Annotated in this window: 65 protein-coding genes and 1 pseudogene (1 of these 66 cut by a window edge); 54 read left to right on the plus strand and 12 right to left on the minus strand. The window is 69.9% G+C overall.

The window, feature by feature from the left end; all coding sequences use genetic code 11:
* The first annotated feature begins 415 nt into the window (after positions 1 to 415).
* From rpsL to ACZ5GT_RS20860, 5 genes are all read left to right on the plus strand, one after another.
* Positions 416 to 787, plus strand: a complete 372-nt coding sequence (rpsL, locus tag ACZ5GT_RS20840; RefSeq protein ID WP_003948652.1) for a 30S ribosomal protein S12 — start codon at positions 416 to 418, stop codon at positions 785 to 787.
* A 2-nt stretch (positions 788 to 789) separates the two neighbouring features.
* Entirely contained in the window at positions 790 to 1,260 is a 471-nt protein-coding gene (rpsG, locus tag ACZ5GT_RS20845; RefSeq protein ID WP_003992340.1) for a 30S ribosomal protein S7, read from the plus strand.
* Between the two features lie 39 nt (positions 1,261 to 1,299).
* Complete coding sequence (gene fusA / locus ACZ5GT_RS20850; RefSeq protein ID WP_469026657.1) at positions 1,300 to 3,426, plus strand: elongation factor G; 2,127 nt, start codon at positions 1,300 to 1,302, stop codon at positions 3,424 to 3,426.
* A gap of 155 nt (positions 3,427 to 3,581) precedes the next feature.
* On the plus strand, positions 3,582 to 4,775 hold the full coding sequence (tuf, locus tag ACZ5GT_RS20855) for an elongation factor Tu (RefSeq protein ID WP_469026660.1): 1,194 nt from the start codon (positions 3,582 to 3,584) through the stop codon (positions 4,773 to 4,775).
* Between the two features lie 251 nt (positions 4,776 to 5,026).
* Positions 5,027 to 6,166 carry an acyltransferase family protein gene (locus tag ACZ5GT_RS20860; RefSeq protein WP_469026664.1) on the plus strand — a complete coding sequence of 380 codons (1,140 nt, stop codon included), beginning with the start codon at positions 5,027 to 5,029 and terminating at the stop codon, positions 6,164 to 6,166.
* A gap of 181 nt (positions 6,167 to 6,347) precedes the next feature.
* Here ACZ5GT_RS20860 and gdhA read toward each other — a convergent pair whose 3' ends face one another.
* Both gdhA and ACZ5GT_RS20870 read right to left on the minus strand, forming a co-directional pair.
* The gene (gdhA, locus tag ACZ5GT_RS20865; RefSeq protein ID WP_469026671.1) at positions 6,348 to 7,706 is read right to left on the minus strand and encodes an NADP-specific glutamate dehydrogenase; all 1,359 of its coding nucleotides are present in this window, start codon (positions 7,704 to 7,706) and stop codon (positions 6,348 to 6,350) included.
* Positions 7,707 to 7,913: 207 nt separating this feature from the next.
* Complete coding sequence (locus ACZ5GT_RS20870; RefSeq protein ID WP_469026678.1) at positions 7,914 to 8,711, minus strand: YqjF family protein; 798 nt, start codon at positions 8,709 to 8,711, stop codon at positions 7,914 to 7,916.
* A 273-nt stretch (positions 8,712 to 8,984) separates the two neighbouring features.
* On the opposite strand from ACZ5GT_RS20870, the gene ACZ5GT_RS20875 reads away from it, so the two are divergent.
* Positions 8,985 to 9,332 carry a hypothetical protein gene (locus tag ACZ5GT_RS20875; RefSeq protein WP_469026683.1) on the plus strand — a complete coding sequence of 116 codons (348 nt, stop codon included), beginning with the start codon at positions 8,985 to 8,987 and terminating at the stop codon, positions 9,330 to 9,332.
* Between the two features lie 113 nt (positions 9,333 to 9,445).
* Here the strand turns inward: ACZ5GT_RS20875 and ACZ5GT_RS20880 are convergent.
* A pseudogene (locus tag ACZ5GT_RS20880) lies at positions 9,446 to 10,528 on the minus strand (right-handed parallel beta-helix repeat-containing protein); the annotation flags it as partial.
* A gap of 668 nt (positions 10,529 to 11,196) precedes the next feature.
* On the opposite strand from ACZ5GT_RS20880, the gene rpsJ reads away from it, so the two are divergent.
* From rpsJ to truA, 31 genes are all read left to right on the plus strand, one after another.
* Positions 11,197 to 11,505: a 30S ribosomal protein S10 gene (gene rpsJ, locus ACZ5GT_RS20885; protein WP_003948644.1), complete on the plus strand. Its 309-nt coding sequence runs from the start codon at positions 11,197 to 11,199 to the stop codon at positions 11,503 to 11,505.
* An 18-nt stretch (positions 11,506 to 11,523) separates the two neighbouring features.
* On the plus strand, positions 11,524 to 12,168 hold the full coding sequence (rplC, locus tag ACZ5GT_RS20890) for a 50S ribosomal protein L3 (RefSeq protein WP_356627496.1): 645 nt from the start codon (positions 11,524 to 11,526) through the stop codon (positions 12,166 to 12,168).
* An 8-nt stretch (positions 12,169 to 12,176) separates the two neighbouring features.
* Complete coding sequence (gene rplD / locus ACZ5GT_RS20895) at positions 12,177 to 12,836, plus strand: 50S ribosomal protein L4 (RefSeq protein ID WP_469026694.1); 660 nt, start codon at positions 12,177 to 12,179, stop codon at positions 12,834 to 12,836.
* A complete protein-coding gene (gene rplW / locus ACZ5GT_RS20900) occupies positions 12,836 to 13,255 on the plus strand; it encodes a 50S ribosomal protein L23 (protein WP_324789184.1) in 420 nt (139 codons plus the stop codon). The genes rplD and rplW overlap by 1 nt, the downstream gene beginning before the upstream one ends.
* Before the next feature lie 38 nt (positions 13,256 to 13,293).
* On the plus strand, positions 13,294 to 14,130 hold the full coding sequence (gene rplB / locus ACZ5GT_RS20905) for a 50S ribosomal protein L2 (protein ID WP_351890875.1): 837 nt from the start codon (positions 13,294 to 13,296) through the stop codon (positions 14,128 to 14,130).
* A gap of 12 nt (positions 14,131 to 14,142) precedes the next feature.
* Positions 14,143 to 14,424, plus strand: coding sequence for a 30S ribosomal protein S19 (gene rpsS, locus ACZ5GT_RS20910; protein WP_030233885.1), 282 nt, complete (start codon positions 14,143 to 14,145; stop codon positions 14,422 to 14,424).
* A gap of 45 nt (positions 14,425 to 14,469) precedes the next feature.
* Positions 14,470 to 14,817 (plus strand): 50S ribosomal protein L22, encoded by a 348-nt coding sequence (rplV, locus tag ACZ5GT_RS20915; protein WP_363040971.1) that lies wholly within the window; start codon positions 14,470 to 14,472, stop codon positions 14,815 to 14,817.
* Positions 14,817 to 15,638, plus strand: a complete 822-nt coding sequence (gene rpsC, locus ACZ5GT_RS20920; protein ID WP_014674374.1) for a 30S ribosomal protein S3 — start codon at positions 14,817 to 14,819, stop codon at positions 15,636 to 15,638. Before rplV ends, rpsC begins: the two co-directional genes overlap by 1 nt.
* Before the next feature lie 5 nt (positions 15,639 to 15,643).
* Positions 15,644 to 16,063 carry a 50S ribosomal protein L16 gene (gene rplP / locus ACZ5GT_RS20925; protein ID WP_007494765.1) on the plus strand — a complete coding sequence of 140 codons (420 nt, stop codon included), beginning with the start codon at positions 15,644 to 15,646 and terminating at the stop codon, positions 16,061 to 16,063.
* Positions 16,063 to 16,287, plus strand: coding sequence for a 50S ribosomal protein L29 (rpmC, locus tag ACZ5GT_RS20930; RefSeq protein WP_003974259.1), 225 nt, complete (start codon positions 16,063 to 16,065; stop codon positions 16,285 to 16,287). The genes rplP and rpmC overlap by 1 nt, the downstream gene beginning before the upstream one ends.
* Positions 16,287 to 16,574: a 30S ribosomal protein S17 gene (rpsQ, locus tag ACZ5GT_RS20935; RefSeq protein WP_003992363.1), complete on the plus strand. Its 288-nt coding sequence runs from the start codon at positions 16,287 to 16,289 to the stop codon at positions 16,572 to 16,574. Before rpmC ends, rpsQ begins: the two co-directional genes overlap by 1 nt.
* A 129-nt stretch (positions 16,575 to 16,703) precedes the next feature.
* Entirely contained in the window at positions 16,704 to 17,072 is a 369-nt protein-coding gene (gene rplN / locus ACZ5GT_RS20940; RefSeq protein ID WP_003998823.1) for a 50S ribosomal protein L14, read from the plus strand.
* Positions 17,073 to 17,074: 2 nt separating this feature from the next.
* On the plus strand, positions 17,075 to 17,398 hold the full coding sequence (gene rplX / locus ACZ5GT_RS20945; RefSeq protein ID WP_069779212.1) for a 50S ribosomal protein L24: 324 nt from the start codon (positions 17,075 to 17,077) through the stop codon (positions 17,396 to 17,398).
* Complete coding sequence (gene rplE, locus ACZ5GT_RS20950) at positions 17,398 to 17,955, plus strand: 50S ribosomal protein L5 (protein WP_007494758.1); 558 nt, start codon at positions 17,398 to 17,400, stop codon at positions 17,953 to 17,955. Before rplX ends, rplE begins: the two co-directional genes overlap by 1 nt.
* 5 nt (positions 17,956 to 17,960) lie before the next feature.
* On the plus strand, positions 17,961 to 18,146 hold the full coding sequence (locus ACZ5GT_RS20955) for a type Z 30S ribosomal protein S14 (protein ID WP_003948630.1): 186 nt from the start codon (positions 17,961 to 17,963) through the stop codon (positions 18,144 to 18,146).
* A gap of 237 nt (positions 18,147 to 18,383) precedes the next feature.
* The gene (gene rpsH / locus ACZ5GT_RS20960; protein WP_014674378.1) at positions 18,384 to 18,782 is read left to right on the plus strand and encodes a 30S ribosomal protein S8; all 399 of its coding nucleotides are present in this window, start codon (positions 18,384 to 18,386) and stop codon (positions 18,780 to 18,782) included.
* Positions 18,783 to 18,806: 24 nt separating this feature from the next.
* Positions 18,807 to 19,346, plus strand: a complete 540-nt coding sequence (gene rplF / locus ACZ5GT_RS20965; RefSeq protein WP_324789182.1) for a 50S ribosomal protein L6 — start codon at positions 18,807 to 18,809, stop codon at positions 19,344 to 19,346.
* Positions 19,347 to 19,349: 3 nt separating this feature from the next.
* Positions 19,350 to 19,733, plus strand: coding sequence for a 50S ribosomal protein L18 (rplR, locus tag ACZ5GT_RS20970; protein ID WP_029380981.1), 384 nt, complete (start codon positions 19,350 to 19,352; stop codon positions 19,731 to 19,733).
* A gap of 36 nt (positions 19,734 to 19,769) precedes the next feature.
* A complete protein-coding gene (rpsE, locus tag ACZ5GT_RS20975) occupies positions 19,770 to 20,375 on the plus strand; it encodes a 30S ribosomal protein S5 (RefSeq protein WP_019753099.1) in 606 nt (201 codons plus the stop codon).
* Positions 20,376 to 20,377: 2 nt separating this feature from the next.
* Positions 20,378 to 20,560, plus strand: a complete 183-nt coding sequence (gene rpmD / locus ACZ5GT_RS20980) for a 50S ribosomal protein L30 (RefSeq protein WP_003974250.1) — start codon at positions 20,378 to 20,380, stop codon at positions 20,558 to 20,560.
* Positions 20,561 to 20,562: 2 nt separating this feature from the next.
* On the plus strand, positions 20,563 to 21,018 hold the full coding sequence (gene rplO, locus ACZ5GT_RS20985; protein ID WP_095748086.1) for a 50S ribosomal protein L15: 456 nt from the start codon (positions 20,563 to 20,565) through the stop codon (positions 21,016 to 21,018).
* 189 nt (positions 21,019 to 21,207) lie between these two features.
* Entirely contained in the window at positions 21,208 to 22,521 is a 1,314-nt protein-coding gene (gene secY / locus ACZ5GT_RS20990) for a preprotein translocase subunit SecY (RefSeq protein ID WP_469026722.1), read from the plus strand.
* Complete coding sequence (locus tag ACZ5GT_RS20995) at positions 22,521 to 23,183, plus strand: adenylate kinase (protein WP_469026728.1); 663 nt, start codon at positions 22,521 to 22,523, stop codon at positions 23,181 to 23,183. Before secY ends, ACZ5GT_RS20995 begins: the two co-directional genes overlap by 1 nt.
* A 97-nt stretch (positions 23,184 to 23,280) precedes the next feature.
* Positions 23,281 to 24,117 (plus strand): type I methionyl aminopeptidase, encoded by an 837-nt coding sequence (gene map / locus ACZ5GT_RS21000; protein WP_469026733.1) that lies wholly within the window; start codon positions 23,281 to 23,283, stop codon positions 24,115 to 24,117.
* A gap of 150 nt (positions 24,118 to 24,267) precedes the next feature.
* On the plus strand, positions 24,268 to 24,489 hold the full coding sequence (infA, locus tag ACZ5GT_RS21005) for a translation initiation factor IF-1 (RefSeq protein WP_003948620.1): 222 nt from the start codon (positions 24,268 to 24,270) through the stop codon (positions 24,487 to 24,489).
* A gap of 59 nt (positions 24,490 to 24,548) precedes the next feature.
* Positions 24,549 to 24,662 (plus strand): 50S ribosomal protein L36, encoded by a 114-nt coding sequence (rpmJ, locus tag ACZ5GT_RS21010; protein WP_003998809.1) that lies wholly within the window; start codon positions 24,549 to 24,551, stop codon positions 24,660 to 24,662.
* A 195-nt stretch (positions 24,663 to 24,857) separates the two neighbouring features.
* The gene (rpsM, locus tag ACZ5GT_RS21015; protein ID WP_020135802.1) at positions 24,858 to 25,238 is read left to right on the plus strand and encodes a 30S ribosomal protein S13; all 381 of its coding nucleotides are present in this window, start codon (positions 24,858 to 24,860) and stop codon (positions 25,236 to 25,238) included.
* A gap of 66 nt (positions 25,239 to 25,304) precedes the next feature.
* Complete coding sequence (gene rpsK / locus ACZ5GT_RS21020; RefSeq protein WP_003956432.1) at positions 25,305 to 25,709, plus strand: 30S ribosomal protein S11; 405 nt, start codon at positions 25,305 to 25,307, stop codon at positions 25,707 to 25,709.
* Positions 25,710 to 25,958: 249 nt separating this feature from the next.
* Positions 25,959 to 26,981, plus strand: coding sequence for a DNA-directed RNA polymerase subunit alpha (locus ACZ5GT_RS21025; protein ID WP_003966937.1), 1,023 nt, complete (start codon positions 25,959 to 25,961; stop codon positions 26,979 to 26,981).
* 190 nt (positions 26,982 to 27,171) lie between these two features.
* The gene (gene rplQ / locus ACZ5GT_RS21030; protein WP_469026736.1) at positions 27,172 to 27,711 is read left to right on the plus strand and encodes a 50S ribosomal protein L17; all 540 of its coding nucleotides are present in this window, start codon (positions 27,172 to 27,174) and stop codon (positions 27,709 to 27,711) included.
* A 72-nt stretch (positions 27,712 to 27,783) separates the two neighbouring features.
* Positions 27,784 to 28,638 carry a tRNA pseudouridine(38-40) synthase TruA gene (gene truA / locus ACZ5GT_RS21035; protein WP_469026739.1) on the plus strand — a complete coding sequence of 285 codons (855 nt, stop codon included), beginning with the start codon at positions 27,784 to 27,786 and terminating at the stop codon, positions 28,636 to 28,638.
* Between the two features lie 12 nt (positions 28,639 to 28,650).
* Here truA and ACZ5GT_RS21040 read toward each other — a convergent pair whose 3' ends face one another.
* Positions 28,651 to 29,529 carry a hypothetical protein gene (locus ACZ5GT_RS21040; protein ID WP_469026742.1) on the minus strand — a complete coding sequence of 293 codons (879 nt, stop codon included), beginning with the start codon at positions 29,527 to 29,529 and terminating at the stop codon, positions 28,651 to 28,653.
* A 322-nt stretch (positions 29,530 to 29,851) separates the two neighbouring features.
* Between ACZ5GT_RS21040 and rplM the strand changes: the two genes are divergently transcribed.
* The 3 genes from rplM (at position 29,852) to glmM (ending at position 32,393) form a co-directional block, all read left to right on the plus strand.
* Positions 29,852 to 30,295, plus strand: a complete 444-nt coding sequence (rplM, locus tag ACZ5GT_RS21045; RefSeq protein ID WP_324789173.1) for a 50S ribosomal protein L13 — start codon at positions 29,852 to 29,854, stop codon at positions 30,293 to 30,295.
* A 42-nt stretch (positions 30,296 to 30,337) separates the two neighbouring features.
* Positions 30,338 to 30,850, plus strand: coding sequence for a 30S ribosomal protein S9 (rpsI, locus tag ACZ5GT_RS21050; RefSeq protein WP_030173946.1), 513 nt, complete (start codon positions 30,338 to 30,340; stop codon positions 30,848 to 30,850).
* Positions 30,851 to 31,034: 184 nt separating this feature from the next.
* Positions 31,035 to 32,393: a phosphoglucosamine mutase gene (gene glmM / locus ACZ5GT_RS21055; protein ID WP_469026747.1), complete on the plus strand. Its 1,359-nt coding sequence runs from the start codon at positions 31,035 to 31,037 to the stop codon at positions 32,391 to 32,393.
* A 37-nt stretch (positions 32,394 to 32,430) separates the two neighbouring features.
* On the opposite strand, the gene ACZ5GT_RS21060 is transcribed toward glmM, so the two are convergent.
* Positions 32,431 to 33,378, minus strand: a complete 948-nt coding sequence (locus tag ACZ5GT_RS21060) for a TIGR00341 family protein (protein WP_469026749.1) — start codon at positions 33,376 to 33,378, stop codon at positions 32,431 to 32,433.
* A 16-nt stretch (positions 33,379 to 33,394) separates the two neighbouring features.
* A complete protein-coding gene (gene coaA / locus ACZ5GT_RS21065; protein WP_469026752.1) occupies positions 33,395 to 34,363 on the minus strand; it encodes a type I pantothenate kinase in 969 nt (322 codons plus the stop codon).
* Between the two features lie 194 nt (positions 34,364 to 34,557).
* On the opposite strand from coaA, the gene glmS reads away from it, so the two are divergent.
* The gene (gene glmS, locus ACZ5GT_RS21070) at positions 34,558 to 36,405 is read left to right on the plus strand and encodes a glutamine--fructose-6-phosphate transaminase (isomerizing) (protein WP_469026755.1); all 1,848 of its coding nucleotides are present in this window, start codon (positions 34,558 to 34,560) and stop codon (positions 36,403 to 36,405) included.
* 67 nt (positions 36,406 to 36,472) lie between these two features.
* Here glmS and ACZ5GT_RS21075 read toward each other — a convergent pair whose 3' ends face one another.
* On the minus strand, positions 36,473 to 38,275 hold the full coding sequence (locus ACZ5GT_RS21075; protein ID WP_469026759.1) for a M16 family metallopeptidase: 1,803 nt from the start codon (positions 38,273 to 38,275) through the stop codon (positions 36,473 to 36,475).
* Between the two features lie 13 nt (positions 38,276 to 38,288).
* Positions 38,289 to 39,263: a hypothetical protein gene (locus ACZ5GT_RS21080; protein WP_469026762.1), complete on the minus strand. Its 975-nt coding sequence runs from the start codon at positions 39,261 to 39,263 to the stop codon at positions 38,289 to 38,291.
* A gap of 208 nt (positions 39,264 to 39,471) precedes the next feature.
* Between ACZ5GT_RS21080 and ACZ5GT_RS21085 the strand changes: the two genes are divergently transcribed.
* The gene (locus ACZ5GT_RS21085; RefSeq protein WP_469026769.1) at positions 39,472 to 40,641 is read left to right on the plus strand and encodes a hypothetical protein; all 1,170 of its coding nucleotides are present in this window, start codon (positions 39,472 to 39,474) and stop codon (positions 40,639 to 40,641) included.
* A gap of 10 nt (positions 40,642 to 40,651) precedes the next feature.
* Here ACZ5GT_RS21085 and ACZ5GT_RS21090 read toward each other — a convergent pair whose 3' ends face one another.
* Positions 40,652 to 40,840 (minus strand): DUF397 domain-containing protein, encoded by a 189-nt coding sequence (locus ACZ5GT_RS21090; protein ID WP_469026774.1) that lies wholly within the window; start codon positions 40,838 to 40,840, stop codon positions 40,652 to 40,654.
* Between the two features lie 7 nt (positions 40,841 to 40,847).
* The gene (locus ACZ5GT_RS21095) at positions 40,848 to 41,699 is read right to left on the minus strand and encodes a helix-turn-helix domain-containing protein (RefSeq protein WP_469026781.1); all 852 of its coding nucleotides are present in this window, start codon (positions 41,697 to 41,699) and stop codon (positions 40,848 to 40,850) included.
* Between the two features lie 229 nt (positions 41,700 to 41,928).
* Here ACZ5GT_RS21095 and ACZ5GT_RS21100 point away from each other — a divergent pair, with 229 nt between their 5' ends.
* From ACZ5GT_RS21100 to ACZ5GT_RS21135, 8 genes are all read left to right on the plus strand, one after another.
* A complete protein-coding gene (locus ACZ5GT_RS21100) occupies positions 41,929 to 42,336 on the plus strand; it encodes an ATP-binding protein (protein ID WP_469026787.1) in 408 nt (135 codons plus the stop codon).
* 103 nt (positions 42,337 to 42,439) lie between these two features.
* A complete protein-coding gene (locus ACZ5GT_RS21105; RefSeq protein ID WP_469026790.1) occupies positions 42,440 to 42,724 on the plus strand; it encodes a hypothetical protein in 285 nt (94 codons plus the stop codon).
* 27 nt (positions 42,725 to 42,751) lie between these two features.
* Positions 42,752 to 43,123: a holo-ACP synthase gene (locus tag ACZ5GT_RS21110; protein ID WP_324789161.1), complete on the plus strand. Its 372-nt coding sequence runs from the start codon at positions 42,752 to 42,754 to the stop codon at positions 43,121 to 43,123.
* Positions 43,124 to 43,169: 46 nt separating this feature from the next.
* Positions 43,170 to 44,606, plus strand: a complete 1,437-nt coding sequence (locus tag ACZ5GT_RS21115; protein WP_469026795.1) for an NAD(P)H-hydrate dehydratase — start codon at positions 43,170 to 43,172, stop codon at positions 44,604 to 44,606.
* Between the two features lie 263 nt (positions 44,607 to 44,869).
* Positions 44,870 to 46,063, plus strand: coding sequence for an alanine racemase (gene alr / locus ACZ5GT_RS21120; protein WP_469026798.1), 1,194 nt, complete (start codon positions 44,870 to 44,872; stop codon positions 46,061 to 46,063).
* 98 nt (positions 46,064 to 46,161) lie between these two features.
* Complete coding sequence (locus tag ACZ5GT_RS21125) at positions 46,162 to 47,451, plus strand: alpha/beta fold hydrolase (RefSeq protein WP_469026803.1); 1,290 nt, start codon at positions 46,162 to 46,164, stop codon at positions 47,449 to 47,451.
* On the plus strand, positions 47,417 to 47,929 hold the full coding sequence (gene tsaE / locus ACZ5GT_RS21130; RefSeq protein WP_469026808.1) for a tRNA (adenosine(37)-N6)-threonylcarbamoyltransferase complex ATPase subunit type 1 TsaE: 513 nt from the start codon (positions 47,417 to 47,419) through the stop codon (positions 47,927 to 47,929). The genes ACZ5GT_RS21125 and tsaE overlap by 35 nt, the downstream gene beginning before the upstream one ends.
* A 219-nt stretch (positions 47,930 to 48,148) precedes the next feature.
* Entirely contained in the window at positions 48,149 to 48,373 is a 225-nt protein-coding gene (locus tag ACZ5GT_RS21135; protein ID WP_469026810.1) for a hypothetical protein, read from the plus strand.
* Positions 48,374 to 48,505: 132 nt separating this feature from the next.
* Here the strand turns inward: ACZ5GT_RS21135 and ACZ5GT_RS21140 are convergent, their stop codons facing one another.
* Positions 48,506 to 49,060 carry a hypothetical protein gene (locus tag ACZ5GT_RS21140; protein ID WP_469026812.1) on the minus strand — a complete coding sequence of 185 codons (555 nt, stop codon included), beginning with the start codon at positions 49,058 to 49,060 and terminating at the stop codon, positions 48,506 to 48,508.
* A 114-nt stretch (positions 49,061 to 49,174) separates the two neighbouring features.
* Here ACZ5GT_RS21140 and tsaB point away from each other — a divergent pair, with 114 nt between their 5' ends.
* The 4 genes from tsaB to ACZ5GT_RS21160 are packed head-to-tail and all read left to right on the plus strand — an operon-like array spanning position 49,175 to position 51,702.
* A complete protein-coding gene (gene tsaB, locus ACZ5GT_RS21145) occupies positions 49,175 to 49,831 on the plus strand; it encodes a tRNA (adenosine(37)-N6)-threonylcarbamoyltransferase complex dimerization subunit type 1 TsaB (RefSeq protein ID WP_469026818.1) in 657 nt (218 codons plus the stop codon).
* Positions 49,828 to 50,334, plus strand: coding sequence for a ribosomal protein S18-alanine N-acetyltransferase (gene rimI, locus ACZ5GT_RS21150; RefSeq protein WP_469026822.1), 507 nt, complete (start codon positions 49,828 to 49,830; stop codon positions 50,332 to 50,334). The genes tsaB and rimI overlap by 4 nt, the downstream gene beginning before the upstream one ends.
* On the plus strand, positions 50,327 to 51,448 hold the full coding sequence (gene tsaD / locus ACZ5GT_RS21155) for a tRNA (adenosine(37)-N6)-threonylcarbamoyltransferase complex transferase subunit TsaD (protein ID WP_469026827.1): 1,122 nt from the start codon (positions 50,327 to 50,329) through the stop codon (positions 51,446 to 51,448). Before rimI ends, tsaD begins: the two co-directional genes overlap by 8 nt.
* Positions 51,445 to 51,702 (plus strand): hypothetical protein, encoded by a 258-nt coding sequence (locus ACZ5GT_RS21160; RefSeq protein ID WP_469026832.1) that lies wholly within the window; start codon positions 51,445 to 51,447, stop codon positions 51,700 to 51,702. The genes tsaD and ACZ5GT_RS21160 overlap by 4 nt, the downstream gene beginning before the upstream one ends.
* A gap of 205 nt (positions 51,703 to 51,907) precedes the next feature.
* On the opposite strand, the gene ACZ5GT_RS21165 is transcribed toward ACZ5GT_RS21160, so the two are convergent.
* Positions 51,908 to 53,362 carry the 3' portion of a beta-xylosidase/alpha-l-arabinosidase gene (locus ACZ5GT_RS21165; protein WP_469026835.1) on the minus strand. The gene runs 852 nt beyond the window's last position, so 1,455 of the gene's 2,307 nt are visible here — the last part of the coding sequence; its start codon lies off the right edge, out of view; the stop codon is at positions 51,908 to 51,910.

Raw genomic sequence — 53,362 nt, forward strand, 5'->3', positions numbered from 1 at the left:
GCGCCGCGGGCCGGCCGGGTCTCAGCGCGGCCGCGAGGGGGCTGCTGATCCCGCTCCGCTCGACCGGCGCGCCCGTCCGTGCGACGGGGGCTCGGTGCGCCGGGGAAGTGAAGGCGTCACCCGTTCGACGTGCGAAGACGATGTATGGGCTTGACATGTGCCGCGTGATGATGCGGGCGGGGCCCATTTGTTTTGACCGCAGCGAATGAGGTAGGTACGCTCAGACCTTGTGCCTGGGGTGTGCCTTGGCTCTGCTGCGTGCCTTCAAACCGCACAGGAGCCGTGAACGGCCACCGTGATCCGTGCCTCTTTCTGCCGTCCGGTGGGAGTCCGCGGGATTCGACACACCCGACCGCGTGGGTCGGAGATGTTCCAGGTTAGCTGTACCTATCGGCACACAGAAACCGGAGAAGTAGTGCCTACGATCCAGCAGCTGGTCCGCAAGGGCCGGCAGGACAAGGTCGAGAAGAACAAGACGCCCGCACTCGAGGGTTCCCCTCAGCGTCGTGGCGTCTGCACGCGTGTGTTCACGACCACCCCGAAGAAGCCGAACTCGGCCCTGCGCAAGGTCGCGCGTGTGCGTCTGACCAGCGGGATCGAGGTCACCGCTTACATTCCGGGTGAGGGACACAACCTGCAGGAGCACTCCATCGTGCTCGTGCGCGGCGGCCGTGTGAAGGACCTGCCGGGTGTTCGCTACAAGATCATCCGCGGCTCGCTCGACACCCAGGGTGTCAAGAACCGCAAGCAGGCTCGCAGCCGTTACGGCGCCAAGAAGGAGAAGTAAGAATGCCTCGTAAGGGCCCCGCCCCGAAGCGCCCGGTCATCATCGACCCGGTCTACGGTTCTCCTCTGGTGACCTCGCTGATCAACAAGGTGCTGCTGAACGGCAAGCGCTCCACCGCCGAGCGCATCGTCTACGGCGCCATGGAGGGTCTGCGTGAGAAGACGGGCAACGACCCGATCATCACGCTGAAGCGCGCGCTGGAGAACATCAAGCCGACCCTCGAGGTCAAGTCCCGCCGTGTCGGTGGCGCCACCTACCAGGTCCCGATCGAGGTCAAGCCCGGTCGTGCCAACACCCTGGCGCTGCGCTGGCTGGTCGGTTACTCCCGCGCCCGTCGCGAGAAGACCATGACCGAGCGTCTCCTCAACGAGCTTCTCGACGCCTCCAACGGCCTCGGTGCGGCCGTGAAGAAGCGCGAGGACACCCACAAGATGGCCGAGTCCAACAAGGCCTTCGCGCACTACCGCTGGTAGTCGCTACCCACATCGAGACCGAGAGAAGACTGAAGCCTTATGGCTACCACTTCACTTGACCTGGCCAAGGTGCGCAACATCGGCATCATGGCCCACATCGACGCGGGCAAGACGACCACCACCGAGCGGATCCTGTTCTACACCGGTGTGTCTTACAAGATCGGTGAGGTCCACGACGGCGCTGCCACCATGGACTGGATGGAGCAGGAGCAGGAGCGTGGCATCACGATCACCTCTGCTGCCACCACCTGTCACTGGTCGCTGGAGAACGTCGACCACACCATCAACATCATCGACACCCCGGGTCACGTCGACTTCACCGTCGAGGTGGAGCGTTCCCTGCGCGTGCTCGACGGTGCCGTGACGGTGTTCGACGGCGTCGCCGGTGTCGAGCCCCAGTCCGAGACGGTGTGGCGTCAGGCGGACCGCTACGGCGTTCCGCGTATCTGCTTCGTGAACAAGCTCGACCGCACGGGTGCCGAGTTCCACCGCTGCGTCGACATGATCTCCGACCGTCTGGGCGCGCAGCCGCTGGTCATGCAGCTGCCGATCGGCGCCGAGGCCGACTTCAAGGGCGTCGTCGACCTGGTGACGATGAAGGCCTTCGTGTGGTCCGCCGAGGCGACCAAGGGCGAGATGTACGACGTCGTCGACATCCCGGCCACCCACACCGAGGCTGCCGAGGAGTGGCGCGGCAAGCTGCTCGAGGCCGTCGCGGAGAACGACGAGGAGCTGATGGAGCTGTACCTCGAGGGCGAGGAGCCCACCGAGGAGCAGCTCTACGCGGCGATCCGTCGGATCACCATCGCCTCCGGCAAGGGCACCGGCACCACGGTGACCCCGGTGTTCTGCGGCACCGCGTTCAAGAACAAGGGCGTGCAGCCCCTGCTCGACGCGGTCGTGCGCTACCTGCCGTCCCCGGTCGACATCGAGGCCATCGAGGGCCACGACGTCAAGGACCCCGAGGTCGTCGTCAAGCGCAAGCCGTCCGACGACGAGCCGCTGTCCGCGCTGGCGTTCAAGATCATGAGCGACCCGCACCTGGGCAAGCTCACCTTCGTGCGCGTCTACTCCGGCCGTCTCGAGTCCGGCTCCGCCGTGCTCAACTCGGTCAAGGGCCGCAAGGAGCGCATCGGCAAGATCTACCGTATGCACGCCAACAAGCGTGAGGAGATCGAGTCGGTGGGCGCCGGCGACATCGTCGCCGTCATGGGCCTGAAGCAGACCACCACCGGTGAGACGCTGTGCGACGAGAAGCAGCCGGTCATCCTGGAGTCCATGGACTTCCCGGCGCCGGTCATCCAGGTCGCCATCGAGCCCAAGTCGAAGGGCGACCAGGAGAAGCTCGGCGTCGCGATCCAGCGCCTGGCCGAGGAGGACCCCTCCTTCCAGGTCCACTCCGACGAGGAGACCGGCCAGACCATCATCGGCGGTATGGGCGAGCTGCACCTCGAGGTGCTGGTCGACCGCATGCGCCGTGAGTTCAAGGTCGAGGCCAACGTCGGCAAGCCGCAGGTCGCGTACCGCGAGACCATCCGCAAGGCGGTCGAGAAGGTCGAGTACACCCACAAGAAGCAGACGGGTGGTACCGGCCAGTTCGCCCGCGTCATCATCGCGATCGAGCCGATCGAGAGCGGCGACGCCTCGTACGAGTTCGTCAACAAGGTGACCGGTGGCCGCGTGCCGAAGGAGTACATCCCTTCGGTCGACGCGGGTGCGCAGGACGCCATGCAGTTCGGCATCCTGGCCGGCTACGAGATGACCGGTGTGCGCGTCACGCTGCTCGACGGCGCCTACCACGAGGTGGACTCCTCCGAGCTCGCGTTCAAGATCGCCGGTTCGCAGGCCTTCAAGGAGGCCGCGCGCAAGGCCAGCCCCGTGCTCCTGGAGCCGATGATGGCCGTCGAGGTCACCACGCCCGAGGACTACATGGGTGAGGTCATCGGCGACATCAACTCCCGCCGTGGCCAGATCCAGGCCATGGAGGAGCGGGCGGGTGCCCGCGTCGTGAAGGGCCTCGTGCCCCTCTCGGAGATGTTCGGCTACGTCGGAGACCTCCGCAGCAAGACGTCGGGTCGCGCAAGCTACTCGATGCAGTTCGACTCCTACGCCGAGGTTCCGCGGAACGTCGCCGAGGAGATCATCGCGAAGGCCAAGGGCGAGTAACGCACCGCGTTCACACGCCGTAGGCTTGACTCCGGAGCCTCACGGGACGGACACCCCCATCCGACGGTGTGCGTCCCAGGGCCCGGGCTTTCCAGCAAAGATCACCTGGCGCCGATGAAGTAAGGCGTACCAGAACCACTCCCAGGAGGACCCCAGTGGCGAAGGCGAAGTTCGAGCGGACTAAGCCGCACGTCAACATCGGCACCATCGGTCACATCGACCACGGTAAGACGACCCTCACGGCCGCCATTACCAAGGTGCTGCACGACGCGTACCCGGACCTGAACGAGGCCACCCCGTTCGACAACATCGACAAGGCGCCCGAGGAGCGTCAGCGCGGTATCACCATCTCCATCGCGCACGTCGAGTACCAGACCGAGGCGCGTCACTACGCCCACGTCGACTGCCCGGGTCACGCGGACTACATCAAGAACATGATCACCGGTGCCGCCCAGATGGACGGCGCGATCCTCGTGGTCGCCGCGACCGACGGTCCGATGCCGCAGACCAAGGAGCACGTGCTCCTGGCCCGCCAGGTCGGCGTTCCGTACATCGTCGTCGCCCTGAACAAGGCCGACATGGTGGACGACGAGGAGATCCTGGAGCTCGTCGAGCTCGAGGTCCGTGAGCTCCTCTCCGAGTACGAGTTCCCGGGCGACGACCTGCCGGTCGTCCGCGTCTCCGCGCTGAAGGCGCTCGAGGGCGACGAGAAGTGGACCGCCTCGGTCCTCGAGCTCATGAACGCCGTCGACACCTCCATCCCGGAGCCCGAGCGTGACGTCGACAAGCCGTTCCTGATGCCGATCGAGGACGTCTTCACCATCACCGGTCGCGGTACGGTCGTCACCGGCCGTATCGAGCGTGGTGTCCTCAAGGTCAACGAGACCGTCGACATCATCGGCATCAAGACCGAGAAGACCACCACCACGGTCACCGGCATCGAGATGTTCCGCAAGCTGCTCGACGAGGGCCAGGCCGGTGAGAACGTCGGTCTGCTGCTCCGCGGCATCAAGCGCGAGGACGTCGAGCGCGGCCAGGTCATCATCAAGCCGGGCTCGGTCACCCCGCACACCGAGTTCGAGGCGCAGGCCTACATCCTGTCCAAGGACGAGGGTGGCCGCCACACGCCGTTCTTCAACAACTACCGTCCGCAGTTCTACTTCCGTACGACGGACGTGACCGGCGTGGTGACCCTCCCCGAGGGCACCGAGATGGTCATGCCGGGTGACAACACCGAGATGAAGGTGGAGCTCATCCAGCCCATCGCCATGGAGGAGGGCCTGAAGTTCGCCATCCGTGAGGGTGGCCGGACCGTGGGCGCCGGCCAGGTCACCAAGATCAACAAGTGATCTTCGGCTGACCCGGTAGGTCTCTGAAGGGGCCCGTACGACTTCGGTCGTACGGGCCCCTTCGCCTTGCCCCCGCCCGGAGGCCCGACGGCGGTCCGGTGAAGTCCCGGCGAACCCCGCGGGACCGGCCGCCGAGAGTTGCGTCAACTCCGCGCCGGAGGCGTCCCGAATGTTGCTGTCCGCCCACTGTGGGCCGGTTGTGACGTCCTAGCGTGGACGTTCGCACTGGAGGCAGACAGGGGTGAGGGCTGATGTCCGTGATGGCCGACCGGCCGACACAGCGATTACGGACGGTGCGGGCGCACCGCGACGCGCCCCCGCCCCGGCGCGAGCGCCCCCGCCTGTACGCCGTCGACGGCATCCGCCTGCTCGCCGCCCTGATGGTCGCCGTGCACCACTACGCCGGCACCCGCCGCGTCGACCGGCCGCACAACGCCGTCTGGGACCGGCCGGCGTCCGACATCATGCCGAAGGTGTTCCACCTGGCCTCGTACGGCTGGATCGGCGTCGAGATCTTCTTCGTCATCAGCGGCTTCGTGATCTGCATGTCCTGCTGGGGCCGCACCCCGCGCCAGTTCTTCGTCTCCCGGGTGATCCGGCTGTACCCCGCCTACTGGTTCGCCATAGCGTTCACCACGGCCGTCCTGGTGGCCCTCCCCGGTGTCTGGGACCGCCTGCCCCTGAGCGACGTACTCCTCAACCTGACGATGCTGCAGTCGGGTTCGGGTGTGGCCAACGTCGACGGGGTGTACTGGACGCTCTGGTCGGAGCTCCGCTTCTACCTGCTGTTCCTGGTCGTCGTCGCGATGGGCCTGACCTACCGGCGGGTCGTGGTCTTCTGCTGCGTGTGGGGCGCCGCGGCGATGCTCGCCCCGGTGTCGAGGTTCCACCTGCTGGCCCTGGCCGCCGACCCGGGCGGCGCCTGGTACTTCATCGCCGGTCTGGCGCTCTACCTGATGCACCGCTTCGGCCAGGACCTGCTGCTGTGGGGCATCCTCGCGATGGCCTGGCTGATGGGGCAGCGGGAACTGGGGCTGCGCATCGACAACGTCGAGCACGTCTCCGGCTGGCGGGGGAGCGTGCTGATCTTCACGGCGTTCCTGCTCGCCATGGCCGCGATCGCGCTCGGCGCGACGGACCGGATCCGCTGGAGGTGGCTGGCGACGGCCGGGAGCCTGACGTATCCCCTGTACCTGCTGCACTACGCGGCCGGTACGGCGGTCATCAACCGCCTGCGGGACACCATGGACGCCCGTCTGCTGGTCGCGTCGGTGATCGCCGGGTTCCTGCTGCTGAGCTGGCTGGTGCACCGGTTCGTGGAGCGCCCGGTGGCGAGACTGCTGAAGCGCGGGCTGGACACGTCGTTCGCGCGGCTGCGGAACGCGGGGTGACCCGCCCGCGGGATGACCGAGGCGGGCGACGCGGGTCACGGCGTGGTGATCCTGCCGGACTGCCGGACTGCCGGCGTCGGACGGGGAACCGGTGAGTGTCCTGGCCTCACCGGACATCCCCCGCCCGCTTCCGGCGCCCAGCCGTCCGGCCGGGTCAGGGCCCCCGGGTCAGGGCCCTGGATCAGATGACGCCCTGTGCCAGCATCGCGTCCGCCACCCGCCCGAAGCCGGCGATGTTCGCGCCGGCCACGTAATCGCCGGGGGCGCCGTAGCGTTCGGCGGTCTCGGCGCAGGTGGTGTGGATGTCGGTCATGATGCGGGCCAGTTCGTTCTCGACCTGCTCGGCCTTCCACGACGTACGTGACGCGTTCTGCGTCATCTCGAGGGCGCTCACCGCGACCCCGCCCGCGTTCGCGGCCTTGCCTGGGCCGAAGGCGACTTGGGCCCGCTGCAGGAGTTGCACCGCGTCCGGGGTGGTCGGCATGTTCGCGCCTTCCGAGACCGCCTTCACGCCGTTGCGGATGAGCACGGCGGCGTCGTCGGCGTTCAGCTCGTTCTGCGTCGCCGACGGCAGGGCGAGGTCCGCCGGGACCTCCCAGACCCGCCCGCCGGGGACGAACCGCGCGGAGGCGCCGCGACGCTCGGCGTAGTCGCTCACCCGGCCGCGCTCGACCTCCTTGACCTGACGCAGCAGGTCCACGTCGATGCCCTTCTCGTCCACCACGTAGCCGCTGGAGTCCGAACAGGTCACCGGGTTGGCGCCGAGAGCCACCAGTTTCTGGATGGTGTAGATCGCGACGTTCCCGGAGCCGGAGACGACCGCCGTCTGCCCCTCGAGATCCTCACCGCGGGCGCGCAGCATGGCCTCCGCGAACAGCACGTTGCCGTATCCGGTCGCCTCCGGACGGATCAGCGAGCCGCCCCAGCCGGCGCTCTTGCCGGTCAGCACGCCGCCCTCCCAGCGGTTGGTGATCCGCCGGTACTGGCCGAACAGGTATCCGATCTCGCGGGCGCCGACCCCGATGTCACCGGCCGGGATGTCGGTGTACTCACCGATGTGCCGGTACAGCTCGGTCATGAAGGACTGGCAGAAGCGCATGACCTCCGCGTCGCTGCGCCCCTGCGGGTCGAAGTCGCTGCCGCCCTTGCCGCCGCCGATGCCGAGGCCGGTCAGCGCGTTCTTGAAGATCTGCTCGAAGCCGAGGAACTTGATGATCCCGAGGTTCACGGACGGGTGGAAGCGCAGGCCGCCCTTGTACGGGCCGAGGGCGCTGTTGAACTCGACGCGGAAGCCGCGGTTGACGTGGACCCGGCCCCGGTCGTCCTGCCAGGGCACGCGGAAGATGATCTGCCGCTCCGGCTCGATCAGCCGCTCGACGAGGCCCGGGTCGGCGTACTCGGGGCGGGCCGTGAGCACCCGGCCGAGGCTGTCCAGCACCTCGCGGGCGGCCTGGTGGAACTCGGGCTCCGCCGGGTTGCGGCGCTCGATCTCGGTGCGCAGGAATTCGAGGGCGGTCTTGGGGTCGGGGCGTGAGGTCACGGAGGTCCCTTTCAGGCACGGCTGACACCGGGACTGAGCCGGTGAAGGGCGCTCGGCGTCAATGCCGCGCGTGGGAATGCCGGCCGCCCGCATCCGCGAGCAGTCGGCGCCTAAGCGTTACCTCCATGTTGAAGAGAAGACCAAGAGGCCAGGACGGCGTTCCGCATGTGAGATCCCGTATACGAGAACGACACGCCGCAGAACCGGTCACGGCGTGGCGATGCCGGCCGGGCGGGCCGGGCGCCCGAAGCGGGCGGGGACGCCCGGCGAGTACAGGACGCTCACCGGTTCCCCCTCCGGTGCCGGCAGACCGGCCGCCATGACCAGGTCCTCGTCGCACTCGACGAGTTCGGCCCGGTGCAGCGGCCAGCGCGGATGGGCGTTGGGCAGATACATCGACCGGCCGAAGAAGGCCCCGTGCATGCCCCAGCGGGCGGTCAGGAAGTGCTCCAGCTCGGTGGGCTCCTCGACCGGCTCGCCCGTCCGCACGGTGATACGGCTCCGGGTGCCGCGCGGGCCCGGCCACCGCCGTGAGCTGGTGTACGTCACGGTGTCCCCGTCGTGCCGGATGTCCATCCGGGACCAGAGGTACGGCATGCGGAAGCCCAGGCGCCCGACCACCACGGGGATCAGGCGCGAGGCGTCCAGGGAGCGGAAGACGACGCCGCGCCGCCCGTGCGTGTCCACCGAGTACAGGCGGACGTTGGTCTCGGGGAACGTGCCGAGGTAGGGGACGCCCGGGAGGCGGAGCCAGCCCACGCGGTGCATGCGGAAGGCGACGAGACCGACGTACGTGACACCGTCCAGGGTGTCGGGCACGGCGCCCGCCGGCAGCAGACGGGCCACGTCGGCCGGGTCCACCGCCCAGTGCAGGAAGGTCAGGTCGAGCCAGGACTGGGTGAGCAGGGGCCGCGCGATGGCCTCGGGCGGGTCGGCCGTTATGGGGTGCGGGGGTATCGGCGGTCGTGGCTGCAGTGGTGCTGGTGACTGCGGTGTCGGAGGCACGGCGCCAGTGTCCCAGGCCTCAGCACGCCACCCGGGACCGGATCCACCGGCCCGCGGCGCCACCACGGTCCGCGGACGTTCATGGACTCGTCCTGCGGCAGACGCTGATCGTCATCCCGCGGACCCGCCACGGCCGGGAGCCTGACCTACCCCCTGTACCTGCCGCACTACGCGGCCGGAACGGCGGTCGTCAACCGCCTGCGGGACACCATGGAGCCCGTCTGCTGGTCGCATGACGCCTTTGGCACCTGCGCTCTGAGTTACCTTGTGCCCATGACAGGCATACAGGGGAATGCGCCGGCTCTGTCCTCGCTCTCGGCCGAGCAGGTGATGGCGCTCCCGCTCGAAACCCTCGCCCGCAGTGTCGTGGGTGATCTGATGAGGCCGGGCGGCAGCACGCCGAACATCTCCGGCTGGCTGCACCGGGTCCGCCGGGACTACCGGCAGCTGAAGGATCCGGAGGCGCTGGGCGCCATCAGTGAGGCGGTGGCGTGGCTACGGCTGCGAATGATCATCGTCGACGACCTGCGGCCCAGGTCTGAGGGCGACTGGGTCATGCTGAGCCGTCAAGGCGCCCAGTGGCTGCGGGGCGGCCCGCTCCCGCTCGACGCCACCGGCTGACCGCGGCCGACCGGCGCCCCTGCCACGGCCGCACACCGGTGACGCGCCCCGCTCCCGATGAGAATCGGGAGCGGGGCGCGTCGGCGTGAGCTGGCCCGTCGAGCAGACCGGTGCTACGGATTCACGACCTTGCCCCCGAAGGTGACGGCGAGGGCGCCGTTCGAGGCGAAGGACCAGCCGAGCGCCCCCGAGTAGGAGGAGCAGCGGGAGCCGTTGGTGCCGGTCCAGAACTGGTTGGAGCTGTCGGCGTCGCCGACCGTCTTGTCGTTCGACCCGCTGACCTTGAACCGGCAGGAGGTGTTGGTCCGGAACACCGAGGTGCCGGCGTCGAACGAGAAGTTGCGCTGGACGTTGTCGATGCTGGCGTTGTTCGAGATCGCCATCGTGCCGGGGTTGCTGTTGTACGTGAACCCGTGATGGCCGTTGTTGTAGGCGATGTTGTGCCGGACCGTGTGGTTGACGGCGATGTCCGAGCCGCCGAGCTTGTAGCCGTTGCGGTCGCCGTTGGTGTTCTGGGTGCCGTCGGTGAGGGTGCCGTTGTTGTAGGAGAGGGAGTACTCGATCGTCACCGGGCCGATGGCTCCGGTGTCGGTCTTGGTGTACAGGTCCCAGCCGTCGTCGATGTTGTTGTGGGCGACGTCGTAGCGGAAGACGTTTCCGGTGCCGGTGGTGAGCTTCGCGGCGAAGCCGTCGGCGTTCTCGCCGCCGGAGTCGGCGTTGTCGTGCGACTCCGAGCTCACGATCAGGTTGTTGGACGGCCACTGGGAGCTCGGGGTGCTGGAGGAGATCCGGCCGAGCTGCAGTCCGGTGTCGCGGTTGTAGGCGGTGACCACGCGCTCGACGACGTTGTTGCTGCCGCCGACGTAGATCCCGTTGTCCCCGGCGTGCTCGACGGTGAGGCCGTACAGGTGCCAGTAGTTGGCGTTGAGCTGCAGCCCGCGGTTGGACGAACTCTCGCTCTGCGCCGAGAAGTTCAGTATCGGGGTCTCGCCCGGGTAGGAGCTCAGGGTGGTGCGGGCGCTCGACGTGCCGTCGCTGCCGGCCGGGATCGTGACGGTCGAGGAGTAGTTGTAGGTACCGCCGCGCAGGTAGATGGTGCCGCCGGGCGCGATGCGGCTGATCGCGGTGGCGAGCGTTGTCGGGGCGGACTGCGTCCCGGCCGCACTGGCGGTGCCGCTGGGCGACACGTACTGCGTGGTGCTCGCGGCCTGCGCGGGAGCGCCGGACAGCGCGACCAGCGCGCCTGCCAGCAGACTGACGCACGCGATGACGGGCTTCACTTGCATGGTGGTGCCTCCGGTTCGTCCGTGACCAGGGGGGCCGTGCAGGAGAAAGCGCTTTCTCAGGGTCTGCATGGGAACGTAGAGCGCTTGCGATGGACGCGTCAAGATGCGTGTACGTGATTCATATTCACGAACATGAACGGGACCCGGGCTGCGCGGAGGGTGCGGGTTTGACCTGCGTCACCCTGCGGGTATTCTCTCCGGCTCGATTGGCCAGCACCCTGCCCCATATGGCAGACTGTCCGAGTTGCTCGGTCGAGTGTTGATGCTGCGCGCCTCCCGCCGGGGGGACCGGAAGCGAGTCCCACAGTACTCGTCGCCCTAACTGCCGTCAGGCAGCGCTGGGGCGGACGTACGGGAATCTTCCGGGAAGTGTCAGCGCGGCACCGGCCAGGCGCCCGGTGGACTTTCGTCCCCGGCTTGCGGTTCCGGAAGGGCCGTGTGCATTCCCCGCAGGGATGTTCGAACAAGGGACATCTTTGTCAGCGGGAGCGCGACACGCCCGACCGCGTGGGTCGGAGACGAAGGTGGAGTGACACCGAGTTCCAGAGCGTAAGAAGAGACAGGACTACTGAGTAGCCATGGCGGGACAGAAGATCCGCATCCGGCTCAAGGCCTACGACCACGAGGTCATCGACTCCTCGGCGAAGAAGATCGTCGAGACGGTGACGCGTACTGGTGCGTCGGTCGCGGGCCCGGTGCCGCTGCCCACTGAGAAGAACGTGTACTGCGTCATCAAGTCGCCGCACAAGTACAAGGACTCGCGCGAGCACTTCGAGATGCGTACGCACAAGCGCCTGATCGACATCCTCGACCCGACCCCCAAGACCGTTGACTCTCTGATGCGACTCGACCTCCCGGCCGGTGTCGACATCGAGATCAAGCTCTGAGGCGCGGTGATCTGAGAGATGGCTAAGCAGATCAAGGGCATCCTGGGCGAGAAGCTCGGTATGACGCAGGTGTGGGACGAGAACAACCGTGTTGTTCCGGTCACCGTCGTCAAGGCCGGGCCCAACGTCGTCACCCAGGTCCGTACGAACGACACCGACGGCTACGAGTCGGTCCAGATCGCCTTCGGCGAGATCGACCCGCGCAAGGTGAACAAGCCCCTCAAGGGCCACTTCGCCAAGGCCGACGTCACCCCGCGCCGTCACCTCGTCGAGATCCGTACCGCTGACGCCAGCGAGTACACCCTCGGCCAGGAGATCACCGCCGAGGTGTTCGAGGCCGGCGTGAAGGTCGACGTCACCGGCAAGAGCAAGGGCAAGGGCTTCGCCGGTGTCATGAAGCGCCACAACTTCAAGGGCCTCGGCGCCGGTCACGGCACCCAGCGCAAGCACCGCTCGCCCGGCTCCATCGGTGGCTGCGCCACCCCGGGCCGCGTGTTCAAGGGCCTCCGCATGGCGGGTCGCATGGGCAACGAGCGGGTCACCACCCAGAACCTGACCGTCCACGCCGTTGACGCGGAGAAGGGTCTGCTGCTCATCAAGGGCGCGGTTCCCGGTCCGAACGGCGGCCTCGTCCTGGTCCGCACCGCGGCCAAGGGGGCCTGAGGTAACCGATGAGCACTGTTGACATCCTTTCGCCGGCTGGCGACAAGGCCGGTACCGTCGAGCTCCCCGCGGAGATCTTCGGCGTTGAGAAGGTCAGCATCCCGCTGATCCACCAGGTCGTCGTCGCGCAGCTGGCCGCTGCCCGCCAGGGCACCCACAAGACCAAGACGCGTGGCGAGGTCCGCGGCGGCGGCAAGAAGCCGTACCGCCAGAAGGGCACCGGTCGCGCCCGTCAGGGTTCGACCCGCGCCCCGCAGTTCGCCGGCGGTGGCGTCGTCCACGGCCCGCAGCCGCGTGACTACTCGCAGCGCACCCCGAAGAAGATGAAGGCCGCGGCCCTGCGCCACGCCCTCACCGACCGGGCGCGTCACAACCGCATCCACGTCGTCTCCGGCGTGGTCGAGGGCGACAGCCCCAGCACCAAGGCCGCGAAGAGCCTGTTCGGCAAGATCAGCGAGCGCAAGAACCTGCTCCTGGTCGTCGACCGCGCCGACGAGGCCGCGTGGCTGTCCGCCCGCAACCTGCCCCAGGTCCACATCCTGGAGCCGGGCCAGCTGAACACGTACGACGTTCTCGTCTCGGACGACGTGGTCTTCACCCAGGCCGCTTTCGAGTCCTTCGTCGCCGGCCCGAACAAGGCCAACGACACCGAAGGGAGCGAGGTCTGATGGCCATCCGTCACCCCGCCATTGCCTCGAAGGCCGCCAAGGCCGCCAAGGCCGCGCGCGTCGCCAAGGCGCGTCGCCACGCCGCCGAGGGCAAGAACACCGTCGAGACGCCGCTGAGCAAGTCGTACACGGACCCCCGTGACGTGCTGCTGAAGCCGGTCGTCTCCGAGAAGAGCTACGCGCTCCTCGACGAGAACAAGTACACGTTCATCGTCGACCCGCGGGCCAACAAGACCCAGATCAAGGAGGCCGTCCAGGCGGTCTTCGACGTCAAGGTCACCGGGGTCAACACGATCAACCGCGCCGGCAAGCGCAAGCGGACCCGCACGGGTTTCGGCCAGCGTGCCGCCACCAAGCGCGCGATCGTGACCCTCGCCGAGGGCGACCGTATCGACATCTTCGGCGGTCCGACCGCGTAAGCGGGTCGGATCGTCCGATATCGGACGAGGACTGAGAAATGGGAATCCGCAAGTACAAGCCGACTACGCCGGGCCGTCGTGGCGCCAGCGTCGCCGACTTCGTCGAGGTCACGCGGTCCACGCCGGAGAAGTCGCTGGTTCGCCCGCTGCACAGCAAGGGCGGCCGTAACAACGCCGGTCGTGTGACCGTTCGCCACCAGGGTGGCGGACACAAGCGCGCCTACCGTCTGATCGACTTCCGTCGTCACGACAAGGACGGCGTGCCGGCGAAGGTCGCGCACATCGAGTACGACCCCAACCGCACCGCGCGCATCGCGCTCCTGCACTACGCGGACGGCGAGAAGCGCTACATCCTGGCCCCCAAGGGCCTGAGCCAGGGCGACCGGATCGAGAACGGCCCCGGCGCCGACATCAAGCCCGGCAACAACCTGGCGCTGCGCAACATCCCGGTCGGTACGACGATCCACTCCGTGGAGCTTCGTCCGGGCGGTGGCGCCAAGTTCGCCCGCTCCGCCGGTGCCTCCGTGCAGCTGCTCGCGAAGGAGGGCTCGATGGCCCACCTCCGCATGCCGTCCGGTGAGATCCGCCTGGTCGACCAGCGCTGCCGCGCCACGGTCGGCGAGGTCGGCAACGCCGAGCAGAGCAACATCAACTGGGGCAAGGCCGGCCGTAAGCGCTGGCTGGGCGTCCGCCCGACCGTTCGCGGTGTGGCGATGAACCCGGTTGACCACCCCCACGGTGGTGGTGAGGGCAAGACCTCCGGTGGTCGCCACCCGGTCAGCCCCTGGGGTCAGAAGGAAGGTCGTACTCGTGCTCCCAAGAAGGCGAGCAACAAGTACATCGTCCGCCGCCGCAAGACGAACAAGAAGCGCTAAGGACGGGTTGAGATGCCTCGTAGCTTGAAGAAGGGGCCCTTCGTCGACGACCACCTGATGAAGAAGGTGGACGCCCAAAACGAAGCCGGCACCAAGAACGTCATCAAGACCTGGTCCCGCCGCTCGATGATCGTCCCGGCCATGCTCGGCCACACTCTGGCGGTGCACAACGGCAAGACCCACATCCCGGTGTTCGTCACCGAGTCGATGGTCGGCCACAAGCTCGGCGAGTTCTCGCCGACCCGCACCTTCCGGGGCCACGTCAAGGAAGACCGGAAGTCGAAGCGCCGCTAGTAGCGGATCGCATTCAGACACGTAAGTAACTCTGAAGGGACAACCATGGAAGCCAGGGCCCAGGCGCGGTACATCCGCGTCACGCCCATGAAGGCCCGCCGTGTGGTGGACCTCATCCGTGGCATGAACGCCACGGAGGCCCAGGCTGTTCTGCGATTCGCTCCGCAGGCAGCCTCGGTTCCGGTCGGCAAGGTGCTGGACAGCGCCATCGCCAACGCCGCGCACAACTACGACCACACCGACGCCGACAGCCTCTTCGTCTCCGAGGCCTACGTCGACGAGGGCCCGACCCTGAAGCGGTTCCGTCCGCGCGCCCAGGGCCGTGCCTACCGGATCCGCAAGCGGACCAGCCACATCACCGTGGTCGTCAGCAGCAAGGAAGGAACCCGGTAATGGGCCAGAAGGTAAACCCGCATGGGTTCCGGCTCGGTGTCACCACGGACTTCAAGTCCCGTTGGTACGCCGACAAGCTGTACAAGGACTACGTCAAGGAAGACGTCGCCATCCGTCGGATGATGACGTCCGGCATGGAGCGCGCCGGCATCTCCAAGGTCGAGATCGAGCGCACCCGTGACCGCGTGCGGGTGGACATCCACACCGCTCGTCCGGGCATCGTCATCGGCCGCCGCGGCGCCGAGGCCGACCGCATCCGCGGCGACCTCGAGAAGCTCACCGGCAAGCAGGTCCAGCTGAACATCCTCGAGGTCAAGAACCCCGAGACCGACGCCCAGCTGGTCGCCCAGGCCGTCGCCGAGCAGCTCTCCTCCCGCGTCTCCTTCCGCCGTGCCATGCGCAAGAGCATGCAGTCGGCGATGAAGGCCGGCGCCAAGGGCATCAAGATCCAGTGCGGTGGCCGTCTCGGCGGCGCCGAGATGTCCCGCTCGGAGTTCTACCGCGAGGGCCGTGTGCCCCTGCACACGCTCCGCGCGAACGTCGACTACGGCTTCTTCGAGGCCAAGACGACCTTCGGCCGCATCGGTGTGAAGGTCTGGATCTACAAGGGCGACGTCAAGAACATCGCCGAGGTTCGCGCCGAGAACGCTGCCGCCCGTGCGGGTAACCGCCCGGCCCGCGGTGGCGCCGACCGCCCGGCCCGTGGTGGCCGCGGTGGCGAGCGGCGCGGTCGCAAGCCGCAGCAGGCTGCCGGCGCCGAGGCCCCCAAGGCCGAGGCTCCCGCCGCCGCTCCGGCTGAGAGCACCGGAACGGAGGCCTGACCGTCATGCTGATCCCCCGTAGGGTCAAGCACCGCAAGCAGCACCACCCGGGACGCAGCGGCGCTGCCAAGGGCGGCACGACTGTTGCGTTCGGCGAGTACGGTATCCAGGCGCTGACCCCGGCGTACGTGACGAACCGTCAGATCGAGGCCGCTCGTATCGCCATGACGCGTCACATCAAGCGTGGCGGCAAGGTCTGGATCAACATCTACCCGGACCGTCCCCTCACCAAGAAGCCGGCCGAGACCCGCATGGGTTCCGGTAAGGGTTCGCCGGAGTGGTGGATCGCCAACGTCAAGCCCGGACGTGTGATGTTCGAGCTGTCGTACCCCAACGAGAAGATCGCCCGTGAGGCGCTGACCCGTGCGGCCCACAAGCTGCCGATGAAGTGCCGGATCGTCAAGCGCGAGGCAGGTGAAGCGTGATGTCGGCCGGTACCAAGGCGTCCGAGCTGCGCGAGCTGGGCAACGAGGAGCTTCTGGCGAAGCTCCGCGAGGCCAAGGAAGAGCTGTTCAACCTCCGCTTCCAGGCGGCGACCGGTCAGCTCGAGAACCACGGTCGGCTGAAGGCCGTCCGCAAGGACATCGCGCGGATCTACACCCTGATGCGTGAGCGCGAGCTGGGCATCGAGACGGTGGAGAGCGCCTGATGAGTGAGAGCAACGTGACTGAGCAGACTGCAGAGGCCCGCGGCTTCCGCAAGACCCGTGAGGGTCTCGTCGTCAGCGACAAGATGGACAAGACCGTCGTCGTCGCCGTCGAGGACCGTGTCAAGCACGCGCTGTACGGCAAGGTCATCCGCCGTACGAACAAGCTCAAGGCCCACGACGAGCAGAACGCCGCGGGTGTCGGCGACCGCGTCCTCCTCATGGAGACCCGGCCGCTGTCCGCGACGAAGCGCTGGCGCGTCGTCGAGATCCTCGAGAAGGCCAAGTAATCCCCGTAGGGGATTCCGCAAGTTGCAGCATTCTCCTGCGGGGCACCCCTCGCAGGACAGTTCCGCCAGGCTCCGGGGGCCGCTCACCGAGCGGCCCCCGGGGAACCGGCAGACATTCAGGAGATAGACGTGATCCAGCAGGAGTCGCGACTGCGTGTCGCCGACAACACTGGTGCGAAGGAGATCCTTTGCATCCGTGTGCTCGGTGGCTCCGGTCGCCGCTACGCGGGCATCGGTGACGTCATCGTCGCCACCGTCAAGGACGCGATCCCCGGTGGCAACGTGAAGAAGGGTGACGTCGTCAAGGCGGTCATCGTTCGCACCGTCAAGGAGCGCCGCCGTCCGGACGGCTCGTACATCCGCTTCGACGAGAACGCCGCCGTCATTCTGAAGAACGACGGCGACCCTCGCGGCACCCGCATCTTCGGCCCGGTCGGGCGTGAGCTGCGCGAGAAGAAGTTCATGAAGATCATCTCGCTGGCTCCGGAGGTGCTGTAAGCATGAAGATCAAGAAGGGCGACCTGGTCCAGGTCATCACCGGCAAGGACAAGGGCAAGCAGGGCAAGGTCATTGCCGCTTACCCGCGCGAGGACCGCGTCCTGGTCGAGGGTGTCAACCGGGTCAAGAAGCACACGAAGGCCGGTCCGACCGCTCGCGGTTCCCAGGCCGGCGGCATCGTCACGACCGAGGCGCCGATCCACGTCTCCAACGTCCAGCTGGTCGTTGAGAAGGACGGCCAGAAGGTCGTCACGCGTGTCGGCTACCGCTTCGACGACGAGGGCAACAAGATCCGCGTTGCCAAGCGGACGGGTGAGGACATCTGATGGCTACCACCACCACTCCGCGTCTGAAGACGAAGTACCGCGAGGAGATCGCGGGCAAGCTGCGTGACGAGTTCAAGTACGAGAACGTCATGCAGATCCCCGGCCTCGTCAAGATCGTGGTCAACATGGGTGTGGGCGACGCCGCCCGCGACTCCAAGCTGATCGAGGGCGCCATCCGCGACCTCACCACGATCACCGGTCAGAAGCCGGCCGTCACCAAGGCCCGCAAGTCCATCGCGCAGTTCAAGCTGCGTGAGGGCCAGCCGATCGGTGCCCACGTCACGCTCCGTGGCGACCGCATGTGGGAGTTCCTGGACCGCACCCTGTCGCTCGCGCTGCCGCGCATCCGCGACTTCCGCGGCCTGTCCCCCAAGCAGTTCGACGGCCGTGGCAACTACACCTTCGGTCTCACGGAGCAGGTCATGTTCCACGAGATCGACCAGGACAAGATCGACCGCGTCCGGGGTATGGACATCACCGTGGTCACCACGGCGACCAACGACGCTGAGGGCCGCGCGCTCCTCCGTCACCTCGGCTTCCCCTTCAAGGAGGCGTGAGCGAGATGGCGAAGAAGGCTCTCATCGCGAAGGCTGCCCGTAAGCCCAAGTTCGGTGTGCGCGGCTACACCCGCTGCCAGCGCTGCGGCCGTCCGCACTCCGTGTACCGCAAGTTCGGCCTCTGCCGCGTGTGCCTTCGTGAGATGGCTCACCGCGGCGAGCTGCCGGGCGTGACCAAGAGCTCCTGGTAATCCCTGTAAATAGGGATTCCTGGACCTCTCGGTAAGCAACCGGGTCGGCAGGGGCCCGGCCTTCTATGCCGTAGGCTAGGAGGGTTGGGCCTCTGCCGCCCTGAACGCCCGCGGACAGTGTCCGCCAACGATTGCTTACTACGCCGTAGGTCCCCGCGCCGCACCCGTCCCGTCCATGTACGGGGAGAGGGATGGCGCATATAGGAAACCCCGGCGAGAAAGGCCACAGGCCAATTCATGACCATGACTGATCCGATCGCAGACATGTTGACTCGTCTGCGGAATGCGAACTCGGCGTACCACGACTCGGTGTCGATGCCGCACTCCAAGATCAAGTCCCACATCGCGGAGATCCTCCAGCAGGAGGGCTTCATCACGGGCTGGAAGGTCGAGGACGCCGAGGTCGGCAAGAACCTCGTCCTCGAGCTGAAGTTCGGCCCCAACCGTGAGCGCTCCATCGCGGGCATCAAGCGGATCTCCAAGCCCGGTCTCCGGGTGTACGCGAAGTCCACCAACCTGCCGAAGGTGCTCGGCGGCCTGGGCGTGGCGATCATCTCCACGTCGCACGGGCTCCTCACCGACAAGCAGGCCGGCAAGAAGGGCGTGGGTGGGGAAGTCCTCGCCTACGTCTGGTAGCGGAAGGGAACGGAGGAAACAGCTATGTCGCGCATCGGCAAGCTCCCCATCGCGGTTCCCGCCGGCGTGGACGTCACCATCGACGGCCGTACGGTCTCGGTCAAGGGCCCCAAGGGCGAACTGACCCACACCGTCGTGGCGCCGATCGAGATCGCCAAGGGCGAGGACGGCACCCTGCAGGTGACCCGCCCCAACGACGAGCGTCAGAGCAAGGCCCTGCACGGCCTCTCCCGCACGCTGGTGGCGAACATGATCACCGGCGTGACCCAGGGTTACGTGAAGAAGCTCGAGATCAGCGGTGTCGGTTACCGCGTGACCGCCAAGGGCTCGAACCTCGAGTTCGCGCTCGGCTACAGCCACCCGATCACGGTCGAGGCGCCCGAGGGCATCACCTTCAAGGTGGAGACCCCGACCCGCTTCCAGGTCGAGGGCATCGACAAGCAGAAGGTCGGCGAGGTTGCGGCCAACATCCGCAAGCTGCGCAAGCCTGACCCGTACAAGGCCAAGGGCGTCAAGTACGAGGGCGAAGTCATCCGCCGCAAGGTCGGAAAGGCGGGTAAGTAAGCCATGGCATACGGGCAGAAGATCCTCAAGGGCGACGCCTACAAGCGCGCCGCGATCAAGCGCCGCCACATCCGGATCCGCAAGAAGGTCTCCGGTACGGCGGAGCGTCCCCGTCTGGTCGTGACCCGCTCCAACCGCCACATCGTGGCGCAGGTGATCGACGACCTGAAGGGCCACACCCTGGCGTCGGCGTCCACCCTGGACGCTTCGATCCGCGGTGGCGAGGGCGACAAGTCCGCGCAGGCCAAGCAGGTCGGCGCCCTGGTCGCCGAGCGTGCCAAGGCCGCCGGTGTCGAGGCCGTCGTGTTCGACCGTGGTGGCAACCAGTACGCCGGGCGCATCGCCGCCCTGGCGGACGCCGCCCGCGAGGCCGGGCTCAAGTTCTGAGCCGCTTGTAGCTAGCGGAAAGAGAGAGGTAATCCAATGGCTGGACCCCAGCGCCGCGGAAGCGGTGCCGGTGGCGGCGAGCGGCGGGACCGGAAGGGCCGTGACGGCGGCGCTGCTGCCGCCGAGAAGACCGCGTACGTTGAGCGCGTCGTCGCGATCAACCGCGTCGCCAAGGTTGTGAAGGGTGGTCGTCGCTTCAGCTTCACCGCGCTGGTCGTGGTGGGCGACGGTGACGGCACCGTGGGTGTCGGTTACGGCAAGGCCAAGGAGGTGCCGGCCGCCATCGCCAAGGGTGTGGAGGAGGCCAAGAAGCACTTCTTCAAGGTCCCCCGGATCCAGGGCACCATCCCGCACCCCATCCAGGGTGAGAAGGCGGCCGGTGTCGTGCTGCTCAAGCCCGCGTCGCCCGGTACCGGTGTTATCGCCGGTGGCCCGGTGCGTGCCGTGCTCGAGTGCGCCGGTATCCACGACGTGCTGTCGAAGTCGCTCGGCTCCGACAACGCGATCAACATCGTGCACGCGACCGTGGAGGCCCTGAAGGGCCTGCAGCGGCCCGAGGAGATCGCGGCCCGCCGTGGTCTGCCCCTCGAGGACGTCGCTCCCGCGGCTCTGCTGCGTGCGCGTGCCGGGGCGGGTGCGTAATCATGGCGCAGCTCAAGATCACGCAGGTCAAGTCCTACATCGGCAGCAAGCAGAACCACCGTGACACCCTGCGCTCCCTTGGTCTCAAGGGCATCAACACGCAGGTCGTCAAGGAGGACCGCCCCGAGTTCCGCGGCATGGTGCACACCGTCCGCCACCTCGTGACGGTCGAGGAGGTCGACTGATCATGGCGGAGCAGAACCCGCTCAAGATCCACAACCTCCGTCCCGCCCCGGGCGCCAAGACCGCCAAGACCCGTGTCGGTCGTGGTGAGGCGTCGAAGGGTAAGACGGCCGGTCGTGGTACCAAGGGCACGAAGGCCCGTTACCAGGTTCCGGAGCGCTTCGAGGGCGGCCAGATGCCGCTGCACATGCGCCTCCCGAAGCTGAAGGGCTTCAAGAACCCGTTCAAGACCGAGTACCAGGTCGTCAACCTCGACAAGCTGGCCGCGCTCTACCCCGAGGGTGGCGAGGTCACGGTCGAGTCCCTGGTGGCCAAGGGCGCCGTTCGCAAGAACAGCCTCGTCAAGGTCCTCGGCCAGGGTGAGATCTCGGTGGCGCTGCAGGTGACGGTGGACGCCGTCTCCGGCTCCGCCAAGGAGAAGATCACCGCTGCCGGCGGCACCGTCACCGAGCTCGTCTGAGTCCGTTCGGACGTCTCGATGACGTAAGCAAGTCCCGACCGGGGGTACCTCACAATGAGGTATCCCCGGTTGGTCGTTCCAAGGGGGGCAGTGTCGCCGGTAAGGTGGCCTGCACTGTTCACTTCCTTATTCGTCGAACCTCAAGACCGTCACCCTTGACGCTGTTGCGCGGGGGTCGCAGGAGGCACCGTGCTCACCGCGTTCGCCCGGGCGTTCAAGACGCCCGACCTGCGCAAGAAGCTGCTCTTCACGCTCGGCATCATCGTGGTCTACCGGGTCGGTACCCACATCCCGATCCCCGGCGTCAACTACACGGCCGTCCAGCAGTGCGTGGACGAGGCCTCCGGCAACCAGGGCCTCTTCGGCCTGGTCAACATGTTCAGCGGCGGCGCGCTGCTGCAGATCACGGTCTTCGCGCTGGGCATCATGCCGTACATCACGGCGAGCATCATCCTGCAGCTGCTGACCGTGGTGATCCCGCGTCTGGAGGCCCTCAAGAAGGAGGGTCAGGCCGGCACGGCGAAGATCACCCAGTACACCCGTTACCTGACGGTGGCGCTGGCCATCCTGCAGGGCACCGGCCTGGTGGCCACCGCCCGCAGCGGCGCCCTCTTCAGCGGCTGCACCGTCGCGTCGAGCATCGTCCCCGACCAGGCGATCTTCACCACCATCACCATGGTGATCTGCATGACCGCCGGTACGGCCGTCGTCATGTGGCTCGGTGAGCTGATCACCGACCGCGGCATCGGCAACGGCATGTCGATCCTGATGTTCATCTCGATCGCCGCCACCTTCCCCTCGGCCCTGTGGGCCATCAAGAAGACGGGCACCCTGGCGGGCGGCTGGATCGAGTTCGGCACCGTCATCCTCGTCGGCCTGGTCATGGTCGGTCTGGTCGTCTTCGTCGAGCAGGCCCAGCGCCGGATCCCGGTGCAGTACGCCAAGCGCATGATCGGCCGCCGTTCCTACGGCGGGACGTCGACCTACATTCCGCTGAAGGTCAACCAGGCGGGTGTGATCCCTGTCATCTTCGCGTCGTCGCTGCTTTACATTCCGGCGCTGGTCGCCCAGTTCTCCGGCGGCACGTCGGGCTGGAAGACCTGGGTCGAGCAGAACCTGACCAAGGGCGATCACCCGATTTACATCACTTCGTACTTCTTGCTCATCGTTTTCTTCGCGTTCTTCTATGTGGCGATCTCGTTCAACCCCGAAGAAGTCGCCGACAACATGAAGAAGTATGGTGGTTTCATCCCGGGCATCCGGGCTGGCCGACCGACCGCTGAGTATCTGAGCTACGTACTCAACCGGATCACCTGGCCGGGTTCGCTGTACTTGGGTCTGATCGCTCTCGTGCCGACGATGGCGTTGGTTGGGTTTGGGGCGAACCAGAACTTCCCCTTCGGCGGGACCAGCATCCTGATCATCGTGGGTGTGGGTCTCGAGACGGTGAAGCAGATCGAGAGCCAGCTCCAGCAGCGCAATTACGAAGGGTTCCTCCGCTGATGCGAATCGTCCTCGTCGGGCCGCCGGGTGCCGGAAAGGGCACGCAGGCCACGCGCCTCGCCGCGAAGCTGCGCGTCCCGCACATCTCCACGGGCGACCTGTTCCGGGCCAACATCAGCCAGCAGACCGAGCTGGGCAAGCTCGCCAAGTCCTACATGGACGCCGGCAACCTCGTTCCCGACGAGGTCACGATCGCGATGGCAAAGGACCGGATGGAGCAGCCGGACGCCGAGGGCGGCTTCCTGCTCGACGGTTTCCCGCGCAACGTCTCGCAGGCCGAGGCGCTCGACGAGCTGCTGACCACCGAAGCCATCAAGCTGGACGCGGTTCTCGACCTGGAAGTCTCCGAGGAAGAGGTCGTCAAGCGGATCGCCGGCCGGCGCATCTGCCGCAACGACTCCTCCCACGTCTTCCACGTGACGTACAGCAAGCCGAAGCAGGAAGGCGTCTGCGACGTCTGCGGCGGCGAGCTGTACCAGCGTGACGACGACTCCGAGGGGACGGTCCGCAAGCGGCTCGAGGTCTACCACACGCAGACCGAGCCGATCATCGACTACTACAAGGCCCAGGGACTGGTCGTCACGATCTCGTCCCTCGGCCCGGTCGAGGAGATCACGCAGCGCGCCCTGGAGGCGCTCAAGCGCGAGGACGACGGCAAGTAGTCGTCGGTCCGGTACGGCCGTGGCACCCGGATGGGCGTCACGGCCGTACTGTTGTGCAGTAACCGGATGACGCGAGTGACGGAGAGCGCAGGGCCCCATGGTGCAGATCAAGACCGCCGAGCAGATCGCCAAGATGCGTGAGGCGGGGCTGGTCGTCGCCGCCATCCACGCGGCCACCCGCGAGGCCGCCGTACCCGGGGCCACCACCAGGGACCTGGACCTGGTGGCGCGCAAGGTGCTCGCCGAGCACAACGCCAAGCCGAACTTCCTCGGCTACGGCGGCTTCCCGGCGACGATCTGCACCTCGGTCAACGAGGTCGTCGTCCACGGCATCCCGTCCGACGAGGTCGTCCTCAAGGACGGCGACATCATCTCCATCGACTGCGGCGCCATCGTCGACGGCTGGCACGGCGACGCCGCGTACACGGCCTTCGTGGGCTCCGGTCACGCCCCGGAGCTGATCGAGCTCTCCCGGGTGACGGAGGAGTCGATGTGGGCCGGCATCGCCGCGATGAAGCTCGGCAACCGGCTCGTCGACATCTCCCGCGCCGTCGAGACGTACATCCGCCGTCAGCCCAAGCCCGGCGGCGGCCGCTACGGCATCATCGAGGACTACGGCGGCCACGGCATCGGCACCGAGATGCACATGGACCCGCACCTGCTGAACTACGTCGACCGGCGCCGCGGCAAGGGCCCCAAGCTGGTGCCCGGCCTCTGCCTCGCCATCGAGCCGATGGTCTCCCTGGGCACCCCGAAGACGCAGGTCCTGGACGACGACTGGACGGTCATCACCACGGACGGCACCTGGTCCTCCCACTGGGAGCACTCGGTGGCCCTGACGGAGCAGGGCCCGCTGGTCCTGACGGCCCCGGACGGCGGCCGGGCCAAGCTCGCGGAGCACGGCGTCACGGCCGCTCCGGACCCGCTCGCTTAATGATCTTCGTCCGGGGCAGACTTCCTCGATTCGTCTTTCCGGGTGCGCTGACGTAGACTGACTCGTCGGCTCTCGTGCACCCGCATGTCCGCATGCGCCCGTAAGGGACGCGAGGGAGTCGATCAAGGTAGTCGATTCGAAGGGCGAAGCGTGGCCAAGAAGCAAGGTGCCATCGAGATCGAGGGCACTGTCGTCGAGTCTCTTCCGAACGCCATGTTCAAGGTCGAGCTCCAGAACGGCCACCAGGTCCTGGCACACATCAGCGGCAAGATGCGTATGCACTACATCCGCATCCTCCCTGACGACCGGGTCGTGGTGGAGCTGTCTCCGTACGACCTGACGCGTGGCCGGATCGTCTACCGGTACAAGTAGATCTTGCCCGCACTCCGCCTCGGCGGGGTGGTGGCACTGACCCGGAGAACCTCAATCCCATGAAGGTCAAGCCGAGCGTCAAGAAGATCTGCGACAAGTGCAGGGTGATCCGCCGTCACGGTCGGGTCATGGTCATCTGCGAGAACCCGCGCCACAAGCAGCGCCAGGGCTGACGCACGATCGACCGATCCCTCTGCATCGACATCGCAGGGATTCGCGCGACGCGAGCTGAATTGTTCATACGCAGGACCCGGGCGAGCGATCGCCCGACACCCCCGGTTCGGAGGCCGGGGACCCGGTTCGTACCTGATACGGCGGCCGGGAGACGGTGCTGCGGAAGACCTCCGAAGATCAACTGGAGCCATTGAATGGCACGCGTTTCCGGTGTTGACATCCCGCGCGAAAAGCGCGTGGAGGTCGCCCTGACCTACGTGTTCGGCATCGGCCGGACGCTCTCCCAGCAGACGCTGGCCGAGACCGGCATCGACCCGAACACCCGCGTTCGCGACCTCTCCGAGGAGCAGCTCGTCGCGATTCGTGAGTACGTCGACAACAACATCAAGACCGAGGGTGACCTCCGTCGCGAGATCCAGGCCGACATCCGCCGCAAGGTCGAGATCGGCTGCTACCAGGGTCTCCGTCACCGTCGTGGTCTGCCCGTCCGCGGTCAGCGCACCAGCACGAACGCCCGTACCCGCAAGGGCCCGCGTCGCGCCATCGCCGGCAAGAAGAAGCCGGGCAAGAAGTAGTCCTCAGCGGACGCCTGTCCACGGTCTTCGCTGCAGGACCGACCACCTCCCCCGTAGGAGTAATAGATGCCCCCCAAGGGTCGTCAGGGCGCTGCCAAGAAGGTGCGCCGCAAGGAAAAGAAGAACGTCGCTCACGGCCACGCGCACATCAAGAGCACGTTCAACAACACGATCGTCTCCATCACGGACCCGTCGGGCAACGTGATCTCCTGGGCCTCCGCCGGCCACGTCGGCTTCAAGGGCTCCCGGAAGTCCACGCCGTTCGCCGCGCAGATGGCCGCCGAGTCGGCTGCCCGCCGCGCTCAGGAGCACGGCATGCGCAAGGTCGACGTGTTCGTCAAGGGCCCGGGCTCCGGTCGTGAGACCGCGATCCGCTCCCTGCAGGCGACGGGTCTCGAGGTCGGCTCCATCCAGGACGTCACCCCGACCCCGCACAACGGCTGCCGTCCGCCGAAGCGCCGCCGCGTCTGACGCTGCGGCGCGGCGGGCGGGCCTGCTGCTGGGGGTGCGGGGGTCGTCCCCCGCATTGTCGCAGCACGGCTGCCGTCCGCCGAAGCGCCGCCGCGTCTGACGCTCGCCGCTTCACGGCTTCGGGACCGGGCGGTACGGCACTGTGAAAGCGCCGTATCGCCCGTACCCTTGCAGTACCCGCGTTTTTCACGGGCGCGGTTTCCGTCGGGCGTCAAATAGCGGGCGTCCACGAATGAAGGATCTCCACACATGCTGATCGCTCAGCGTCCCTCGTTGACCGAAGAGGTCGTCGACGAGTTCCGCTCCCGGTTCGTGATCGAGCCGCTGGAGCCGGGCTTCGGCTACACCCTCGGCAACTCCCTCCGCCGGACCCTCCTGTCCTCGATCCCCGGTGCGGCGGTCACGTCGATCCGGATCGACGGCGTGCTGCACGAGTTCACCACCGTGCCGGGCGTCAAGGAGGACGTCACCGACCTGATCCTCAACATCAAGCAGCTGGTCGTCTCCTCGGAGCACGACGAGCCGGTCGTGATGTACCTGCGCAAGCAGGGCCCGGGTCTGGTCACCGCCGCCGACATCGCGCCCCCGGCCGGTGTCGAGGTGCACAACCCCGACCTGGTCCTCGCCACGCTCAACGGCAAGGGCAAGCTGGAGATGGAGCTGACGGTCGAGCGCGGCCGCGGTTACGTCTCCGCCGTGCAGAACAAGCAGGTGGGCCAGGAGATCGGCCGTATCCCGGTCGACTCCATCTACAGCCCCGTGCTGAAGGTCACGTACAAGGTCGAGGCCACGCGTGTCGAGCAGCGCACCGACTTCGACAAGCTGATCGTCGACGTCGAGACCAAGCAGGCCATGCGTCCGCGTGACGCCATGGCGTCGGCCGGCAAGACCCTGGTCGAGCTGTTCGGTCTGGCCCGCGAGCTCAACATCGACGCCGAGGGCATCGACATGGGCCCGTCCCCGACGGACGCCGCCCTGGCCGCCGACCTCGCGCTGCCGATCGAGGAGCTGGAGCTCACGGTCCGCTCCTACAACTGCCTCAAGCGCGAGGGCATCCACTCCGTGGGTGAGCTCGTCGCCCGTTCCGAGGCCGACCTGCTGGACATCCGCAACTTCGGTGCGAAGTCCATCGACGAGGTCAAGGCGAAGCTGGCCGGCATGGGCCTGGCCCTGAAGGACAGCCCGCCCGGATTCGACCCCACCGCCGCGGCGGACGCGTTCGGCGCGGACGACGACGCGGACGCCGGGTTCGTCGAGACCGAGCAGTACTGATCGCCTCCGGCGGGGCGGCCGTCTCAGGGCGCTGCCTCGCCGGGTCGGTCTTCGGCTGCGGACCCGCCGTGGCTGGTCGCGCAGTTCCCCGCGCCCCTTCGGGCGCGGGGTCTCCGACGGGCAAACCCGCCCGCTCGGATACTGACTCCGGTACCTGATACGGCCGGGGCAGACACACAGGAGAGACAACATGCCGAAGCCCACCAAGGGTGCCCGTCTGGGCGGCAGCGCCGCGCACGAGAAGCTGCTCCTCGCGAACCTCGCGAAGGCGCTCTTCGAGCACGGCCGCATCACCACCACCGAGGCGAAGGCGCGCCGGCTGCGCCCGTACGCCGAGCGTCTGGTCACCAAGGCGAAGAAGGGCGACCTTCACAACCGCCGCCAGGTGCTCCAGGTCATCACGGACAAGAGCGTCGTCCACACGCTCTTCACCGAGATCGGCCCGCGCTACGAGAACCGTCCCGGTGGCTACACCCGCATCACCAAGATCGGTAACCGCCGTGGCGACAACGCGCCCATGGCCGTCATCGAGCTGGTCGAGGCGCTGACGGTCGCGCAGCAGGCGACCGGTGAGGCCGAGGCCGCCACCAAGCGCGCGGTCAAGGAGGCCGAGGAGGCCAAGGCGGAGGAGACCAAGGCCGACGAGGCCCCGGTCGAGGACGCCAAGCCGGCCGACGAGGCCGCCGAGCCCGCCGCGGATGCGGCTGACGAAAGCGCCAAGGACGCCTGAGGCTCTGCCTGACGCAAGCGGGTCCGCCCCCTCGGGGCGGGCCCGCTTCCGTGTTCCTGAGAGGATCCAGGGGTGAGTGACGAAGTACAGCCCGGTTACGTCCGTGTCCGCCTCGACCTGTCCTACGACGGCACCGACTTCTCCGGCTGGGCCAGGCAGGCCGGCGGCCGGCGGACCGTGCAGGGGGAGATCGAGGACGCGCTGCGGACGGTCACGCGGTCCGGGGAGACGTACGAACTGACGGTGGCGGGGCGCACCGACGCCGGGGTGCACGCCCGGGGTCAGGTGGCGCACGTGGATCTGCCGCACGAGGTCTGGGGCGAGCACCACGACAAGCTCCTCAAGCGGCTCGCGGGCCGCCTGCCCAGGGACGTGCGGGTGTGGGCCCTCAGGGAGGCGCCCAGCGGCTTCAACGCCCGCTTCTCGGCCGTCTGGCGCCGCTACGCCTACCGGGTCACCGACAACCCGGGCGGCGTCGACCCGCTGCTGCGGGGCCACGTCCTGTGGCACGACTGGCCGCTGGACGTCGACGCCATGAACGAGGCGGCCCGGGCGCTGCTCGGCGAGCACGACTTCGCCGCCTACTGCAAGAAGCGGGAGGGCGCGACCACCATCCGCACCCTCCAGGAGCTCAGCCTCGCGCGCGGCGACGACGGGATCATCACCGCGACCGTCCGCGCCGACGCCTTCTGCCACAACATGGTGCGCTCGCTGATCGGGGCGCTGCTGTTCGTGGGCGACGGCCACCGCGGGACGGACTGGCCCGGGAAGGTGCTGGCGGCCGGCGTCCGGGACTCGGCCGTGCACGTCGTACGGCCGCACGGGCTGACCCTGGAGGAGGTCGGCTACCCGGCCGACGAGCTGCTGGCCGCGCGCAGCAGGGAGGCCCGCAACAAGCGGTCGCTGCCCGGGGCCGGGTGCTGCTGACGCCCGGCCCGGCTACTGGTTCGCCGCCGCCGACGCCTGGGCCTCGCCGCGGCGGTGGATCTGGCGGAAGGTGAACTGGGCCAGGTCGTCGCCGGTGGAGAAGACCGCGGTGTCCTTGGTCGTGACGTCCTTGCCGCTGGTGAAGCCGGTGATGGTGAAGTAGGCGTAGCGGCCGTAGGAGTTGGTCGTGGAGCGGCAGACGGCGCCGTTGCAGAAGGCCTTGACGCCCTTGCCGGACAGGGACCTGACGATGCTCGACTTGTCCGCCTGGCCCTTGGCCCGGGTCGCCGCGGCCTCGGTGTCGAAGACGGCCACGCCGACCGTCACGGCGACGTCGTCCTTGACGTAGGTGACCCGCATCAGACGGGTGCACTTGTTGGCGGTGAGCACCTTCGGGAGGGTGCCCTGGGCGGCCGTGGCGCAGCTCGTGGTGTCCGCGGTCGGGCCCTTCTTGTACACGGTCGAGCCCATGGTCAGCTGCGTGCCGGGGAAGAGCGCCTGGACGTCGAGCGGGGCGGTGTCCTTGGTCTTGCTGGAGACGAACTCCTTCGGGTCCAGCGGGGGCGGGGCGCTGGTCGGCTCGAAGGACGGGACCGCCGTGCTGCTGGGTATGTCCGCCGTCGAGGGAAGCCCGGTCGTCCGGTTCGTGGCGTCGCTGTCGCCGTTCGCGGACACCACGGCCATCGCGACGGCGGTGCCTATCGCGATGGTGGCGACGGCGCCGCCGCCGATGAACAGCAGCCGACGCCGCTTGTTGCGCGTCTCGGACGCCTCGGCGAGCGCGGCCCAGTCCGGAGTGTCGCCGCTGTCGCCGCTGTTCCACGGCTGCTGGGAATGCGGTTTCCAGGGATCCCACTGGGACGGGGGTCCCCCCTGCTGCCCGAAGCTCATGGGGCGCATCTTAGACGGGGGTTGGCGCGCCCCGTGGTGGCCGCGGCGCCTCCCGCGGGGACCTTTCCGGCACGGCGGCACATCTCGGCCGTCCGTGTCGCGGAGAGCTCGTTTTGACCCGTACCTGCGACCCCGGTATCCTGCATCTTCGTTGTGTATTGGCTCGCTCGTTCTCACGCGAGAGGCCCATACCTAGGTTCCCTGGAGCAGTTACCAGTGGGCGGCATACGGGCAGCGTCCCCGGCATTGTCGTCCCCAGCTGCACGATCGCTTCAGTGATGCCACGTGTCAGCACCCATCCACTGAAGAAAAAGGCTGCGAAGTGCGTACATACAGCCCCAAGCCCGGCGATGTGACTCGCCAGTGGCACGTCATCGACGCTCGGGACGTCGTCCTGGGCCGTCTGGCCACGACCGCCGCGTCTCTTCTCCGCGGCAAGCACAAGCCGATCTACGCGCCGCACGTCGACACCGGTGACTTCGTCATCATCATCAACGCCGACAAGGTGCACCTCTCCGGCAACAAGCGGACCCAGAAGATGGCGTACCGCCACTCCGGCTACCCGGGTGGTCTGCGCTCCGTCCGTTATGACGAGCTGCTGGACAAGAACCCCGAGAAGGCCATCGAGAAGGCCGTCAAGGGCATGCTCCCCAAGAACACCCTGGGCCGTCAGATGCTCACGAAGCTGAAGGTCTACGCGGGCGAGAACCACCCTCACGCTGCCCAGCAGCCGGTTCCGTTCGAGATCACCCAGGTCGCGCAGTAAGTCCGGCCACCCCCTAAGACTGAAGAGAATCTGAGGAGCATCGTGGCCGAGACCACTGCCGAGCAGCCGCTCGAAGAGCTTGACATCGACAGCTACACCACCGAGTCCGAGGTTCCGGTGGAGGGTGAGTACACCTCCGAGTCCCTCGCCTCGCGCTTCGGTGAGCCCCAGCCGGCCGCCGGCCTGGGCCGCCGCAAGAACGCCATCGCCCGCGTCCGGATCGTTCCGGGCTCCGGCAAGTGGAAGATCAACGGTCGCACCCTCGAGGACTACTTCCCGAACAAGGTGCACCAGCAGGAAGTCAACGAGCCGTTCAAGGTCCTCGAGCTCGAGGGCCGCTACGACGTCATCGCCCGCATCGCCGGTGGCGGTGTCTCCGGCCAGGCCGGTGCGCTCCGTCTCGGTGTCGCCCGCGCGCTGAACGAGGCCGACGTCGACAACAACCGCGGCCCGCTGAAGAAGGCCGGGTTCCTGCGCCGCGACGACCGTGCGGTCGAGCGCAAGAAGGCCGGTCTGAAGAAGGCCCGCAAGGCCCCGCAGTACAGCAAGCGCTAAACGCGGCTGCTTCGCAGCTGCCTGCTCGTACGAACGCCCCGGCGGCACGCCACTGTGCTGTCGGGGCGTTCGTTTATCGCCATCGGGGGCGTATAACGGCACAAGATGCTCAATGGCTTGTGTGATCGGATGCTTGTCATCCATCGTCAGGCGCTTCCGAAACTGACGCTTCTCAGGAGGACAAGTGGGACGACTCTTCGGCACGGACGGCGTGCGCGGCGTCGCCAACGCGGACCTGACGGCGGAGATGGCGCTCGGCCTCTCCGTGGCCGCGGCGCACGTACTGGCCGAGGCGGGCACCTTCGAGGGCCACCGCGCGACGGCGGTCGTCGGACGGGACCCGCGCGCGTCCGGGGAGTTCCTGGAGGCGGCCGTGGTCGCGGGCCTGGCGAGCGCGGGCGTGGACGTGCTGCGGGTCGGCGTGCTGCCGACGCCGGCGGTCGCGTACCTGACCGGCGCGCTCGGCGCCGACCTCGGCGTGATGCTCTCCGCCAGCCACAACGCCATGCCCGACAACGGCGTCAAGTTCTTCGCGCGCGGCGGCCACAAGCTCGCCGACGACCTGGAGGACCGCATCGAGGCGGTGTACGACTCGCACCGGCACGGTGAGCCCTGGGAGCGGCCCACCGGCGCGGGCGTCGGACGGGTGCGGGACTACGAGGAGGGCTTCGACAAGTACGTCGCCCACCTGATCGCCGTACTGCCCAACCGCCTCGACGGGCTGAAGATCGTCCTCGACGAGGCGCACGGCGCCGCCGCCCGGGTCTCGCCCGAGGCGTTCTCGCGGGCCGGCGCCGAGGTGATCACGATCGGCGCCGAGCCGGACGGGCTCAACATCAACGACGGCTGCGGCTCCACCCACCTCGACAAGCTGAAGGCCGCCGTCGTCGAGCACGGCGCCGCCCTCGGCATCGCCCACGACGGCGACGCCGACCGCTGCCTCGCCGTCGACCACACCGGCGAGGAGGTGGACGGCGACCAGATCCTGGCCGTGCTCGCGCTGGCGATGCGGGAGCGTTCCGCGCTGCGCTCCGGCACCGTCGTCGCGACGGTCATGTCGAACCTCGGCTTCAAGCTGGCGCTGGAGCGGGAGGGGCTGAACCTCGTCCAGACCGCGGTCGGCGACCGCTACGTGCTGGAGGAGATGAAGCAGCACGGGTACGCGCTCGGCGGCGAGCAGTCCGGGCACGTGATCATCCTGGACCACGCGACGACCGGCGACGGCACGCTGACCGGCCTGATGCTGGCCGCCCGGGTCACCGAGACCGGGCGGTCGCTGAAGGACCTCGCGTCCGTCATGGAGCGGCTGCCGCAGGTGCTGATCAACGTGCCGGACGTGGACAAGTCCCGGGTGAACACGTCGGCGGAGCTGGCGGCCGCCGTCGCCGAGGCCGAGCGGGAGCTGGGCGCCACCGGGCGGGTGCTGCTGCGCTCGTCGGGGACCGAGCCGCTGGTCCGCGTGATGGTCGAGGCCGCGGACATCGAGCAGGCGCGGTCGGTGGCCGGGCGGCTCGCCGACGCGGTGAAGTCGGCGCTGGGCTAGGAACCGCGCACCACGTCCCCGTAGGGGGCGCCCGGGGTCACTGCCCCGGGCGCCTGCTGAGACGTTCGTGCTGCTTTCTCCAGAACCACTTCTGGGACAGCAGCGTCAGCGTGCCGGCCATCACGATGCCCAGCAGGTTCAGCAGCAGCTGCTCCGTGGAGCCCCAGGTCTGCTTCGTGTCGCCGTAGCTCAGCGCGATGGCCGCGTTGGCGGCGGCCGGGACGGTGGTGACCGAGATCGCCACGCCCACCAGGGCGCCGGACTTGGCCGAGGTCAGGGAGAGCGTGCCGGCCGCGCCGGCCAGGACCGCCACGATGAAGCTGAAGGCGTCGGGCGCGTAGACGAACTTCGTCTGGGGGCGGTCGCCCTCCAGCATCCCCTTCGAGAACAGGCCGAGCGCGTCCATGAAGAGGCTGAAGCCCACCGTCGCCGCCATCGCCAGGGCGAAGCCCACCAGCAGCGCGACCGCGGAGCGCAGCGCGAGGCGCGGGGCCCGCTGCACGATCGAGGTGGAGATGCCGGCCAGCGGGCCGAACTCCGGGCCCACCGCCATGGCGCCCACGATCAGGATGGCGTTGTCCAGCACGACACCGCAGGCCGCGATCATCGTCGCGAGGACTATGAAGGACACGTACGTGACGGAGAGCGTCGACTCCTCGTGCGTGGCGTCGGTGAGGTGTTCCCACAGGACCGCGTCGGCGGCCTCGCCGGGGGCCTCCTCCTCGGCCTTCTCGGCGCGCTTGGACAGGGACAGGTCGATGTTCTCGACGGCGATCGAGCCTTCGCGGTCCAGGCCCAGCTCCTGCAGCTCGGACAGGAGCTCGTCGCCGGCCTCGCGGGCGACGTCGCACAGCACCACGTCCCCGGCCGGGTTGCGCGCGGCACCCGGCAGCACGACCAGGTGGGCGGTCCCGACGGTTTTCTCTATGAGGCGGACCACGTCGTCGGTCCTCCCGGACGGCGTGATCAGGCGCACATGCAGCATGGCCGCAGCGTAGCGGTCACAGCTTGCGCAGACGCAGGCGCTGCACCTTGTGGTCCGGGCCCTTGCGCAGGACCAGGGTGGCGCGGCCCCGGGTGGGCGCGATGTTCTCGGTGAGGTTCGGCTTGTTGATGGTGCGCCACAGCATGCGGGCGTAGTCCAGCGCCTCCTCCTCGGACACCTGCGTGTACTTGCGGAAGTAGGAGGACGGGTTCTGGAAGGCGGTCTGCCGCAGCTTCCTGAACCGGCTGAGGTACCAGCGCTCGATGTCGTCGGTGCTCGCGTCGACGTACACGCTGAAGTCGAAGTAGTCGGCGAGACCGACCCGGGTGCGGCCGTCGGTGCCGGGCAGGGCGGGCTGCAGGACGTTGAGTCCCTCGACTATGAGGATGTCGGGGCGGCGGACGGTGTACCTCTCGCCCGGCACGATGTCGTAGATCAGGTGGGAGTAGACGGGCGCCGCCACCTCGGCCTTCCCCGCCTTGACGTCGGCGACGAAGCGGGTGAGCGCGCGGCGGTCGTAGGACTCAGGGAAACCTTTCCGCGACATCAGGCCGCGGGCCTGGAGCTCCCTGGTGGGCAGCAGGAAGCCGTCCGTGGTGACGAGTTCGACGCGCGGGTGCTCGGGCCAGCGCGACAGCAGTGCCTGCAGCAGACGGGCAACCGTCGACTTGCCGACCGCCACCGAACCCGCGACCCCTATGACGAAGGGGGTGCCGGACTGGGATCCCTGCTCGCCGAGGAAGGTGTTCAGGGCGCCCCTGAGGCCGTCCGTGGCGCCGACGTAGAGGTTGAGGAGCCTGGACAGCGGAAGGTAGATGTCCCGCACCTCGTCGAGGTCGATGACATCGCCGAGGCCGCGCAGCTTCTCGACCTCCTCGGCGGTGAGCGGCAGCGGCGTCTTGTCGCGCAGCGCGCTCCACTCGGCTCGGGTGAGGTCGACGTAGGGAGTCGCCTCCGGCCGCTGCCGGTGGGCGCTCCGGGGCATCGAGGGGACCGGAGAGATCACAGTCCATTGTTAACGGAGTTTGAACAACTCGGTGGGTGGGGTCCGTCACGCTCGCACCGCGCCGTGCGCGCTTCCGTACCACCCCGTCAGTGCGCTCGTACGACAGTGGGAATTTCCGATTTCGGGCACGCGACGGCTCTTTTCGCCGGGCGTCGGCCCGTAGGCTGCCGCGCATGTGCGGAATCGTGGGATACGTGGGGGCGCAGTCGGCGCTCGATGTCGTGATGGCCGGACTGCGGCGGCTGGAGTACCGGGGCTACGACTCGGCGGGCGTGGCCGTGACGGTGGACGGCGGGCTCGCCGCCGCGAAGAAGGCCGGCAAGCTGGTCAACCTGGAGAAGGAACTGGCGGACCGGCCCCTGCCGACGGGGTCGACCGGCATCGGGCACACCCGCTGGGCCACGCACGGCGGGCCGACGGACGCGAACGCCCACCCGCACCTGGACAACGCGGGCCGCGTCGCCGTCGTCCACAACGGCATCATCGAGAACTTCGCTTCGCTGCGGGCCGAGTTGGCGGAGCGGGGCCACGAACTGGCCTCCGAGACCGACACCGAGGTCGTCGCGCACCTGCTGGCCGAGGAGTTCTCCTCCTGCGCCGACCTCGCGGAGGCGATGCGGCTGGTGTGCCGGCGGCTGGAGGGCGCGTTCACGCTGGTCGCGGTGCACGCCGACGAGCCGGACGTCGTCGTGGGCGCCCGCCGCAACTCCCCGCTCGTGGTGGGCGTCGGCGAGGGCGAGGCGTTCCTCGCCTCGGACGTCGCCGCGTTCATCGCGCACACCCGGTCGGCGATCGAGCTGGGGCAGGACCAGGTGGTGGAACTGCGCCGGGACGGTGTGACGGTCACCGGCTTCGACGGACGGCCCGCCGACGTGCGCTCGTACCACGTCGACTGGGACGCGTCCGCGGCGGAGAAGGGCGGCTACGACTACTTCATGCTCAAGGAGATCGCCGAGCAGCCGAAGGCAGTCGCCGACACGCTGCTGGGGCGCATCGACGGGTCCGGCGCGCTGACCCTGGACGAGGTCCGGATCACCCCCTCCGAACTGCGCGAGGTGGACAAGGTCGTCATCGTCGCGTGCGGCACGGCCTTCCACGCCGGATTGATCGCCAAGTACGCGATCGAGCACTGGACCCGCATCCCGTGCGAGGTGGAACTGGCCAGCGAGTTCCGCTACCGCGACCCGATCCTGGACGCGCGCTCGCTGGTGATCGCCATCTCCCAGTCCGGCGAGACCATGGACACCCTGATGGCGCTGCGGCACGCCCGCGAGCAGGGCTCCAAGGTGCTGGCGATCTGCAACACCAACGGCTCGACGATCCCGCGCGAGTCGGACGCGGTGCTCTACACGCACGCCGGGCCGGAGGTCGCCGTCGCGTCGACGAAGGCGTTCCTCACCCAGCTCGTGGCGTGCTACCTGGTGGCGCTGTACCTGGGCCAGGTGCGGGGCACCAAGTGGGGCGACGAGATCTCCGCCGTCATCCGGGACCTGTCGCACATCTCCGGTGAGGTGGAGCAGGTGCTGGAGACCATGGAACCGGTGCGGGAGCTGGCCCGGTCCCTGGCGGACAAGGACACCGTGCTGTTCCTGGGGCGGCACGTGGGCTACCCGGTGGCGCTGGAGGGCGCGCTGAAGCTGAAGGAGCTCGCGTACATGCACGCGGAGGGCTTCGCGGCGGGTGAACTGAAGCACGGGCCGATCGCGCTGATCGAGGACGACCTGCCGGTCGTCGTGGTGGTGCCCTCGCCGCGGGGCCGGTCCGTGCTCCACGACAAGATCGTCTCCAACATCCAGGAGATCCGGGCGCGGGGCGCGCGGACGATCGTCATCGCGGAGCAGGACGACGAGGCGGTGGTCCCGTACGCGGACCATCTGATCCGCATCCCCGCCACGCCGACCCTGCTGCAGCCGTTGGTGGCCACGGTGCCGTTGCAGGTCTTCGCCTGCGAACTGGCGACCGCCCGCGGCAACGAGGTGGATCAGCCGCGGAACCTGGCGAAGTCGGTGACGGTGGAGTAGGGCCGGTCCGGGGAGTAGGGCCCGTCCGGCATGATCCGCCGGACAGGCCCTGGGCGTCGCCCCGGCGTCAGCCGTTCCCGAGCTGGTCCTCCCGGTAGAGGCGGCGGGCGGTGCGGATCAGCCAGTACTCCAGCAGGAGGCCGCCGATCCCGGGGAAGCGGGTCGTGTGCGATTCGTCGTTGACGACGAGGGCGACCAGGAGCACGGGCCACAGCACGGCCAGCGCGGTGGTGAAGACGAACCGGGCCGTCACGCGCCCGGTGCGCTTCCACCCGGCGGGGGCCTTTCGCTCGGCCTCTTGCCCGGCTGCCCGCTCGCGCGGCCGGGGTATCTCCTCCTCCGTACGCGCCGGCAGCGCGACGACCGCGTCGGCGGGGACGGCGGCGTCCAGCACCGCGATCCGCTCGGCCGTGACGTCCCGGAACAGGGTCGGCTCCACGGCCACGCGGAAGCCGTCGAGGCCGGTCAGATGCCGGGCGTCGTCGGGGCGGGTGGTCATCGCGGCACAGGCGTCGTACCGCACGGTGACCAGGCCGCCCGGCAGCGACAGCGTCACGCCCCGGTCCCCGATGACCAGCGTGACGTCGTCGTCCTCCAGCGACGGGTGCAGCGAGCCGGAGACCCCGGACGAGGAGTACTGCGGGGCGAGCGTGAGGCCCGCCCAGTCGGCGCCCCGGGTCGGCACCTGGAGCAGTCCGGCGTCCCAGGCCTCGCGGGCGACCTCGCGCAGGTCCGCGAGCGTGACCGCCTCCAACTCGGCCCTGTGCTCTTCCGGACTGAGGATCCGGTGGCCGAGCAGCAGGCTCAGCGCGTACGACGGCAGCATGGTCGCGCCGAGGTCGGGAACGTCGTACAGCTTGAGCAACTTGCCGCGGGCGGAGTCGAGTTCGGCCTGCTCGATGCGGCCGGCGCGCAGCCGGGCGAAGGCGTCGACGAATCCGCCGACCACCGCGTCCTGCTTCTGCGGCAGCGCGTCGGCGTACGCGGTCAGGGTGGCGAAGCCGGTGTCGCGCGGGGTGTAGTCGGCCTCCGCCGAGTACGAGTAGCCGCCCTTCTGGCGCAGGTCCTGGAAGAGGGCGCGGCCGAGCACGTCGGCGAACACGGCGGCCGCGGTGGAGCGGCGCAGCACCGAGGTGAAGACGACGTGGCCGTCGTCGCCCCGGATCCAGGCGGGCGTGACGGGCAGGGCGCTGGTCGCGGCCGGTGCGGGGATGCGGCGGCCGGCGGGCAGGCCGAGGTCCAGGCCGTCCGGTACCCGGTCGCCGGTGATCCACAGCACCGCGTTGTCGCGGGTGAAGCGGGTCTCGGCCCAGTGCCGCACCTGGTCCGCGGTCAGGCTGCGGGTGCCGAGTTCGTCGTAGCCGGCCAGGCCGTAGCCCTGGGCGCCGTAACGCCATAGCGGCAGCTGGGACATGGGCCCGTTGGCGCGTTTACGGGCCTCCGTCCGCAGGATCTCCTTCTCCGTCTCCAGCCGGTCCAGCGGCAGGTCGCGCAGGGCCGCGCAGACGTCGTTGAGGTAGGTGACGACCTCGTCCTCGTCGCCGGTGACGTGGAAGAGGGTGTACGTGTCCGACGTGGCCCCGTTGTAGTGCAGGTCGGACAGGCCGAGGCGGTGCAGGGCGAGGTGCTCGACGAGGTGGGTGACGCCGGAGGTGGGCAGGGTCTCGTCGGCGCGGCCCACCCGGAAGATGAGACCGGCGGTGAGGGCGCCGGGGCGTGCGGCGAGCAGGGTGGGGATGCCGTGGACGGCGGTGTGGTCGACGAGGCCGTCGAGGACGGCGAGGTCCGTGCTCACTGCCGGCTGCGTGACCGGTTCCGCGACCGGTTCCGTGACCGGTTCCGCGACTGGGGCGTGGTCCTGCGTGGTCATGTGTGCGTCCCCCTCAGAGCGTCGCCAGCGCGGCGGTGCGGTACTTCGCGAACCGGCTCTTCCAGTCCGGCAGGTACTGCCAGAAGGACTCGGAGGCGGTGTCGCCCAGGGCCGCGAAGTGCCGTGCGGCGTCGTGGAGATGGCCGCCGAGCGAGAAGGCCAGGGCGAAGGTGCTGTGGCCGCCGATGTGGTGCCAGCCCGGACGGTGGCCGGGGTGCAGCACGGAGACCTGGGCGGCGTGGCGCAGGTCGTCGCGGACCGCGATGTCCCGCATGTATTCCGCGGCCTTCGCGCCGTCGAGGTCCGAGCAGTGCTCGATGTGGGCCTCGGCGACCAGGACTCCGGCGTAGGAGCCGTCCGGCGCCTTGCTCGCGCACTCCTGGGCGAATCCGTGCGCGGCCTCCCAGGAGCCGCCCCACTTGGGGCAGAGCTGCTGCAGCAGCTGCGACTGAGCGCGGAACAGGTGCGGGTGGTGCTCCGCCAGCCGTTCGTAGCGCCGCCGGGCCTCGGACTGCCCCAGCTCCAGGCCGCGGGCGGTGAGCAGCCGGGCGGTCCAGGCGGGCGCGTACGCGGGCTGCTCCGCGCACACCTCGATCAGCAGTTGCTCGGCCTTGCGCAGCCAGGAGTGGAACTCGTCGAACTGCTCCCGCGACACGTGCTGGGCCCGGGCGCCGCTGCGGACGCGCCAGCCGATGCGGATGTAGCGCTCGGCGAGCAGGGTGCGCGGCAGCGGGTCGGCGGGCAGCGCCTTGACCGCCGCCTCCAGGTACGCCTCGGTCCGCTCCACCTCGGAGAGCTGTCCGGTGGCGAAGGTGACCTTCTCGACGGAGTCGAGCCCCGTGAAGAAGGCCCGGGTGGCTGCCCAGTCACCGTCCCAGGCGGCGGTGCGCAGCGCGGCCAGCTCGGGCAGCACGTCGAACGGATCGGTCACCAGGGCCGAAGGTCTGCCACTCTGTTCGGTCCCCTTGCCGGTGGTGCTTCTGCCCATGCGGACGCCCCCCTTGGCGCGACGGAGTGTGCGGGCGCGCAGACTGGCCCCCCAGGCGCGCGAGAGTCCGTGCAGGTTAGCAGGCATGTGTGACAGGCAGTCACGTATATACGGTCCCGCGCCGGCTCCACCACCGCGCTGACGGCGACCACCGGCACCGTCTTAAGGTGATGCCCTGTCTCCCGCGCCGAGCCCTTGGCGACCCACGATGAGAAAGCAGGCCGTGTCCGTGGCCACCATGCCGCCCGACGAGCCCAGCCCCGGTTCCGGGAACGAGTCGTCTTCGTCTTCGTCGATACCCGACGACATGTGGCAGAAGTTCCTTGAGGAGAGCCAGAACGGCATACCCGACTCGGCCCCCAAGGAGCCCTCCGCGCGGGCCCGGATGGTCGCCGACCGGTTACGGCAGCAGGAGGCCCGGGGCGAGGTGCCGGAGGGGTGGCGTACGGGGCCGGTCCGGCCGCGGCGGCGGCGACGGATACCGGCCGTGCTCGGCGTCGCTCTGGCCGCCGCCGTGGCCGTCGTCGCGGTGAAGCCGTCGCTGCTGCCCGGCGACCTCTTCGGGACCGGCAAGCCGGATGCGGCGGCCGGGTCACCGCTGCCCGCCGAGACCGCCGCCCCGACCGCGCCGCCCCCCTCCGTCGCCCCGCGGACTCCCACCCTGGACGAGCCGTTCGCCGGTTCCCCGGCCCTGCGCTGGGCCGACGGCCAGGCGGGCATCGTCCTGCCGGAGGCGGCTCCCGTCGGCAGCCTGTCCGAGGCGCAGGTCGCGCAGGCCCTACGGCAGACGAAGAAGCTCCTGGTCGATGCCAACCTCGATCCGGCCACCCTGCGCGGCGAGCGCCCCGCCGACGCGCTCGGTGTGATCGAACCGCGCCAGACGGACCTGCTCGACCGGTTGGACACGTCGCTCGGCAAGCCGGACAAGACGCATGATCCGCTGTCGCTGTTCAGCCGCTTCGACCCCGGCGAGGTCCGGCTCGTCGGTGACGTCGTCAAGACCCGTGGCCGTATGACGTTCAAGGCGGGCGAGCACGCCTCGGTCGCCGTGCACGCCGACTACACCTTCGTCTACCCGCTCGTCAGGACGGACGGCCGCACCGACGTCACCCGCACCATCGTGCGCCGCGTCCTCGACGTCGAACTCCCCGACCCGGCCGGCCACCAGGTCACCCCCGGCAGGGTCACCGTGGTCCGCTACGACGTGAAGCTCGGCAACTCCGCGTGCGAGGTGTACGACGGATTCCTGCACCCGCGGTTCCCGACGGCCGAGCCCACGGGGGCGGCCCCGACCGGGCCGACCACCGATCCGTACGACCGCAGCGAGGGCTTCGACGAGAACCGCGCGAAGGAGTGCGGCACGGTCTCGCGGATCTGACCGGCCGCGCTCAGCGAGCGCGGCGCTTCAGGGCACCGACGAAGGCGGCGAAGGCCTCGGCCGGGAAGGTGAGGGTCGCCCTGGCCGGGGTCTTGGAGTCACGGACGGATATGCGGGCGGGGCCGGTGGCTATCTCGACGCAGTCGTTGCCCTCGCCTCCGCCCGAGTAGGACGACTTCTTCCATTGAGTGGGGGTCATGCTGTCCTCACAGCTCCTTGGCCAACCCGCGAATGAGGTCACGTGACTGCTCCGGGGGGAGTGACGCTTCCTTCACCCTACGGAAGAGCGTTTGAAAGTGCTCCAGTTGGGCCTCGGAATCCAGAAACGCAGTGCCGTGCGGGGCGTCCCGGACCACGGTGTCCAGCCGGGGCACCGCTCCACCCACGTGCACCATGGCGCTTCCGGCTCCCGGGAAGTCGTCCAAGGCGAACGGCACCACTCTCACCGTGATGTGGTCCGCCTCCGACATTTCCAGGATGCGGGTCAGCTGGGCACGGGTGGCGACGCGTCCCGCCACCTTGATGCGGAGCGCCGCCTCGTGGATCACGGCCTCGTACGGGATGGGGTCGGTCCCCTCGATGACGACCTTCCGCCGCATGCGGTGGGTCACTCGCAGATCCACCTCGTCGTCCGGGAACTCCGGGTTCATGTAGGAGAAGAGGGCCCGCGCGTAGTCCTCCGTCTGAAAGAGGCCCGGCACGTGGATGACTGCCACGTCGTGGCGGAACGTGGCGTGGTGATCGAGTTCGGCGAGGTCCAGATAGGCGGCGGGGAGGACGCCCCGGTACTCCTCCCACCAACCCCGGGTGCGGTCGGTCGCCATGGCCACCAGGGCGTCGACCAACTCCGTTTCCGCGCAGGCGTAGTTCGCGGCCAGACGACGCAGTCGCTCTTCGCTCACCCCGGCGAGGGCGGACTCGATGTGGCTGATCTGGACGGGGCTCACCCCGAGCAGGGCTGCTGCCTCGCGCGCGGTGAGGCCCGCAGCGTCGCGGAGCCTGCGAAGTTCGTGCGCCAGGCGCATCTGACGTGCCGTTGGTTCGCGCCTCAACGCCATCGGGGCTGCTCCTCGGGTCCAACGCGCGTGCGGGCGCGACTCGTTCGAGCGCAAGGTTACGCGATCGGCTTGCTCGACATGAAGATTTAGACCTACTCTCGGTGATGCATCGCACACGCTGCGAAACGCCGGGACGCCGGAAGCGCACCGCTTCGTCCTGCCGTGACGGACGCGGCAACGACACCGGAGCCCGGCCTCGAACCCCTCTTCCTGTCAACGGAGTCGACCCATGCCCGAAAGTGAACCGTGGGAGTACTGCCTCTACATCCCGAACGACCCCCGCGCCGTCACCGTCAGCCGCCGCACCCTCCGCCTGATCCTCACCCTGCACGGACTGATCCGTCTGGTCGACGTCGCCGAACTCCTCGCGGCCGAACTCGTCACGAACGCCGTGTCCCACACCAAGGGGCCCGCCGCGCTGCGGGTGCGCTGTGCGGCCGGGGTGCTGCGGATCGGGGCGTGGGACGCCGACCCGGAGCCGCCCGAGCCGCCGCGGTCCCCGGGCCAACCCGCCGACCTGGAGAACGGCCGCGGTCTCGCCCTCGTCCGCGCCTGCGCCGACCTGTGGGGCTGGCATCCACTGGCCCGGCACGGCAACCGGGGCAAATTCGTGTGGTGCGAATTGTCGGCGGCGTGAACGTTCCCCCGCCGCCCGAAAGGGTGAACGGATTCGATCGCCCGGACAGCCATCCCTTGATCCATCCAGGCTGGAACTCGCCGGAGAGAAATGGAAGGAAATCATGTCGTTCGTCAGCTACTTCCCCGGCCGCGGGACGGTTCGTGAGACCGCCTACCTGGAAGGGAAGGCCGAAGGCAAGATCGAAAACCGCGTCTCGCTGATTCTGCGCGTGCTCGAGTTGCACGGCGTCCCCGTCCCCGAGGACGCGCGGGAGCGCATCACTTCGTGCACCGATCTCGACGCGCTCGCTCGCTGGTTCGACCGCTCCCTGACGGCCACCGCGGTCGAGGAGCTGTTCGCCGATGAGGCCCCGGAGATTCCCGCGAGCGGTCCTGAACAGGCCTGAACCGCGCGGCGATCGTAGAGTGCCCGGGTGAGCATCATCGGGGTCGGTATCGACGTGGCCGAGATCGAGCGGTTCGCGGCGTCGCTGGAGCGTACGCCCGGGCTGGCTCGACGGCTGTTCCTGGACGGCGAGTTGCTGCTGCCCGGCGGTGAGCGCAGGGGCGTCGCCTCGCTCGCCGTCCGGTTCGCCGCCAAGGAGGCGCTGGCCAAGGCGCTCGGCGCGCCCGCCGGGCTGCTGTGGACGGACGCCGAGGTCTTCGTCGAGGACAGCGGGCAGCCGAGGCTGCGGGTGAAGGGCACGGTGGCCGCGCGCGCCGCGGATCTGGGGGTGCGGTCCTTCCACGTGTCGCTGAGCCACGACGCGGGAGTCGCGTCGGCCGTGGTGATCGCGGAGGGCTGACCGGCCCACGTGCGGGCGCGGGCGCTTCCGGGGGAGACTCGACCCCATGCGTACTGCGTACAGCGTGGAGACGGTGAGGGCGGCCGAACGGGAGCTGATGGCGCGGCTCCCGGACGGGGCGTTGATGCAGCGGGCGGCGGCCGGACTGGCGGCCGCCTGCGCCGACTTGCTCGGGCGGGTCTACGGCAGCCGGGTCGTCGTGCTCGTCGGCAGCGGGGACAACGGAGGTGACGCCCTGTATGCCGGTGCCCGGCTGGCCCGGCGCGGAGCCGGCGTCACGGCCGTGCTGCTCGCGCCCGAGCGGGCGCACGCCGGCGGACTGGCCGCGCTGCGCCGCGCCGGGGGGACCACCGTCGGGACGGAGGACGCCGAGCCGCTGATCGAACGGGCCGATCTCGTCGTCGACGGCATCGTCGGCATCGGCGGCCAGGGCGGGCTGCGGCCGGACGCCGCGCCGCTGGCCGCTGCCGCCGAGCGGTCGCGGGCCGCCGTCGTCGCCGTCGACCTGCCGAGCGGCGTCGACGTCGACACGGGCGAGGTGCGCGGGGCCGCGGTGCGCGCCGATCTGACGGTCACCTTCGGGACGCACAAGCCGGGCCTGCTGATCGATCCCGCCCGCGCGCACGCCGGGTCCGTGCGGCTCGTCGACATCGGGCTCGGCGACGCCCTGCCCGACCAGCCCGAACTGGAGGCGCTGCAACACGCCGACGTGGCCCGGCTGCTGCCGGTGCCGACGGGGGAGAGCGACAAGTACCGGCGCGGGGTCGTCGGCATCGCCGCCGGGTCGGCGCGCTATCCGGGGGCCGCGGTGCTCGCGGTGTCCGGCGCGCTCCGGGGCGGCGCCGGGGCCGTGCGGTACGTGGGGCCTGCCGGGGGCGCCGTCATCGCCCGGTTCCCGGAGACGCTCGTGTCGGACCGGGGACCCAGGCACGCCGGGCGGGTGCAGGCGTGGGTGGTGGGCCCCGGCGCCGGTGACGACGCGTCGGCCGTCGGAGAGGTGCTGTCGGCGGACGTGCCGGTGCTGATCGACGCGGACGGGCTGCGGCTCGCCGACGTCGGCGCCGTACGGGCCCGCACGGCGCCGACGTTGATGACCCCGCACGCCGGAGAGGCCGCCGCGCTGCTCGGCGTGGCCCGGGAGGAGGTCGAGGGCGCGCGGCTGGCCTCCGCCCGCGAACTCGCCGCCCGCTACGGCGCCACCGTCCTGCTCAAGGGCTCCACCACACTCGTCGCCGACGCCGGCGGCGGGCCGGTACGGGTGAATCCGACCGGCACGTCCTGGCTGGCCACGGCCGGCAGCGGCGACGTGCTGTCGGGGCTCGCGGGATCGCTCCTGGCTTCCGGGCTGTCGGCGCTGGACGCCGGAAGCGTGGCCGCCTATCTGCACGGGCTGGCGGGGCGTTTCGCGGCGAACGGGGCGCCGGCGGGAGCCCACGACGTGGCGGAGGCGCTGCCGCGGGCATGGCGGGACGTGTGCCACTAAGCGGCCCCGTCGAGCCACTGAACGGCCCGTCGAGCCGCTCAACGGCCTGTCGAGCCGCTGAGCGGGTTCGCCGGTATGGGTGGCGCGGCCCGGTTCACAACCGCGGTCGTCCACCAGGGCATCCGAGGGGCCCACGACGTGGCCGAGGCGTTGCCGGGGGTGTGGCGGGAGTCTGGCGGGGCGTGAGGACGCGGGCTCCGGGGCCGGGGTCGTGGCAGGTGTCTGTCCGGTCCGGGCGGGGCCTCTGAGAGACTGGGGGCGCCATGAACGAGACAGCAGCTGCCCCCACCGCGACCCTGCGGGCCCGCGCCGAGATCGACCTCGCTGCCCTGCGGGCCAACGTGCGGACCCTGCGTGCCGTCGCGTCCGGGGCGGCCGTCATGGCCGTCGTGAAGTCCGACGCGTACGGCCACGGGGCCGTGCCGTGCGCCCGCGCGGCCGTCGAGGCGGGGGCGACCTGGCTCGGCACGGCCACGCCCGAGGAGGCGTTCGCCCTGCGGGCCGCCGGGCTTCCGGGGCGGGTGATGTGCTGGCTGTGGACCCCCGGCGGGCCGTGGCAGCAGGCGATCGAGGCCGACGTCGACGTGTCGGTCAGCGCCATGTGGGCCCTGGCGGAGGTCACCGAGGCCGCCCGGCGGGCCGGCCGGCCCGCGCGCGTGCACCTGAAGGCCGACACCGGCCTCGGCCGCAACGGATGCCAGCCGGGCGCCGACTGGAGCGAACTCGTCGGCGCGGCGCGCCGCGCCGAGCGCGACGGGCTGCTGCACGTCACCGGCCTGTGGTCCCACTTCGCCTGCGCCGACGAACCCGGACACGCCTCCATCGCCGCGCAGCTGACCCTGTTCGAGGAGATGGTCGCGCACGCCGAGGCGCGGGGCGTGCGGCCCGAGGTGCGGCACATCGCCAACTCGCCGGCCCTGCTCACGCTTCCCCAGACGCACTTCGACCTGGTCCGCACCGGCATCGCGATGTACGGCATCTCGCCCAGCCCCGAGATCGGCACCCCGGCCGACTTCGGACTGCGCCCGGTGATGACGCTGTCGGCGTCCCTCGCCCTGGTCAAGCACGTACCGGGCGGCCACGGCATCAGTTACGGCCACCACTACGTCACCCCCGGCGACACCACCCTCGGCCTCGTTCCCGTCGGGTACGCCGACGGCATCCCGCGGCACGCCTCCGGCACCGGCCCCGTCCTGGTCGGCGGCAAGTGGCGCACGGTCGCGGGGCGGGTGGCGATGGACCAGTTCGTCGTGGACCTCGGGGGAGACGAGCCCGGGGCCGGCGCCGAGGCGGTGCTGTTCGGGCCCGGCGACCGCGGCGAGCCGACCGCCGAGGACTGGGCGCAGGCCGCGGGCACCATCGCGTATGAGATCGTCACCCGCATCGGAACGCGCGTTCCCCGGGTCCACACTCATGTCCGTATGGACGACCATGTGGGCGAGGGCCAAGCGGGGTAACCGCGCAGGGGGCCGACGGCGTCACACCATCCGTGGGCGGCACCAGGCCGGTGCCGTCCGGGCCATCGAACAGCAGTCCGTCGAAGGGGAGCGGGTACGTGAGCGAGAGCAGTGCGGAGGCCCTCACGGCCGTCGCCTCCGCCGCGCAGGCGACGGCCGCGACAGCCGCCGCGGCCGCGACCGGCGCGACGGGCGCGACGGGCGGGACCTGGCGCCGGGTGACCGGCATAGCGGGCGCCGCGATAGGCGTGGTCGCCGCGGGCGCTGCCGCCGGCCTCGCCATCGAACGGCTCACCGTCGGCCGCGACATACGGAGGAAGGCGCGGCTCGCCCTCGACTCCACCGGACCGTACGGCGCGCTGCGCGGCACCCCCGGCAAGGCGTACGCCGACGACGGGACCGAGCTGTACTACGAGGTCGACGACGTCGACCCGGAGACGGCCCCCGCACTGACCCCGCGCCGCCGCCGGCTGTTCGGGCGCAAGGCCCCCGCCCCGGTCACCGTCGTCTTCAGCCACGGCTACTGCCTCAACCAGGACTCCTGGCACTTCCAGCGCGCGGCCCTGCGGGGCGTGGTGCGGACCGTGCACTGGGACCAGCGCAGCCACGGCCGCTCCGGGCGGGGAGTGCAGCAGGTGCGGGACGGCGTGCCGGTCACCATCGAGCAGCTGGGACGCGACCTGAAGGCCGTCATCGACGCCGCCGTGCCGGAGGGCCCGATCGTGCTGGTCGGGCACTCGATGGGCGGCATGACCGTGATGGCGCTGGCCGACCGGTACCCCGAGCTGATCCGCGACCGGGTCGTCGCGGTCGCCCTCGTCGGCACGTCGTCCGGGCGGCTCGGCGAGGTGAACTTCGGCCTGCCGGTCGCCGGCGTCAACGCCGTGCGCCGGGTGCTCCCCGGAGTGCTGAAGGCGCTGGGGCAGCGGGCCGAACTGGTGGAGAAGGGACGGCGGGCCACCGCCGACCTGTTCGCCGGGATCGTCAAGCGGTACTCGTTCGCCTCGCGGGACGTCGACCCGGCCGTCGCCCGGTTCGCCGAGCGGATGATCGAGGGCACGCCGATCGACGTCGTCGCCGAGTACTACCCGGCGTTCGACGACCACGACAAGACCGAGGCGCTCGCGCTGTTCAGCGACATACCCGTGCTGGTGCTGGCCGGGATCGGCGATCTGGTCACGCCCAGCGAGCACAGCGAGGCCATCGCCGACCTGCTGCCGGACTCCGAGCTGGTGCTCGTCCCGGACGCCGGGCACCTGGTGATGCTGGAGCATCCGGAGGTGGTCACCGACCGGCTCGCCGACCTGCTGACCCGGGTGGGCGCCGTGCCCGCAGGGGCTACCGTGGGTGGCTATGGAAGCACCAGCAGCACCGCACGACGCGGCTGAGACCGAGCTGACCGTCACCTCCCCCGAGCAGATGCGGGAACTGGGCCGCAGACTGGCGAAACTGCTGCGCGCCGGTGACCTGGTGATGCTCAACGGCGAGCTCGGCGCGGGCAAGACGACCCTCACCCGCGGCCTCGGCGAAGGGCTCGGCGTCCGGGGCGCCGTCACCTCCCCGACCTTCGTGATCGCCCGGGTGCACCCGTCGCTCGCCGACGGCCCGGCGCTGGTCCACGTCGACGCCTACCGGCTGGGCGGCGGGCTGGACGAGATGGAGGACCTCGACCTGGACGTCTCGCTGCCGGATTCGGTGGTCGTCGTGGAGTGGGGCGAGGGCAAGGTCGAGGAGCTGACCGACGACCGCCTGCACGTCGTCATCCACCGGGCCGTCGGCGACACCACGGACGAGGTCCGGCACGTGACGGTGACCGGGCTGGGGGAGCGGTGGGCGGCGGCCGACCTGAGCGTGCTGTCGGCCTGACCCACTGCCTGACCCATCCCGACGCGGTCGTTCGCCCCGGGGCCGGTTGCGGCCCGCGCCGTGCCCCGTGGTGGGTTCCGGCCGCCGTCGCCCCGGGGCGGAGTTCCGACACGATGTCGGCAAAATGTTGCGTCCGGCGTCCGATACGTGGTCACATGGTATTCCCTTCGTGGTTAGGTTTACCTAACTACGCTCGCGCCCGGCTCCCAGGAGGCGCTCATGACGGCCACGGAACGAGACGAGGTGCCGCCGCGCGAGGTCTCCGCGGTGCCCATGCGTGAGCTGCTGGCGTCCTGCGCCGCCGCGAAGGCCATCTCCACCCCGCCGGGCCTTCCCGACCCCGAGGCGTCCCGGCCGCACCCCCCGCACCGGGAGTCCGGACAGCGGGAAGCCGAGCACCGGGAAGCCGGACATCGGGAAGCCGGACACCGGGACGCCGCCTGAGCCCGCCGGGCGAACTCCGCGGCGGTTGGGTGGCGCCCTGAAGGGGCGCGGGGAACTGCGCGACCGGCCACGACGGTGCGGCAGGCGGCGGCAGGTGATCGACGGCCCGGCGCGGCACTTCCGGCGGAGCCCTCAGCGGACCACCACGACCGGGCGGCCGATCGTCGCGAACGCCCACACCGCGTCGCCGTCCTCGCGGGACTCGCGGATCCCGCCGGTGCGCACGCCCTCGTCCGGTTTCGCCGTCGCCGGCCCCGCCGGTGTGCTGAACCCGACGGCGACGCCGTCCACGTAGGCGAAGCGGACCACGTGCCGGACGGGGGCGCCGTCGGTGCCGGTGACGGAGTTCGAGCGGGAGGTGACCTCGTAGGTGCCCGGCGCCGGGTCCACCTTGCCGGGCAGGACCAGGAACGTGCGGCGCACCTTGTCGCGCGCGCCGACCAGCCACACCCGGTCGCCGGTCACCGAGTACACGACCCGTGGGCCCGTGCCGGAGCCGACGGGCAGGGCGGTGGGGTCCTTCGGGCCGCGGGCCGGCCGTGTGGGCGCCGCCGACGGCGACGTACCGGCGTGCGGCCCGCCCAGGCCGTCCGGGACGCCCGCGGCGGCCTGGAAGGCGAGGACGCCGACCGTCGCGACGGCCGCCGTGGTGAGCCCGAACACGATTCCTGAGCTGCCGCCTGCCACCGTCGCCCACCTCAGCCGTCGCGTCGTAGGTCGTGCTTCCGGGCGACCGTAGCAGCCACCGTGCGCCCGGACCGGGCGGCCGTGCGCGCGCCGCGGGAGCCGTAGGCTGTTTGCGTGCTCTTGCTCGCTCTGGATACCGCCACCCCCGCCGTGACCGTCGCCCTGCACGACGGAACGGACGTCATCGCCTCCTCGACCCAGGTGGACGCGCGCCGGCACGGAGAGCTGCTGCTGCCGGCCGTCGACCGGCTGCTCGCCGAGGCCGGACTCAAGATCGACGCCGTCACCGGCGTCGTCGTCGGCGTCGGCCCCGGCCCGTACACCGGGCTCCGGGTCGGCCTGATGACCGCGGACACCTTCGGGCTGGTGCTCGGAGTCCCGGTGTACGGCGTGTGCACGCTCGACGGCCTCGCCTACGCGGCGGACATCGAGCAGGGCCCCTTCGTCGTGGCGACGGACGCCCGGCGCAAGGAGGTCTACTGGGCGACCTACGCCGACTCCCGCACCCGTCTGACCGGCCCGGCCGTCGACCGGCCCGCCGACATCGCCGACCGGGTCGCCGGGCTGCCGGCCGTCGGCGCGGGCGCGCTGCTGTACCCGGACACCTTCCCCCGGGCGCACGAGCCCGAGCACGTGTCGGCCGCCGCCCTGGCGTCGCTGGCCGCCGAGCGGCTCGCCGCCGGGGAGGAACTGCCCGCTCCGCGGCCGCTGTACCTGCGCCGGCCCGACGCCCAGGTCCCCAAGAACTACAAGGTGGTCACCCCCAAGTGACCGGACCCGAGACCCCCCGACTGCGCGAGATGCGCTGGTGGGACATCGACCCCGTGCTGGAGCTGGAGAAGGACCTGTTCCCCGAGGACGCCTGGTCCCGGGGCATGTTCTGGTCCGAACTGGCCCACGCGCGCGGCCCCGAGGCGACCCGCCGCTACCTCGTCGCCGAGGCCGGCGACCGGATCGTCGGGTACGCCGGGCTCGCCGCCTCCGGCGACCTCGCCGACGTCCAGACCGTCGCCGTCGCCCGTGACCACCAGGGCACCGGGCTCGGCGGACGCCTGCTGACCGAGCTGCTGCGGGCGGCGACCGCGTTCGAGTGCTCCGAGGTGATGCTGGAGTGCCGGATCGACAACACCCGCGCCCAGAAGCTGTACGAGCGCTTCGGCTTCGAGGCCATCGGGTTCCGGCGGGGCTACTACCAGCCGGGCAACGTCGACGCCCTGGTGATGCGCCTGACCGACCCTTCCACCTCCGTACAAGGAACCGAGATCAATGGCTGACGAACCACTCGTCCTCGGCATCGAGACCTCCTGCGACGAGACCGGCGTCGGCATCGTCCGCGGCACCACCCTGCTGGCCGACGCCGTCGCCTCCAGCGTTGACGAGCACGCCCGCTTCGGCGGCGTCGTGCCGGAGGTGGCCTCCCGCGCGCACCTGGAGGCGATGGTGCCGACCATCGACCGCGCGCTGAAGGACGCCGGGATCAGCGCCCGCGACCTGGACGGCGTCGCGGTCACCGCGGGCCCCGGCCTGGCGGGCGCCCTGCTGGTCGGCGTCTCGGCGGCGAAGGCGTACGCCTACGCCCTCGGCAAGCCGCTGTACGGCGTCAACCACCTCGCCTCGCACATCTGCGTCGACCAGCTGGAGCACGGCCCGCTGCCGGAGCCGACGATGGCGCTGCTGGTCAGCGGTGGGCACTCGTCGCTGCTGCTGTCGGGCGACATCACCTCCGACGTCCGGCCGCTGGGCGCGACCATCGACGACGCGGCCGGCGAGGCCTTCGACAAGATCGCCCGCGTGCTGGACCTGGGCTTCCCCGGCGGCCCGGTCATCGACCGGTACGCGCGCGAGGGCGACCCGGACGCGATCGCGTTCCCGCGCGGCCTGACCGGCCCGCGCGACCCGGCGTACGACTTCTCCTTCTCCGGCCTGAAGACGGCCGTCGCCCGCTGGATCGAGGCCAAGCGGGCCGCGGGCGAGGAGGTGCCGGTGCGAGACGTGGCGGCCTCCTTCCAGGAGGCGGTCGTCGACGTGCTCACCCGCAAGGCCGTGCGGGCGTGCAAGGACGAGGGCGTGGACCACCTGATGATCGGCGGCGGTGTGGCCGCCAACTCCCGGCTGCGGGCGCTGGCGCAGGCGCGCTGCGAGGCGGCGGGGATCCGGCTCAGGGTGCCGCGGCCGAAGCTGTGCACGGACAACGGGGCGATGGTGGCGGCGCTCGGCGCGGAGATGGTGGCCCGCAATCGGCCGGCCTCCGACTGGGACCTGTCGGCCGACTCCTCGCTGCCGGTGACGGACCCGCACGTACCCGGCAACGGCAACAGTCACGGTCACGGTCACGGTCATAGCCATGATCACGTGCACGAGACCGCCAAGGAGAACCTGTACCCGTGACGGTCGCGCTGATGTGGGAGGCGAGGGCCGCCGCGGGCCGCGGCGCGGAACTGCTCGCCTGGGCACGGGACCGGGAACTCCCGGCCCGCCCCCTGCGCCGGGAGACCTTCCGCGCCCCGCAGGACCGCGTCCTCGTCATCACCTGGTGGGACGCGGCCCTCGACGCCGATCTCCCCGAACTGCCCGAGCCGGACGCCGGGTTGGTCACCCGTGCGGTGCACCGGTGGCGGTTCGAGTCGGTGGGGGCGCAGTAGCGGCCCGGAGCCCCGGGGCGGGCGGGACACCCCGGGCCACTCCGCCCCGGACGCCCGGGGTCACTCCGCCTTGGACGCCCCGGGCCACTCCGCCCGGACGCCTCGGGGTGCTGCGCCCTGGACATTCCGGGTCGCTCCGCCCCAGACACGCCCCCTGTCACTGCGCCCTGGACGTTCCGGGTCGCTCCGCCCCCGACGCCCGGGCTCACTCCGCCCCGGACACCTCCGTCTCGCAGCGCAGGCGCCGGTCCGGGCCGAGCGGGCGGACCGGTCCGGTCAGCGTGAGGCGTGCCGTGTGGCGGACCTCCGCGCTGGACGCCGCCAGCCGCAGTTCCAGGGCGCCGGGTTCGACCACCCGGGTGCCGGAGCGGTCGGTGAACGCCGACAGGTCCGCGTGGAACCGGAAGGTGACCCGGGCCGCCGCGCCCGGCTCCAGCTCCAGCCGCCGGTAGCCGATCAGGCGCACGTCGGGCCGGGTCACCGAGGCCACCGGGTCGTGCAGGTACAGCTGCACCACCTCCGCCCCGGCCCGGTCGCCGGTGTTGCGGACGGTCAGCGACAGGTCGTAGGAGCCGTCCGTGGTGATCTCGGGCGCGCTGCCCGCGAAGTCGTCCCACCCGAACGTCGTGTACGAGCGCCCGTGCCCGAAGGCGTACAGCGGGGTCGGGTCCAGGTTGCTGACCTCGCCCGCGAGGCCGAGCGGCGGCTGGAGGTAGGTCCAGGGCTGGCCGCCCGGCTCGCGCGGCACGCTCACCGGAAGGCGGCCGGAGGGGTTGACGCGGCCCGACAGCACCCCGGCCACCGCCGGCCCGCCCTCCTCGCCCGGGAAGAAGGCCTGCACGACGGCGCCCAGCCGGCCCTGCCAGCGGCCCAGGGCGTAGGGCCGGCCGGTCAGCAGCACCAGCACCACCGGCACCCCGGTGGCGACCAGGCGGTCCAGCAGCTCGCCCTGCACGCCCGGCAGCCGCAGGTCGGTCACGTCGCAGCCCTCGCCCGAGGTGCCCCGACCGAACAGGCCCGCCCGGTCGCCCAGGACCGCCACGCACACGTCCGCCTCGGCCGCGCGGGCCACCGCCTCCTCGAAGCCGGAGGCGTCCGGGTCGGACACTCCGCAGCCCTCCGCGAACGTGACCTTGGCGTCGGGGAGTTCGGTGCGCAGCGCGTCCAGCACGGTGGGGATGTCGATGCCGGTCGGCACGTCGGGGTGCCGGGGCAGGACGTGCGAGGGGAAGGAGTAGCAGCCGAGCATCGCCAGCGCGTCCGCCGCCCTCGGGCCCACCACCGCGATCCGGGTGTCGGGCGCCAGCGGCAGCAGCCCGTCGGGGTTGTCCAGCAGCACCACCGACTCCCGGGCGAGCCGGCCGGCCACGTCCCGGTTGGCCGCGGAGTCGAGGTCGAGCGCCGCGGGCGGCTCCGGGTCCCAGTCCTCGTCCAGCAGACCGAGTTCGCACTTCTGCAGCAGGACCCGGCGGGCCGCCCGGTCCACCAGGGACTCGGGGACCTCGCCCGCCCGGACGGCCTCCAGCAGCGGCCTGCCGTAGCAGTTCAGCGTGGGCAGCTCCACGTCGATGCCGGCGGTCAGGGCCGCGTGCGCCGCCTCGGCGGGGGAGCCCGCGACGCGGTGCAGGGTCTGCAGGAAGGCGATGCCGAAGTAGTCGGC

The sequence above is a fragment of the Streptomyces sp. NPDC031340 genome, from assembly GCF_055569945.1.

Excerpts from the sequence above, each read along its gene's own strand:
- rpsG (WP_003992340.1), top strand. The coding sequence starts at position 790 with ATGCCTCGTAAGGGCCCCGCCCCGAAGCGCCCGGTCATCATCGACCCG.
- fusA (WP_469026657.1), top strand. The coding sequence starts at position 1,300 with ATGGCTACCACTTCACTTGACCTGGCCAAGGTGCGCAACATCGGCATC.
- ACZ5GT_RS20860 (WP_469026664.1), top strand. The coding sequence starts at position 5,027 with ATGTCCGTGATGGCCGACCGGCCGACACAGCGATTACGGACGGTGCGG.
- ACZ5GT_RS20875 (WP_469026683.1), top strand. The coding sequence starts at position 8,985 with ATGACAGGCATACAGGGGAATGCGCCGGCTCTGTCCTCGCTCTCGGCC.
- rpsJ (WP_003948644.1), top strand. The coding sequence starts at position 11,197 with ATGGCGGGACAGAAGATCCGCATCCGGCTCAAGGCCTACGACCACGAG.
- rplC (WP_356627496.1), top strand. The coding sequence starts at position 11,524 with ATGGCTAAGCAGATCAAGGGCATCCTGGGCGAGAAGCTCGGTATGACG.
- rplD (WP_469026694.1), top strand. The coding sequence starts at position 12,177 with ATGAGCACTGTTGACATCCTTTCGCCGGCTGGCGACAAGGCCGGTACC.
- rplW (WP_324789184.1), top strand. The coding sequence starts at position 12,836 with ATGGCCATCCGTCACCCCGCCATTGCCTCGAAGGCCGCCAAGGCCGCC.
- rplB (WP_351890875.1), top strand. The coding sequence starts at position 13,294 with ATGGGAATCCGCAAGTACAAGCCGACTACGCCGGGCCGTCGTGGCGCC.
- rpsS (WP_030233885.1), top strand. The coding sequence starts at position 14,143 with ATGCCTCGTAGCTTGAAGAAGGGGCCCTTCGTCGACGACCACCTGATG.
- rplV (WP_363040971.1), top strand. The coding sequence starts at position 14,470 with ATGGAAGCCAGGGCCCAGGCGCGGTACATCCGCGTCACGCCCATGAAG.
- rpsC (WP_014674374.1), top strand. The coding sequence starts at position 14,817 with ATGGGCCAGAAGGTAAACCCGCATGGGTTCCGGCTCGGTGTCACCACG.
- rplP (WP_007494765.1), top strand. The coding sequence starts at position 15,644 with ATGCTGATCCCCCGTAGGGTCAAGCACCGCAAGCAGCACCACCCGGGA.
- rpmC (WP_003974259.1), top strand. The coding sequence starts at position 16,063 with ATGTCGGCCGGTACCAAGGCGTCCGAGCTGCGCGAGCTGGGCAACGAG.
- rpsQ (WP_003992363.1), top strand. The coding sequence starts at position 16,287 with ATGAGTGAGAGCAACGTGACTGAGCAGACTGCAGAGGCCCGCGGCTTC.
- rplX (WP_069779212.1), top strand. The coding sequence starts at position 17,075 with ATGAAGATCAAGAAGGGCGACCTGGTCCAGGTCATCACCGGCAAGGAC.
- rplE (WP_007494758.1), top strand. The coding sequence starts at position 17,398 with ATGGCTACCACCACCACTCCGCGTCTGAAGACGAAGTACCGCGAGGAG.
- ACZ5GT_RS20955 (WP_003948630.1), top strand. The coding sequence starts at position 17,961 with ATGGCGAAGAAGGCTCTCATCGCGAAGGCTGCCCGTAAGCCCAAGTTC.
- rpsH (WP_014674378.1), top strand. The coding sequence starts at position 18,384 with ATGACCATGACTGATCCGATCGCAGACATGTTGACTCGTCTGCGGAAT.
- rplF (WP_324789182.1), top strand. The coding sequence starts at position 18,807 with ATGTCGCGCATCGGCAAGCTCCCCATCGCGGTTCCCGCCGGCGTGGAC.
- rplR (WP_029380981.1), top strand. The coding sequence starts at position 19,350 with ATGGCATACGGGCAGAAGATCCTCAAGGGCGACGCCTACAAGCGCGCC.
- rpsE (WP_019753099.1), top strand. The coding sequence starts at position 19,770 with ATGGCTGGACCCCAGCGCCGCGGAAGCGGTGCCGGTGGCGGCGAGCGG.
- rpmD (WP_003974250.1), top strand. The coding sequence starts at position 20,378 with ATGGCGCAGCTCAAGATCACGCAGGTCAAGTCCTACATCGGCAGCAAG.
- rplO (WP_095748086.1), top strand. The coding sequence starts at position 20,563 with ATGGCGGAGCAGAACCCGCTCAAGATCCACAACCTCCGTCCCGCCCCG.
- ACZ5GT_RS20995 (WP_469026728.1), top strand. The coding sequence starts at position 22,521 with ATGCGAATCGTCCTCGTCGGGCCGCCGGGTGCCGGAAAGGGCACGCAG.
- map (WP_469026733.1), top strand. The coding sequence starts at position 23,281 with ATGGTGCAGATCAAGACCGCCGAGCAGATCGCCAAGATGCGTGAGGCG.
- rpmJ (WP_003998809.1), top strand. The coding sequence starts at position 24,549 with ATGAAGGTCAAGCCGAGCGTCAAGAAGATCTGCGACAAGTGCAGGGTG.
- rpsM (WP_020135802.1), top strand. The coding sequence starts at position 24,858 with ATGGCACGCGTTTCCGGTGTTGACATCCCGCGCGAAAAGCGCGTGGAG.
- rpsK (WP_003956432.1), top strand. The coding sequence starts at position 25,305 with ATGCCCCCCAAGGGTCGTCAGGGCGCTGCCAAGAAGGTGCGCCGCAAG.
- ACZ5GT_RS21025 (WP_003966937.1), top strand. The coding sequence starts at position 25,959 with ATGCTGATCGCTCAGCGTCCCTCGTTGACCGAAGAGGTCGTCGACGAG.
- rplQ (WP_469026736.1), top strand. The coding sequence starts at position 27,172 with ATGCCGAAGCCCACCAAGGGTGCCCGTCTGGGCGGCAGCGCCGCGCAC.
- ACZ5GT_RS21040 (WP_469026742.1), bottom strand. The coding sequence starts at position 29,529 with ATGAGCTTCGGGCAGCAGGGGGGACCCCCGTCCCAGTGGGATCCCTGG.
- ACZ5GT_RS21060 (WP_469026749.1), bottom strand. The coding sequence starts at position 33,378 with ATGCTGCATGTGCGCCTGATCACGCCGTCCGGGAGGACCGACGACGTG.
- coaA (WP_469026752.1), bottom strand. The coding sequence starts at position 34,363 with ATGCCCCGGAGCGCCCACCGGCAGCGGCCGGAGGCGACTCCCTACGTC.
- glmS (WP_469026755.1), top strand. The coding sequence starts at position 34,558 with ATGTGCGGAATCGTGGGATACGTGGGGGCGCAGTCGGCGCTCGATGTC.
- ACZ5GT_RS21075 (WP_469026759.1), bottom strand. The coding sequence starts at position 38,275 with ATGACCACGCAGGACCACGCCCCAGTCGCGGAACCGGTCACGGAACCG.
- ACZ5GT_RS21080 (WP_469026762.1), bottom strand. The coding sequence starts at position 39,263 with ATGGGCAGAAGCACCACCGGCAAGGGGACCGAACAGAGTGGCAGACCT.
- ACZ5GT_RS21085 (WP_469026769.1), top strand. The coding sequence starts at position 39,472 with ATGAGAAAGCAGGCCGTGTCCGTGGCCACCATGCCGCCCGACGAGCCC.
- ACZ5GT_RS21090 (WP_469026774.1), bottom strand. The coding sequence starts at position 40,840 with ATGACCCCCACTCAATGGAAGAAGTCGTCCTACTCGGGCGGAGGCGAG.
- ACZ5GT_RS21095 (WP_469026781.1), bottom strand. The coding sequence starts at position 41,699 with ATGGCGTTGAGGCGCGAACCAACGGCACGTCAGATGCGCCTGGCGCAC.
- ACZ5GT_RS21100 (WP_469026787.1), top strand. The coding sequence starts at position 41,929 with ATGCCCGAAAGTGAACCGTGGGAGTACTGCCTCTACATCCCGAACGAC.
- ACZ5GT_RS21105 (WP_469026790.1), top strand. The coding sequence starts at position 42,440 with ATGTCGTTCGTCAGCTACTTCCCCGGCCGCGGGACGGTTCGTGAGACC.
- ACZ5GT_RS21115 (WP_469026795.1), top strand. The coding sequence starts at position 43,170 with ATGCGTACTGCGTACAGCGTGGAGACGGTGAGGGCGGCCGAACGGGAG.
- alr (WP_469026798.1), top strand. The coding sequence starts at position 44,870 with ATGAACGAGACAGCAGCTGCCCCCACCGCGACCCTGCGGGCCCGCGCC.
- tsaE (WP_469026808.1), top strand. The coding sequence starts at position 47,417 with ATGGAAGCACCAGCAGCACCGCACGACGCGGCTGAGACCGAGCTGACC.
- ACZ5GT_RS21135 (WP_469026810.1), top strand. The coding sequence starts at position 48,149 with ATGACGGCCACGGAACGAGACGAGGTGCCGCCGCGCGAGGTCTCCGCG.
- tsaD (WP_469026827.1), top strand. The coding sequence starts at position 50,327 with ATGGCTGACGAACCACTCGTCCTCGGCATCGAGACCTCCTGCGACGAG.